Annotated in this window: 47 protein-coding genes and 1 pseudogene; 24 read left to right on the forward strand and 24 right to left on the reverse strand. The window is 59.5% G+C overall.

Annotated elements, in window-relative coordinates; genetic code table 11:
• Positions 1 to 114: 114 nt before the first annotated feature.
• From KBY08_RS24745 to KBY08_RS24795, 11 genes are all read right to left on the reverse strand, one after another.
• Positions 115 to 1,572: an NAD-dependent succinate-semialdehyde dehydrogenase gene (locus KBY08_RS24745; RefSeq protein WP_111522348.1), complete on the reverse strand. Its 1,458-nt coding sequence runs from the start codon at positions 1,570 to 1,572 to the stop codon at positions 115 to 117.
• A gap of 114 nt (positions 1,573 to 1,686) precedes the next feature.
• On the reverse strand, positions 1,687 to 2,844 hold the full coding sequence (argE, locus tag KBY08_RS24750) for an acetylornithine deacetylase (protein WP_111522347.1): 1,158 nt from the start codon (positions 2,842 to 2,844) through the stop codon (positions 1,687 to 1,689).
• Positions 2,841 to 4,010, reverse strand: coding sequence for an NAD(P)/FAD-dependent oxidoreductase (locus KBY08_RS24755; protein ID WP_011266227.1), 1,170 nt, complete (start codon positions 4,008 to 4,010; stop codon positions 2,841 to 2,843). The genes argE and KBY08_RS24755 overlap by 4 nt, the downstream gene beginning before the upstream one ends.
• Entirely contained in the window at positions 4,007 to 5,416 is a 1,410-nt protein-coding gene (locus KBY08_RS24760; protein ID WP_054092872.1) for an NAD(P)/FAD-dependent oxidoreductase, read from the reverse strand. The genes KBY08_RS24755 and KBY08_RS24760 overlap by 4 nt, the downstream gene beginning before the upstream one ends.
• The gene (locus tag KBY08_RS24765; RefSeq protein ID WP_024640400.1) at positions 5,395 to 5,706 is read right to left on the reverse strand and encodes a (2Fe-2S)-binding protein; all 312 of its coding nucleotides are present in this window, start codon (positions 5,704 to 5,706) and stop codon (positions 5,395 to 5,397) included. Before KBY08_RS24765 ends, KBY08_RS24760 begins: the two co-directional genes overlap by 22 nt.
• Positions 5,703 to 7,544, reverse strand: a complete 1,842-nt coding sequence (locus tag KBY08_RS24770) for an ABC transporter ATP-binding protein (protein ID WP_111522346.1) — start codon at positions 7,542 to 7,544, stop codon at positions 5,703 to 5,705. The genes KBY08_RS24765 and KBY08_RS24770 overlap by 4 nt, the downstream gene beginning before the upstream one ends.
• A gap of 1 nt (position 7,545) precedes the next feature.
• Positions 7,546 to 8,424, reverse strand: a complete 879-nt coding sequence (locus KBY08_RS24775) for an ABC transporter permease (RefSeq protein WP_011266231.1) — start codon at positions 8,422 to 8,424, stop codon at positions 7,546 to 7,548.
• Positions 8,421 to 9,377 (reverse strand): ABC transporter permease, encoded by a 957-nt coding sequence (locus tag KBY08_RS24780; protein ID WP_003401718.1) that lies wholly within the window; start codon positions 9,375 to 9,377, stop codon positions 8,421 to 8,423. Before KBY08_RS24780 ends, KBY08_RS24775 begins: the two co-directional genes overlap by 4 nt.
• A 31-nt stretch (positions 9,378 to 9,408) precedes the next feature.
• Complete coding sequence (locus KBY08_RS24785) at positions 9,409 to 11,046, reverse strand: ABC transporter substrate-binding protein (RefSeq protein ID WP_024659645.1); 1,638 nt, start codon at positions 11,044 to 11,046, stop codon at positions 9,409 to 9,411.
• Positions 11,047 to 11,139: 93 nt separating this feature from the next.
• Positions 11,140 to 12,414 (reverse strand): NAD(P)/FAD-dependent oxidoreductase, encoded by a 1,275-nt coding sequence (locus KBY08_RS24790; RefSeq protein ID WP_024659646.1) that lies wholly within the window; start codon positions 12,412 to 12,414, stop codon positions 11,140 to 11,142.
• 66 nt (positions 12,415 to 12,480) lie between these two features.
• On the reverse strand, positions 12,481 to 13,149 hold the full coding sequence (locus KBY08_RS24795; RefSeq protein WP_003401723.1) for a haloacid dehalogenase type II: 669 nt from the start codon (positions 13,147 to 13,149) through the stop codon (positions 12,481 to 12,483).
• A 534-nt stretch (positions 13,150 to 13,683) separates the two neighbouring features.
• Between KBY08_RS24795 and KBY08_RS24800 the strand changes: the two genes are divergently transcribed.
• The 5 genes from KBY08_RS24800 (at position 13,684) to KBY08_RS24820 (ending at position 17,999) form a co-directional block, all read left to right on the forward strand.
• Positions 13,684 to 14,541: a GNAT family N-acetyltransferase gene (locus KBY08_RS24800; protein WP_111522345.1), complete on the forward strand. Its 858-nt coding sequence runs from the start codon at positions 13,684 to 13,686 to the stop codon at positions 14,539 to 14,541.
• A 298-nt stretch (positions 14,542 to 14,839) separates the two neighbouring features.
• Positions 14,840 to 15,553, forward strand: coding sequence for a cupin domain-containing protein (locus KBY08_RS24805; protein WP_096135757.1), 714 nt, complete (start codon positions 14,840 to 14,842; stop codon positions 15,551 to 15,553).
• A gap of 441 nt (positions 15,554 to 15,994) precedes the next feature.
• Positions 15,995 to 16,444: a hypothetical protein gene (locus KBY08_RS24810; protein WP_011266235.1), complete on the forward strand. Its 450-nt coding sequence runs from the start codon at positions 15,995 to 15,997 to the stop codon at positions 16,442 to 16,444.
• 130 nt (positions 16,445 to 16,574) lie between these two features.
• Complete coding sequence (locus KBY08_RS24815; protein ID WP_003401730.1) at positions 16,575 to 17,282, forward strand: hypothetical protein; 708 nt, start codon at positions 16,575 to 16,577, stop codon at positions 17,280 to 17,282.
• A 9-nt stretch (positions 17,283 to 17,291) separates the two neighbouring features.
• Complete coding sequence (locus KBY08_RS24820) at positions 17,292 to 17,999, forward strand: hypothetical protein (protein ID WP_024660791.1); 708 nt, start codon at positions 17,292 to 17,294, stop codon at positions 17,997 to 17,999.
• Positions 18,000 to 18,016: 17 nt separating this feature from the next.
• On the opposite strand, the gene KBY08_RS24825 is transcribed toward KBY08_RS24820, so the two are convergent.
• On the reverse strand, positions 18,017 to 18,523 hold the full coding sequence (locus KBY08_RS24825) for a GNAT family N-acetyltransferase (RefSeq protein ID WP_024640782.1): 507 nt from the start codon (positions 18,521 to 18,523) through the stop codon (positions 18,017 to 18,019).
• A gap of 506 nt (positions 18,524 to 19,029) precedes the next feature.
• Here KBY08_RS24825 and KBY08_RS24830 point away from each other — a divergent pair.
• The 3 genes and pseudogenes from KBY08_RS24830 to KBY08_RS24840 all read left to right on the forward strand — a co-directional run.
• Positions 19,030 to 20,334: a DUF6402 family protein gene (locus tag KBY08_RS24830; protein WP_024660790.1), complete on the forward strand. Its 1,305-nt coding sequence runs from the start codon at positions 19,030 to 19,032 to the stop codon at positions 20,332 to 20,334.
• Positions 20,310 to 20,762 carry a hypothetical protein gene (locus KBY08_RS24835; RefSeq protein WP_024660789.1) on the forward strand — a complete coding sequence of 151 codons (453 nt, stop codon included), beginning with the start codon at positions 20,310 to 20,312 and terminating at the stop codon, positions 20,760 to 20,762. Before KBY08_RS24830 ends, KBY08_RS24835 begins: the two co-directional genes overlap by 25 nt.
• A 62-nt stretch (positions 20,763 to 20,824) precedes the next feature.
• Positions 20,825 to 20,977: pseudogene (locus KBY08_RS24840) on the forward strand (T6SS amidase immunity protein Tai4 family protein); the annotation flags it as partial.
• Between the two features lie 155 nt (positions 20,978 to 21,132).
• On the opposite strand, the gene KBY08_RS24845 reads toward KBY08_RS24840, so the two are convergent.
• The 3 genes from KBY08_RS24845 to KBY08_RS24855 form a co-directional block, all read right to left on the reverse strand.
• Complete coding sequence (locus KBY08_RS24845; RefSeq protein ID WP_003367573.1) at positions 21,133 to 22,677, reverse strand: phosphoenolpyruvate carboxykinase; 1,545 nt, start codon at positions 22,675 to 22,677, stop codon at positions 21,133 to 21,135.
• A 179-nt stretch (positions 22,678 to 22,856) separates the two neighbouring features.
• On the reverse strand, positions 22,857 to 23,759 hold the full coding sequence (gene hslO / locus KBY08_RS24850; RefSeq protein WP_104683566.1) for an Hsp33 family molecular chaperone HslO: 903 nt from the start codon (positions 23,757 to 23,759) through the stop codon (positions 22,857 to 22,859).
• 177 nt (positions 23,760 to 23,936) lie between these two features.
• The gene (locus KBY08_RS24855; protein WP_057458419.1) at positions 23,937 to 24,344 is read right to left on the reverse strand and encodes an RNA-binding S4 domain-containing protein; all 408 of its coding nucleotides are present in this window, start codon (positions 24,342 to 24,344) and stop codon (positions 23,937 to 23,939) included.
• 167 nt (positions 24,345 to 24,511) lie between these two features.
• On the opposite strand from KBY08_RS24855, the gene KBY08_RS24860 reads away from it, so the two are divergent.
• The 7 genes from KBY08_RS24860 (at position 24,512) to KBY08_RS24890 (ending at position 32,337) form a co-directional block, all read left to right on the forward strand.
• Positions 24,512 to 25,294, forward strand: coding sequence for an EAL domain-containing protein (locus KBY08_RS24860; protein ID WP_003401743.1), 783 nt, complete (start codon positions 24,512 to 24,514; stop codon positions 25,292 to 25,294).
• 49 nt (positions 25,295 to 25,343) lie between these two features.
• Positions 25,344 to 25,787 (forward strand): ATP-dependent zinc protease, encoded by a 444-nt coding sequence (locus tag KBY08_RS24865; RefSeq protein ID WP_172452248.1) that lies wholly within the window; start codon positions 25,344 to 25,346, stop codon positions 25,785 to 25,787.
• Positions 25,784 to 26,689, forward strand: coding sequence for a 30S ribosomal protein S6--L-glutamate ligase (rimK, locus tag KBY08_RS24870; RefSeq protein WP_003401760.1), 906 nt, complete (start codon positions 25,784 to 25,786; stop codon positions 26,687 to 26,689). The genes KBY08_RS24865 and rimK overlap by 4 nt, the downstream gene beginning before the upstream one ends.
• Positions 26,690 to 27,145: 456 nt before the next feature.
• Positions 27,146 to 28,477, forward strand: coding sequence for a glutamate/aspartate:proton symporter GltP (gltP, locus tag KBY08_RS24875; protein WP_003401762.1), 1,332 nt, complete (start codon positions 27,146 to 27,148; stop codon positions 28,475 to 28,477).
• Between the two features lie 90 nt (positions 28,478 to 28,567).
• Entirely contained in the window at positions 28,568 to 28,843 is a 276-nt protein-coding gene (locus KBY08_RS24880; protein WP_003344493.1) for a hypothetical protein, read from the forward strand.
• A 216-nt stretch (positions 28,844 to 29,059) separates the two neighbouring features.
• On the forward strand, positions 29,060 to 29,308 hold the full coding sequence (locus KBY08_RS24885; RefSeq protein ID WP_003344490.1) for a TIGR02647 family protein: 249 nt from the start codon (positions 29,060 to 29,062) through the stop codon (positions 29,306 to 29,308).
• A 182-nt stretch (positions 29,309 to 29,490) separates the two neighbouring features.
• Entirely contained in the window at positions 29,491 to 32,337 is a 2,847-nt protein-coding gene (locus tag KBY08_RS24890) for a class I adenylate cyclase (RefSeq protein WP_111522343.1), read from the forward strand.
• 131 nt (positions 32,338 to 32,468) lie between these two features.
• Here the strand turns inward: KBY08_RS24890 and rnk are convergent, their stop codons facing one another.
• From rnk to cyaY, 3 genes are all read right to left on the reverse strand, one after another.
• The gene (rnk, locus tag KBY08_RS24895; RefSeq protein WP_003384923.1) at positions 32,469 to 32,876 is read right to left on the reverse strand and encodes a nucleoside diphosphate kinase regulator; all 408 of its coding nucleotides are present in this window, start codon (positions 32,874 to 32,876) and stop codon (positions 32,469 to 32,471) included.
• 134 nt (positions 32,877 to 33,010) lie between these two features.
• Positions 33,011 to 33,247 (reverse strand): DUF1289 domain-containing protein, encoded by a 237-nt coding sequence (locus KBY08_RS24900; RefSeq protein ID WP_003318094.1) that lies wholly within the window; start codon positions 33,245 to 33,247, stop codon positions 33,011 to 33,013.
• Between the two features lie 2 nt (positions 33,248 to 33,249).
• Positions 33,250 to 33,582, reverse strand: a complete 333-nt coding sequence (gene cyaY / locus KBY08_RS24905) for an iron donor protein CyaY (protein WP_003318093.1) — start codon at positions 33,580 to 33,582, stop codon at positions 33,250 to 33,252.
• Positions 33,583 to 33,820: 238 nt separating this feature from the next.
• On the opposite strand from cyaY, the gene lptM reads away from it, so the two are divergent.
• From lptM to KBY08_RS24935, 6 genes are read left to right on the forward strand one after another with little or no spacing between them, the layout of a single operon-like run.
• A complete protein-coding gene (lptM, locus tag KBY08_RS24910) occupies positions 33,821 to 33,967 on the forward strand; it encodes an LPS translocon maturation chaperone LptM (RefSeq protein ID WP_002555817.1) in 147 nt (48 codons plus the stop codon).
• 9 nt (positions 33,968 to 33,976) lie between these two features.
• Positions 33,977 to 35,224, forward strand: coding sequence for a diaminopimelate decarboxylase (gene lysA / locus KBY08_RS24915; RefSeq protein WP_003401767.1), 1,248 nt, complete (start codon positions 33,977 to 33,979; stop codon positions 35,222 to 35,224).
• A 5-nt stretch (positions 35,225 to 35,229) separates the two neighbouring features.
• Positions 35,230 to 36,060 carry a diaminopimelate epimerase gene (dapF, locus tag KBY08_RS24920; RefSeq protein WP_003401768.1) on the forward strand — a complete coding sequence of 277 codons (831 nt, stop codon included), beginning with the start codon at positions 35,230 to 35,232 and terminating at the stop codon, positions 36,058 to 36,060.
• A 13-nt stretch (positions 36,061 to 36,073) separates the two neighbouring features.
• Entirely contained in the window at positions 36,074 to 36,808 is a 735-nt protein-coding gene (locus KBY08_RS24925) for a DUF484 family protein (RefSeq protein ID WP_011266243.1), read from the forward strand.
• Positions 36,809 to 36,810: 2 nt separating this feature from the next.
• Positions 36,811 to 37,710 carry a tyrosine recombinase XerC gene (gene xerC / locus KBY08_RS24930; RefSeq protein ID WP_003401781.1) on the forward strand — a complete coding sequence of 300 codons (900 nt, stop codon included), beginning with the start codon at positions 36,811 to 36,813 and terminating at the stop codon, positions 37,708 to 37,710.
• Positions 37,703 to 38,395: an HAD family hydrolase gene (locus KBY08_RS24935; RefSeq protein ID WP_104683567.1), complete on the forward strand. Its 693-nt coding sequence runs from the start codon at positions 37,703 to 37,705 to the stop codon at positions 38,393 to 38,395. The genes xerC and KBY08_RS24935 overlap by 8 nt, the downstream gene beginning before the upstream one ends.
• Positions 38,396 to 38,465: 70 nt before the next feature.
• On the opposite strand, the gene sutA is transcribed toward KBY08_RS24935, so the two are convergent.
• From sutA to glnK, 4 genes are all read right to left on the reverse strand, one after another.
• Positions 38,466 to 38,792 carry a transcriptional regulator SutA gene (gene sutA, locus KBY08_RS24940; protein WP_003401790.1) on the reverse strand — a complete coding sequence of 109 codons (327 nt, stop codon included), beginning with the start codon at positions 38,790 to 38,792 and terminating at the stop codon, positions 38,466 to 38,468.
• Between the two features lie 98 nt (positions 38,793 to 38,890).
• Positions 38,891 to 39,316: a secondary thiamine-phosphate synthase enzyme YjbQ gene (locus KBY08_RS24945; protein ID WP_003318084.1), complete on the reverse strand. Its 426-nt coding sequence runs from the start codon at positions 39,314 to 39,316 to the stop codon at positions 38,891 to 38,893.
• 242 nt (positions 39,317 to 39,558) lie between these two features.
• Positions 39,559 to 40,896 (reverse strand): ammonium transporter, encoded by a 1,338-nt coding sequence (locus tag KBY08_RS24950; RefSeq protein WP_003344468.1) that lies wholly within the window; start codon positions 40,894 to 40,896, stop codon positions 39,559 to 39,561.
• 33 nt (positions 40,897 to 40,929) lie between these two features.
• Complete coding sequence (gene glnK / locus KBY08_RS24955; protein ID WP_002555808.1) at positions 40,930 to 41,268, reverse strand: P-II family nitrogen regulator; 339 nt, start codon at positions 41,266 to 41,268, stop codon at positions 40,930 to 40,932.
• A gap of 417 nt (positions 41,269 to 41,685) precedes the next feature.
• On the opposite strand from glnK, the gene KBY08_RS24960 reads away from it, so the two are divergent.
• Together KBY08_RS24960 and KBY08_RS24965 are read left to right on the forward strand one after the other, a co-directional pair.
• Positions 41,686 to 41,961 (forward strand): accessory factor UbiK family protein, encoded by a 276-nt coding sequence (locus KBY08_RS24960; protein ID WP_003437363.1) that lies wholly within the window; start codon positions 41,686 to 41,688, stop codon positions 41,959 to 41,961.
• A 238-nt stretch (positions 41,962 to 42,199) separates the two neighbouring features.
• On the forward strand, positions 42,200 to 42,817 hold the full coding sequence (locus KBY08_RS24965; protein ID WP_177410941.1) for a hypothetical protein: 618 nt from the start codon (positions 42,200 to 42,202) through the stop codon (positions 42,815 to 42,817).
• A 15-nt stretch (positions 42,818 to 42,832) separates the two neighbouring features.
• Here the strand turns inward: KBY08_RS24965 and KBY08_RS24970 are convergent, their stop codons facing one another.
• On the reverse strand, positions 42,833 to 43,750 hold the full coding sequence (locus tag KBY08_RS24970) for an AraC family transcriptional regulator (RefSeq protein ID WP_111522340.1): 918 nt from the start codon (positions 43,748 to 43,750) through the stop codon (positions 42,833 to 42,835).
• A gap of 235 nt (positions 43,751 to 43,985) precedes the next feature.
• Here KBY08_RS24970 and KBY08_RS24975 point away from each other — a divergent pair, with 235 nt between their 5' ends.
• On the forward strand, positions 43,986 to 44,720 hold the full coding sequence (locus KBY08_RS24975) for an SDR family oxidoreductase (RefSeq protein WP_060406331.1): 735 nt from the start codon (positions 43,986 to 43,988) through the stop codon (positions 44,718 to 44,720).
• A 15-nt stretch (positions 44,721 to 44,735) separates the two neighbouring features.
• On the opposite strand, the gene KBY08_RS24980 is transcribed toward KBY08_RS24975, so the two are convergent.
• Positions 44,736 to 45,431 carry a hypothetical protein gene (locus KBY08_RS24980; RefSeq protein ID WP_046722321.1) on the reverse strand — a complete coding sequence of 232 codons (696 nt, stop codon included), beginning with the start codon at positions 45,429 to 45,431 and terminating at the stop codon, positions 44,736 to 44,738.
• Between the last annotated feature and the right edge of the window lie 134 nt (positions 45,432 to 45,565).

A 45,565-nucleotide genomic window follows, 5' to 3' on the forward strand; every position in this document is an offset into this window, starting at 1 on the left:
TCGGGCAGAAGCCAAGGCGAATACGGTCTGCTTTTGATTCTGGCCGGAGGCCGTAGGAGCGAACCGGGCGACGCTTCGCTTGTTCGCGAAGGGGACTCGCTGTTTTCTCCGCCTCTACAACCCACCCACATGAAACGCCTTCACTTCCAGGTATTCATCCAGTCCGTAGCTGGAGCCTTCGCGGCCCAGGCCGGACTGCTTGACGCCGCCGAAGGGGGCGACTTCCATGGAGATGATGCCGGTGTTGAGGCCGACCATGCCGAACTCCAGCGCTTCGCCGAAACGCCATGAGCGGCGCAGGTCTTGGGTGAAGTAATACGCGCCAAGGCCATAGGGCGTGGCGTTGGCCAGTGCCAGCGCTTCGGCTTCATCTGTGAAGCGCATCAGTGGCGCGACCGGGCCGAAGGTTTCTTCGTTGGCCAGCAGCATGCCTGCGTGGGTATCGCCCAATACCGTGGGCTGGACGAACTGGCTGGTGCCGTCAGGAGAACCGCCGTGCAGCAGTTTCGCTCCCTGGCTCAGCGCATCGTCGATATGCCGGGCGACTTTGCTGACCGCCGCCGGGTTGATCAGCGGGCCGATGGTCACGCCCTCTTCCAGTCCGTTGCCGACCTTGAGCTTGCTCACTTCTTCCACCAGCCGTGCAGCGAAACGGTCGTAAATGCCGTTTTGCACCAGAATCCGGTTGGCGCACACGCAAGTCTGCCCGGCGTTGCGGAATTTGCTGAGCATGATGCCCGTCACCGCCTGTTCCAGGTCCGCGTCGTCAAACACGATGAAGGGCGCGTTGCCACCCAGTTCCAGGCTCAGACGCTTGATGTGTTCGGCGCTTTGGCGCATCAGCAGACGGCCGACCGGCGTCGAACCGGTGAAGGAAATCTTGCGCACTACCGGGTTGCTGGTCAGCTCTTCGCCAATCCCGGTGGGCATGCCAGTGATGACGTTGAACACCCCGGCAGGAATGCCCACGCGTTCGGCCAGCACCGCCAGCGCCAGGGCTGACAAGGGCGTGAGGTCCGATGGCTTGACGATGATCGGGCACCCGGCAGCCAGGGCCGGCGCGCACTTGCGGGTGATCATGGCGTTGGGGAAATTCCACGGTGTGATCGCTGCGCAGACGCCCACTGGTTGCTTGAGGGTCATCAAACGACGGTCTGCACTGGGCGCGGGAATGGTTTCACCGTATGAGCGGCGTGCCTCCTCGGCGAACCATTTGACGAAGCTGGCACCGTAGCGGATCTCGCCGCGCGACTCATTCAGCGGCTTGCCCTGCTCAAAGGTCATGATCAGCGCCAGGTCTTCGACGTTGTCGAGCATCGCCTGATGCCAGCGCTCCAGCAGCGCCGCGCGTTCGGCCGCGGGACGTGCACGCCACGCGGGCCAGGCGCGATCAGCCGCCTCGATGGCACGCCGGGTTTCGACGCCCTGCAGGGCCGGCACCTGCGCCAGCGCCTCGCCGGTGGCCGGGTTGCTGATGGTCAGGGTGGCACCATCGTCAGCGCTGATCCATTGCCCGTCGACGTAGGCGCGGTCTACCAGCAGGCTGGGGTCTTTCAACTGATTCTTGAGCATGATCGAGTCCTGTTCCGGGATGATTGCCAGTCTAGGCAGGCGCCACAGTCCAGGATGCTGAAAGCGCGATAACGGCAGCGTCCGATGCTGAAATTTGCCTGCGGACGGCAGCCTCTACTGCTTCAGCGAGCCCAGCAGGCTCTGCAAAAAGCGCTCGCCTGCGTTCATCTGGCTCTCGTCGATAAACTCGTCCGGCTTGTGTGCCTGCTCGATGGAACCCGGACCGCAAACCACGACCGGCACGTTGAGGCGCCCGGCGAACAGGCCGCCCTCGGTGCCATACGAGACCTTGATGTGCTGTGTGCCCGGCTCGGCAAACGCGTGCAGCAGGCGCACCGCCTCAACGCTTGGATGGGTCTCCAGCGCCGGGTATTCGTTCATGACCTCGATCTCGATGTCTGCCACACCCGACAGCTGTCGCGCTTCACGTACCAGCACCTCGGCACGCTCGCGCAACTGCTCCAGCAACGCATCGGGATTGTCGCCCGGCAGGTTGCGGTATTCGAATTCCAGGGTGCACAGGTTGGGCACGATGTTCAGCGCCTTGCCGCCATCGATACGGCCGATGTGTACGGTGCTGTAAGGGATGTCGTAACCCTCGTCACGCGCGCCTTGCTGTTCGATCTGCTTCTGGCTCTTGCGCAGTTCGGCGATGAAGTCGCTGGCCAGGTGAATCGCGTTGACCGCTCTTGGGGCCAGCGAGGAATGCGCCTCCTGACCTCGACAGAAGGTGCGATAGGACGCCTTGCCCTTGTGACCGACGGCGAACTGCATCAGGGTCGGCTCGCCAACCACGCACAGGAACGGACGTACCGGTGCCAGATGCAGGACGTCGAGCAGCCGCCGCACGCCGACGCAGCCGATCTCTTCGTCATGGGACAGCGCCAGTTGCAGCGGGCGCGTCAGGGGCATGTCCGCAGCATCGAGCATCGCGTCGATAGCCAGGGCGATAAAGCCCTTCATGTCGCAGGTGCCACGGCCGTAGATGCGCCCGTCACGCAGGGTCGCCTGAAACGGTGGCATCGTCCACGCCTGACCGGCCGCAGGAACCACGTCGGTGTGGCCGGACAGCAGCACGCCCGGCACTTCCCGCGGGCCGGTACTGGCGAACAGGTTGGCCTTCTTGCCGGTCTCGTCCTTGACGATCAGCGACTCGATGCCTTTGCTGGCCAGCAGTTCGCGGACGTATTCGATCAGCGCCATGTTCGGCTCCGACGACACGGTGTCGAAAGCGATCAGACGCTTGAGGATTTCCAGTGCGCGGGGGCTCATGAGGCTTTACTCGTCTGTTCAGTGAGGTTGTCCACAAGGCTGACATCAAACCGGCGAATGTCGAACGGGCTGATCGAGGTGCTGGTCGTGCCGGTGCTGATCAGTTCGGCCATCACGTCGCCCACGCCCGGACCGAGCTGGAAGCCATGGCCGCAGAAGCCGAACGCATAGAACAGGCCGTCGACCTTGCCGCTGCGGCCCATCACTGGCAGCGAGTCCGGCGTGTAGCCTTCGATGCCGCTCCATACGCGGATGATGTTCAGGTTGCCGACGCCGGGCAACAGGCGACGCATCTGCTGCACCTGATTGATGATGCTACGCGGTTCGACGTAGGCGCGGCGGTTGATCATGTCCGGCTTGCTGCGAAAACCACCGCCGATGACGATGTTGCCGCGGGCGATCTGCCGGAAGTAGATCACTTCGTGAGGGATTTTGGTGAACACGCCGATGACTGTCGGCAGTGCATACGGCACCGGCTCGGTGACGGCCATCTGCGGACCATGGGTGTCCAGCGGCACGGATTCACCGAACTGCGTGGAGAGTTTCTGTCCCCAGGCGCCAGCGGTGATCAGCAATTGATCAGCGCTGAAAATGCGCCCGTCAGTGGTGGTGACTTCGAATTCGTTACCGACCTTTTCCACATGAGCCACTTCGGTACGCTCTTCGATCCGCGCCCCGGCCCGAATCGCTGCGCGGGCGAAAGCCGGTGCTGCCAGGCGCGGGTTGGCGTGGCCATCGTGTGGCGCGTAAGAGCCGCCCTTCACGTCCGGCCCGAGAAACGGAAAGCGCTCGTGCAGCGCTTTCCCGCTATAGATTTTCAGGTCCAGCTCACGGGCTTCCGGGGCCGCTGCATAGGCTTCCAGTTCGGCGATTTCGTCCTCGCGATAGCAGACGCGCATGTGGCCGCTGGGCAGGAATTCCAGGTCTTCACCGATCAGCTCCGGCAGCCTCTGCCAAAGGGCTCTGGAGCGGTTGGCGAGTTCCAGCTGACCGAGATGCCGACCCTGCCGGCGTACGTTGCCGAAGTTCACGCCGCTGGCGTACTGGCCGATCACGTCGCGCTCCAGCAGCGTCACTGACTTGCCGCGCTGGCGCAGAAAGAACGCTGATGCCGAGCCCATGAAGCCGCCGCCGACAATCAGTACGTCTACCTTTGGCTGCTTCATGATGTCACCTCGTCGATCAGCATCGACAACGGTTTGACCGGTGCCTGACCGCGCTGACGACCGACCTGTTCGACCGGCACACCGGCTTCGGCAGCGATCACCTCGGCCCCGGCCTGCGAGCAGTAACGGCCCTGGCAGCGGCCCATGCCGACGCGACTGAAAGCCTTGGCGCGGTTGACTTCGCAGGCGCCCTTTTCACGCACGACGCCGCGCAGTTCACCGGCGCTGATCATCTCGCAGCGGCAGACAATGGCCTCATCCGGCAAGGCGGCCGCCTGGGCTGCAGGCCACGGAAACGCCTCGGCCAGCCCGACCCGAAAGCGGTCCATCGCCACCAGGCTCTTGCGCACTTCTGCCTGGCGCGAGTTATCCACAGGTCGGCCGAGGTCTTCCAGCAGCGCCATTGCCACCAGTCGACCGGCCTGTTCAGCGGCATCGGCGCCACGAATCTTCGCGCCGTCGCCCGCCGCGTAAAACCCTTTGACCGAGGTACGGCCCTCCTCATCGACTGCCAGCACCCATTGTCCGGACGCGTCGTCGAAACGTAACTGGCAGCCGGCCAGATCAGCCAGCTGGGTTTCCGGACGCAGGTGATAACCCAGCGCCAGGGCATCGCAATCGACGTCCAGCGAGGTGCCATTGGCCAGCTTCACACGCACGCCGGTGACGCCGTCCTGTTCGCTGCCGATGATTTCCTCGGGCTGCACGCCCAGGTGCACCGGCACCCCGGCGCTGTACAGTTGGCCCAGCAGTTTCATGCCGTTGAGCAGCAGACCGGGGCGCGCCAGCAATTTGGGCATCGCGCTGACGCGTTTGCCGAACGGTGACGTGTCGAGCACTGCAGCGACATCGGCGCCGGCTTTGACGTACTGGCTGGCGACCAGGTACAGCAGCGGACCGCTGCCCATGAACACCACGCGACTGCCAATCGAGACCGATTGCGACTTGAGCGCAATCTGCGAGCCGCCCAGGCTGTAGGTGCCTGCCAGTTGCCAGCCCTTGATCGGCATCAGACGGTCGGTGGCCCCGGCACACAGGATCAGCGCGTCGTATTCGACCACGGTGTGCACGCCTTGGCTGGCACAGCACAGCTCGCCGTGGGTCAGGTTCCAGGCCAGGGTGTCGGGGCGGTAGTCGATCTGCGTGCGCAGGCGATCGAAGCTTTCATGCAGGTCACGCGCCTTGGCCGCTTCGGTGCCATACAGCGCTGAATAATCGCGCTTGAAGCCCTCTGGCTGACGGCGATAGATCTGCCCGCCGTCACGCCGGTTTTCGTCGATCAGGATCGGTTTGATGCCCGCGGCCAGCAAGGTTTCGGCGCAGCGGGTGCCTGCTGGGCCGGCGCCGATGATGACCACTCTGGGGCTGCCAGGGTTGCGAACGTCTAACCGTGAAGAAGTGGCCATTTCGCCTCCGGTTGGGTGGTGACGATGTCGAGTCCGTCGCGGACTTCGTTGGAGCAGGCGCGCAGGCGCTCGCCACTGCGGGTCCAGACCCAGCAATCCTGACAGGCGCCCATCAGGCAGAAACCTGCACGGCGTCCCGGGTCGAACTCGGACTGGCGTAATGTCGCCTTGCGGGTCAGCAACGCCACCATCAGGGTATCGCCCTGCAATGCCTCGATGGGCGCGCCATCGACCATCAGGCTTACGACCGAGCGATCGCGCTCGCCCAGCCTCACAAAGCGGCCATTCATGCGTAAGCTCCCACGGTTTCAGGATTCAGGTTTTCTTGCACGGCCTGCAGCTCGTCGCTGTCGCGGTGGCAAAGGATCTCGCTGCCACCTGCGATCAGGCGACGGCCCGGCGCGGTCTTGTTGCACAGGCCTTCGATTCGGGCCGGGCAGCGATTGAGGAAGGTGCACAGCTCCGGATTGTTGGCCGGTGCGCTGATGGGCGGCAGGTTGCCGCTGGTCACACCGCAGGTTTCCAGCCAGCCCTGACGCAGTTCCGGCACCGAATGCACCAGCAGATCGGTGTAAGGGTGGAACGGCACACGGCTGAAGGCTTCGCGGCTGCCCTCTTCGACCTTGTGACCGCTGTACATCACCACGATGTCGTCGCACAGCGCGCGCACGGTGGAGATGTCGTGGCTGATGAACAGGTATGAAACCCCGAGCTTGCGGCGCAGTTCGCCGAGCAGTTCAAGGATGCACGCACCCACCACGGTATCCAGCGCCGAGGTCACTTCATCACAGAGGATCAGGTCGGGCTTGGCCGCCAGCGCACGGGCCAGGTTGACGCGCTGTTTCTGCCCGCCCGACAGTTCGTTGGGGCGCCGCTCGGCCAGCTCGCGGGGCAGGCGCACCAGGTCCATCAGTTCGTCGATGCGCTCGCGCAGAGCCTTGCCCTTCAGACCGAAATACATCTTCAGCGGGCGCGCCAGAATCGCGCTGATGCTGTGCATCGGATTGAGCGCGGTGTCGGCGTTCTGAAACACCATCTGGATGCGCCGGAATTGCTCTTCGGTACGTCCCGCCAGGGTGCCGGACAAGTCGGCTCCGTCGAAGGTCAGGCTGCCATGCGCCGGGTCCAGAAGACCGGCGACCACACGGGCCAGCGTCGATTTGCCCGACCCCGACTCGCCGATCACGCCGATGGCCTGACCACGGCGGATGGTCAGGTCGATGTCTTCCAGCACGCGAATCATCGGCATGCCCTGCAGGTTCTTTTTGCCGTAACCCGCTGTCAGGCCCTTGATGGTCAGCAGCGTGCTGTCCTTGACCACCTCGCTGGCCGGGCTCAGCACTTTATCCGGACGCGCCGCCGCCAGCAGGCTGCGGCTGTAGGCGTCCACTGGCCCCTTGAGCAGCGCGGCGGTGCTGCTTTGTTCGATGATCCGCCCGCCGTTGAGCACCACGATCTGATCGGCCATCTGCGCCACCACCGCAAGGTCGTGGGAGACATAGACCGCGGTGGCACCCCGGTCGCGCACCACCCGCTTGAACGCGCGCAGCACGTCGATCTGCGTGGTGACGTCCAGTGCGGTGGTCGGCTCATCGAGGATCACCAGCAAAGGATCACTGATCAGCGCCATGGCCGCCATGACACGCTGCAACTGGCCGCCCGAGACCTGATGCGGGTAACGCCGGCCGATGCTTTCCGGATTGGGCAGCGCCAGGTCGCGGAACAGCTCGACGGCCTTGGCTTCCAGTTCCGCACGGCTGCCGAGACCATGAATCAGCGCGCCCTCGATCACCTGATCGATCAGCTTTTTCGCCGGGTTGAAGGCGGCTGCGGCGCTTTGCGCAATGTAGGACACGCGGTTGCCACGCAGGCCCTGCAATTGGCTTTCGGGCAGGCTGAGCATGTCGTGCGCGCCCACTTGAACCACCCCGCCGGCCAGCTTGCAACCGCGTCGGGCGTAACCGAGCAGGGCCAGCGCGATGGTGGTCTTGCCGGAGCCCGACTCGCCGATCAGTGCCAGCACTTCACCTTTTTCCAGCGCAAAGCTGACGCCTTTGACGATCTCCAGCTCGCCGTGGTCGCCATCGGCAACCACGCGCAGGTCTTGCACACGAATCAACTGGCTCATCTCAATGCCCTCCCGAACGACGACCGCGCCGCGAGGCCAGCCGGTCGATGAGCAGGTTCACGCCGATGGTCAGGGTGCCGATGGCCAGGGCCGGGATCACGATGGCCGGCGCGCCCTGGCTGAGCCCGCCGATGTTCTCGCGGACCAGCGAGCCAAGGTCGGCGTCAGGCGGTTGTACACCGAGCCCCAGAAAGCTCATGCCGCTGAGCAGCAGGACGATGAAGCCGAAACGCAGGCCCAGGTCGGTCATGACCGGGTTGAGCATGTTCGGCAGGATTTCCCGGCAGGCAATGTAGATACGACCCTCGCCGCGTGTGCGCGCTACCTGCACGTACTCCAGCGCCTCGATGTTCACCGCCAGACTGCGCGCGATGCGAAACGCGCCTGGGGTGTAGCTGAGCACCGCCGTGCAGATCAGCAGCACCTCGGACGAGCCGAACGCCGAGACCATGATCAGCGCCAGCATTTTGCTGGGGATCGAGATGAACGCGTCCATCAGGCGGCTGATGATTTCGTCCAGCCATTTTGGCGCGACCACCGACAGCAGCGCACACAGGGTGCCGATGCCGCTGGCCAGCACGGCAGAAATCAATGCCAGGCCGACGGTGAAGCGCGCGCCGACCAGCACGCGGCTGAGCATGTCGCGGCCCAGGTAGTCCGTACCGAACGGATAGGCTGCGCTCATGTTTTCGAACATGTTGTCGGAGACCACTTCGCCCACCGGATGCGGTGCCAGCCAGGGGCCGAACAGGGCGACCATCAGCCAGATGAAGCACACCGTAGCGCCCAGCAGGCCAAGCCATGAGGTCGGAAGGGACGCTTTTTTGCGAAGCACCGGTTGCGGCGCTGCGGGCGTCGATTTCGCAATGAATTGAGTCATTGGGTTCTCAGCCTCGGATTGGAAAGAATTGCACACAGGTCGGCCATCAGCACCAACCCAAGGTAAGCGGAGCAGAACAGCATCGTGCAGCCCTGCACCAGGGCCATGTCACGGTTGGTCACGGCATCGACCATCAGGCTGGCGATGCCGGGATAGTTGAAGATGGTCTCGACGATGACGACGCCGCCGAGCAGGTACGACAGGCTCAGTGCCACGGCGTTGACGATCGGCCCGATGGCGTTCGGCAAGGCATGGCGCAATACGATACGCACCGGGCTGACGCCCTTGAGGCGCGCCATTTCCACATACGGGCTGTCCAGCTGGTCGATGACCGCAGCGCGGGTCATGCGCGCCATCTGCGCCACGATCACGCAGCACAGGGTCATCACCGGCAACGCGTAGGTGCGCATGAACTGCCATGGCGAGCTGACATCGGCGCCATAGGACAGCGCCGACAACCAACCCAGATTGACGGCGAAAATCAGCACCGCCAGCGTCGCCACCAGAAACTCGGGCACGGCGACCAGTGACAGGGTGATGAAATTCAGCGCGCTATCCAGGCGACTGCCGCGGTACATCGCTGCGCCAATCCCCAGTGCCAGCGCTACCGGCACCGATACCAGCGCGGTGGTGGCCGACAGCATCAGGGTTTTCGGGAAACGTCCGGCAATCAGCTCCGAGACCGGCATCGCGTTGGAGACCGATTCGCCGAGGTTGCCGCCGAGCAGGTTGGTCAACCAATGCAGATAACGCACCACACCTGGCTGATCGAGGCCCAGTTGGGTACGCAGTGCCGCGACCTGTTCAGGCGTCGCGAATTGCCCAAGGGCCTGTTGTGCGGCGTCTCCAGGCAACACCGCGGTTATGGCGAAGACCACGATGGAAACGATCAACAACGTCACGATCGCTGCGCCGAAGCGCTGCACGATCAACCAGAGTGTGTTGCTATTCATCTGCGTCCTCCTGCTCGGTTCAGGGTTTCATTTACGCGTCCAGCCACACCTGCTCGCTGAACATGTAACCCATGAAGCCGCCCAGCGGGTTGCTGGAATAGCCCTGGATACGCTTGTCCACACCGTCGATGTTGCTGATGAACACAGGGATGCCGATGCCGCAGTTCTGGCTGACCAGAGCCTGCATGTCGCCATACATTTTGCCGCGCTTGGCGTCGTCGGTTTCGCCACGGGCCAGCAACAGCAACTGGTCGAACTGGTCGTTTTTCCAGCCGGATTCATTCCACGGCGCTGTGGACTGGAAGAACTGCGAGAAGATCACGTCGGCGTTCGGGCGCGGGTTGATGTTGCCGAAGCTCAGCGGGTGCTTCATCCAGTGGTTGGACCAGTAGCCGTCGCTTGGCAGACGGTTGACGTTGAGGGTCAGACCGGCCTGTTTGGCGGACTGTTGCAGCAGCACGGCGATGTCCACCGAGCCGGTGGCAGCAGGCGATGCCGCCACGGCCATGGTGATCTTTTCCATGCCGGCTTTCTTGAGCAGGAATTTGGCTTTTTCCGGGTCGTAGGCACGCTGTGGCAAGTCAGCGTTGAAGTAGCGCGAGCCTGGCGAGATCGGATGGTCGTTACCGACGCGGGCGTAGCCACGGAACACCGCCGATTTGACCTGTTCACGGTCCAGCAGGTACTTCATGGCCTCGGTGAATTCCGGGCTCTTGCCGGGCATCTGGTCCTGACGAATGATCAGGTCGGTGTAGTTGCCGGACGGTGCATCGACCACGCGGTGTTTGGCGCTGGCGGCAATACGCGTGGTGGAGCGCGGGTTGACCTCGTTGATCATGTGTACGTCGCCGGAGAGCAGCGCGTTGACCCGCGAGGGTTCGTCGGCGATGGCGATGAATTCGATTTCGTCCAGGTACGGCAGGCCCGGTTTCCAGTAGTTGGGGTTGCGCGCACTGACCGAGCGCACGCCAGGGTTGAATTCCTTGACGGTGAACGGCCCGGTACCGATGCCTTTGCTGAAATCGGTGGTGCCTTCGGGCACGATCAGCAGGTGCGAAACCGCGAGGATCGACGGCAGCTCGGCGTTGGGCGAGCTGAGGGTGATCTGCACTTCCAGCGGGCCGGTGGCTTTGATCTCGGAAAACTGCGCCATCAATGGCAGGACTTTCGAGCCGGTGGCCGGGTCCTTGTGGCGCGACAGGGAGAACACCACGTCGCCAGCGGTCAGCGCCTTGCCATTGTGGAAGGTCACGCCCTGGCGCAGGGTCACGGTCCAGACCGTGGCGTTGTCGCTTTCGATCTTCTCGGCCAGCTCCATGTGCGGGACCAGATGGCTGTCGAAACGGGTCAGGCCGTTGTAGAACATGAAGTGACGCACGTAATCGGTAGACAGCGCGCCCTTGGCCGGATCCAGCGTATCGGCGGTAGAACTGGACATGCCAGCGACCCGGATACGGCCGCCCGGCTTGCCTTTGACAGGGGCATCCGCGTCATCGGCAAACACCTTGCCGGCCGCGCCGAACAGGCGGGTGGAGCCGGCCGCGACCACACCTGCAACGCCCAGCATGCGTAGCGCATCGCGACGTGACAGACCGCGATTGAGTCCTTCGAAAACCCGCAGGCTGTCTTCACCTGTGATCAACGTGGAGTCGTTTTTTTTGTCAGTCATATCAGTTCTACCTGTCGAAAAGGGGAAATTCCGAATTGCTCACGGTTGGCCGGAGCGTCCTTCAAGCACACACGACGACGGTCAGACAAACACTCAGTGGCGGCTGTCCTGATAGCGGTAATACGCGCCTACCAGCGGCAGAAACCATGGCTTGCCGAAATGGCCGGGAATGGCTGGCCAGCTCAGGTCCTTCCAGGGATTGGCCTGTGCCTTGCCTTCCATGACTTCGGCCATCATCCGCCCCATGTGCACCGACATCTGTACACCGTGGCCGCTGTAACCCATTGAGTAGAAGACCCCGTTGTGTTCGCCTGCACGCGGCAGACGGTCGGAGGTCATGTCCACCAGCCCGCCCCAGCAGTAGTCGACCTTGACGTGTGCCAGTTGCGGAAACATCTGCACCATGGCCGCCTGCAACACCTTGCCGCTCTTGGCGTCGGAGCTGCTGTTGGACATGGCGAAGCGCGCGCGCCCGCCGAACAGCAGGCGGTTGTCCGGGGTGAGGCGGAAATAGTTGCCGATCAAACGGCTGGTCACGTAAGCGCGCTGGTGGGGGAACAGTTGATCGATCAGCGCTTGCGGCAACACTTCAGTGACGATGACGAAGCTGCCGACCGGCACGATGCGCCGGCGATACCAGCCCAGCCCGCCATGCTGGCAGGCACCGGTCGCCAACAGCAGCTGTCCGGCCTGGATCGAGCCTTTCGAGGTGTTGACCACAAAGCCGCCACGGTTGGCTTTCCAGTCCTTTACCGTCGCGTTCTGATACACCCTTGCGCCATGACGCACTGCTGCGTCGGCGAGACCCACACCGAAACGTCCGACATGGATCTGTACGCCGTTGCGCTGCAGCAGGCCACCGTGAAACTCGTTCGAATCGATTTCAGCGCGCAGGTCCTGAGCGGACAGCAGCTCGACGTCAGCATCGACTTCACGGCGAATCAGCTCGCAAGTGCGTGCCAGTCCTTCGTAATGCCCTGGCTTGGCCGCCAGCTTGAGCTTGCCGTTACGCTTGATGTCGCAGGCGATGTGTTCCTCGTCGATCACGCTCACGACGCTCTGCACCGCACTTTCGTAAGCCTTGTAATACTCGCGTGCCTGATCGGCACCCAGGGTTGCGCTCAACGACGCATAGTCCTGGGCCACGCCGGTATTGCACTGTCCGCCATTGCGGCCCGACGCTTCGCCGATCACCCGGCCCGCTTCCAGAACCACCACGCTGGCACCTTTCAAGGCCAATGCACGCGCCGCCGCAAGGCCGGTGAAACCGCCACCGACCACTACCACGTCAGCCTGCCCCTCCACTGCGCCGTCCTGTGCGCCGGTAAAGCCTGGAGCCGTATCGAGCCAGTAAGACTCACTGCGCATCTCGTTCCCCTTGTCACTCATCGAAGAGCACCTTGAAAAATGCCGGTGTCAGGCGCCGGGCCTGGTTTACAGGCCGACCAGCCCGGCCAGTCCGCCGATATCGGGAATCTGGTGGTATTCGAAGCTGCTGTTGGCCGGCTGCTCATGACCACGCGCCACGAATGCCTTGTTCCTGATCTTCATGTCATGCGCCGAGAACAGGTCGTAACGGAAGCTTGAAGACACATGCAAGATGTCTTCCGGGCCGCAACCCAGGTTGTCGAGCATGAATTCGAAAGCAGCCAGACGCGGTTTGTAGGCTTGGGCCTGTTCAGCGGTGAACACCTTGTGGAATGGCGCGCCGAGCTTTTCGACGTTGGACATGATCTGACTGTCGCTGGCGTTGGAGAAAATCACCAGCGGGATCTTGTCGGCGATTTTCGACAGGCCGGCGGGCACATCGGCGTGTGGGCCCCAGGTCGGCACGGCGTCGTAATACAGTTGGCCTTCTTCGCGGTATTCAACGTTCCAGCGCTTGCAGGTGCGCGCCAGTGCAACCTTGAGGATTTCGTCGTATGGCATCCAGTCACCCATGACCTGATCCAGACGATACGCCGAAAAATCCTTGACGAACTGATCCATCTGTTCAGCCGCAACGCGGTCGGCAAACAGCTCGCGCGTCATGGTGCCCATGTGGAAATTGGTCAACGTGCCGTAGCAGTCGAACGTAATGAATTTTGGTCGAAGAAAGCTCATTGTGTGCGGTCCTGAAAGTTCGTTGAGGTCATGGCATGACGAGCAGTCCGGCCTGATGTTCAGGGGCGGTGATGCACGCTGCAGCACAACCTCATTACAACACCGTGAAATCAGCAGATGGCGTTAAAAGTGATGGCTGCTTGATAGAAACCACCGTTTTGAGGTGCGCGCTCAGCAGACTTTGCGGGGCGCTCCAGCCTTGGGCAGAGCCCGGTTTTCGGCGCTTTTATGACCCTTTTCAGGGCGCTCGGGCTCAAACACGCGGGTTTGCGCCGCAGAAACTGCGCCGCGCCAGTGCTTGGCTGGCGACAAATGCCGGCAGCTATATAAAGAGCTTGAACACGGGGTAAAAACCCTAAGCATTTGCTGCCGGAGGCCCGGCCGATTTAAGCAGTAACTGTGGTCTGGCGAGCGGCGCTTTGTGGAATCTGCCGAATGCGCGCAGCCCTCTTGTCACCGCCCGCAGCAGGTGGGATACAACACGCCTGACGCATCCTTTTATTGCCTGTGCATCCTTCTGGACGGAGACACGTCATGCTCGCTCAGCAACGCCCCGACTTTGAATTTCGCCCCATGACCGCCGCCGACGTCGGCAACGCTCATGAGTTATCCATCGCCTTGAAGTGGCCGCATCGACTTGAAGACTGGGCCATGCTGCAACGTGTCGCCCAAGGCTTCGTCGCGGTACACAACGGGCGGTTGATCGGTAGTGCTTTCGCCTGTCATCAGGGCGAGTTTTCCACCATCGGTCTGGTGATCGTCAGTGACGATTACCAGGGCAAGGGCATTGGTCGCAAGCTGATGGAACTGGCGGTCGGCTGCGTCGCGCCCCGCACGGCGGTCCTCAACGCCACGCTGGCGGGTGCGCCGCTTTACGCGAAGATGGGGTTTGTCAGTTTTGGCGAGATCCAGCAGCGTCAGGGGCAGGCGCAACCGACCGGCACGACCGAATTGAAGTTACAGGAACGTTGCCGCGGGCTGAGCGAGGCTGACCACCCTCGCGTGCTGGAACTGGCCAACGCCGGTTCGGGCATGGACCGCTCGGTGACGCTCGGCGATGTGCTGAACAACCTTGAGCACGCCGTCGGCATCGAGCGCGACGGCCAGTTGCAGGCCTTTGCCCTGCTGCGTCCGTTCGGCCGCGGCCTGTGCATCGGCCCTGTGGTCGCCCAGAGCGTTGACCAGGCCAGGCACATGATCGAGCAACTGCTGGCCCGCGTGCCTTATGCCTTCGTACGTATCGACATCCCGACCGACAGCGGCCTGGCCGACTGGCTGGAGGAAGCCGGCCTCAAGCGCGTCGACAGCGTGACCTGCATGAGCATGGGTGCAGTCCCGCAAGCCAGCCAGGGCGTGCGCCAGTTTGCGCTGATTACCCAGGCGATCGGCTGATCGCCCGTAAGCACCTCATCGTGCCAATGCTCTCGCAGAGCGTCACGAAATGCATTACCACGCAGAGCGCTCATCGTTATACATAAGTCCTGGAGAGCCCCGAATACGTGCTTTTCAGGCTACTGCCCGCAGGGCGTAGGAGCGAACTTGTTCGCGAAGACAGGCGATCATACCGGCCCTTTCGCGAACAAGTTCGCTCCTACGGCCTCCGGCCAGAAGCAAAAGCGGATTTGTGTATAACGCCGAGTCCGGCGCGTGGCAACGATCATCAACGCTTCAACTTCAGGAGCCCGACCCGATGCCCCAACCCACTGTTTTGCTATTGGCCCGCGCTGACCTCAGCCCGGTAGACACCGAATTCACCACTGGCCCCATCGATGCGCATGACTCGCTCGATAATGAGCGTCGCACAGCGTTCATCGATGATCAGGGCATTGCGGCCGGCCTCGTGCATTTCGGCACGTCGCTGTCAGTGGCAGCCTACCCCTACACCGAAATGCTGGTGATGCATCGCGGGTCCGTCACCCTGACCTCCGGTACCGAGAGCCTCACGATCAAGACCGGTGAAAGTGCAGTGATCGGTCGCGGCACTCAAGTACGTATCGACGCGCAACCGGACAGCCTCTGGGCTTTCTGCGCGTCCACCCAGGCCAGCGGGCCAGACAAACCCGGCATCACCGCGCTCGACCGCCTGGCCATGCTCACGCCATCTTCACCACCAGACCCGGCGATCATGATCAGCGCGTTGCCGCAATGCCGCAGCAACAACCTCTTCGAAGACAGCGCCAGCACCCTGCGCATCGGCGTGTGGGACTCCACCCCCTACGAACGCATCTCGCGGCCGCACAAGATCCATGAACTGATGAACCTGATCGAAGGCAGCGTCGAGCTGAGCCTGGAAAACGGCCCGCGCCTGACCGTGAATACCGGCGATACCGTATTCGTCGCACAGGGCGCGCCCTGCAAGTGGACCAGCACGGCGTATGTGCGCAAGTTTTATGCGGTGACGTGAACGTGAAGTAGGGGATGCGCCCTTCAGCTCTGTGGGGCGCTTTAATCTGCACACTTACAACTTCTGCCAGCGCAGTTAATCCAACTCGATACTAAAAGACAAGAACAATCATCGTCATTAACTGATTTGCAAAGAATCAGAAGTTTCCTACTTTTCTTTCCCCTCTCACGTGCTAAAACATCTCAACGGATTGCAGGAAACTAATCTTTTCTTCTAACCCGTTCAGTGGAGTCACCCCTGCTTTTTAGTATAGGGCCATCCTCCGACTGTCATCGACATAAACACCTTCAGGTGGACGGCGCACTTTCTGTGCGCTGATACATGGCGGATCTTAATCGGGCGATAGCGCGTGCACGTCAATACAGGCGGCTCACTGCTGTCCTGCGTTCGCCTTGCTTAATGTAATACGAATTTAATTAATTAACTCAGGAACTACCGATCATGAAAACAAAAAGCGTCTTGCTGACTTCTCTTGCTCTCGCCACGCTGTGCGCCACTGTTGTTGCGCACGCGGGACCACCGGTTACGGTGACGTTCAAAAATCTGGGAACAGAGGTCGCGAAGCATAAGCCTGTTACGCGTAACGAGTTATCGACGCTACGCAACGCCAGAACAGCCATTGGCTCTACCGTTCAACCCGGCGATTCAAACTTTTATACGGTGCAAAGCACGCTCTCACCTGATGCCAGCTACGCCAGTGTTCGCTATGTGATGGGTTCCAAGGTATGTGCATTCTCGACCACTTTTGTAAGGCTGGCAGGTGCGGGTGGAGTCAAGGTTCCAAAGTGGAACCGTACTGCAACGCCTGAAGGTGGTGCGATTTGCACAGCTACCTCCAGGGTCACCAACCTCTCTACCCATGCATGGACTGCTGAATTCACCATGAAATAATCTCAAGGCGTGCGCGTTACAAAATTACGCGCGCGCCTGCCTCCGGAGGAAAACTAAAGCTGAATCTGATCGTGCCGATATAGATAGCGAATATAACGCCATGGATTGGCAACTGACGCGAGGACGCAGCATGTTCGACATTTCTCACATCACGGCTCTTACCAGCAGCCCTACCCTAACGACTGTTGCGAAAGAGGTTTCCCCAACCAGTAGCACGTCGGCAATAAGTAAGCTGTTTTCTGAGCGCGCCGCTGATAGTGCAACTCTCTCCACGTTGTCCAGTCAATTGAACAGCAGCGCGATGCGCGCTCAGATCCGCGATAGTCGTCTAGGCTTCAAAGAACTCGGTGCGGTGGCAACATCCATTAACGACAAGATCGCGGGTACACACTATTACGCCAACAGAGCACTGCACGATGCGGAGGTCCCCGATACCGACGATCCAGCGCTGCTCGAGAGAGCCAGGCAGGCTACGCTGTTCAAGAATGGCGGGGGAGCAAACCCGTTCTCAGGATTATCGCAGGATCAACTCAAATTGATCATGTATGACGAAGGTGGCGAATTCACCATTAATGAGCGTAGTGCTGCTTCGTCCGAAAACCATCTTCAACAGGAAGCCTGGAATAGAGCGATGGGCAAACGCTATGTCGACGAATACAACGAAACCGGCAAAAGCACGCAAACACTGGTGATGCTTCTCGCCCATTACGACCAGCTGCCACCCATAGAAAAAGCCCAATACCCCGCCCATTACGCCGCCAACATTACATCGGGGGACAGCTCAGCCATGGACATTTTCGCCGCACTGAAAAGCCCGCCCATTACCTTGGAGGCTTGAGTGACAGATATGAGGGGTGGTCATAAGGTGAGGGATCACTTGAGTGTCGACGAAGAGGACGCGCTTGCACGTGCCCCTCTGCGCACGTCAAGGAGCGCTTCGACATTCCACCGCAATGTACTGGTGGCGCTGATAGTCGTGGTGTTGTGTGGCTATGGCCTGTTTCATTACATCCATCAGTCAAAAACAGCCGATGCCACGCCTGCCACGCCTGCCATGCCTCCTGCCGCTGTTGCCGAGGCTCCTGTCCTTGCGCCGCCACCGCTACCCCAGGTCTCGACCCCCCCTCAATCGCTGGCTGAATGCATGGGGCCGGACAATCTCATCGACGAAGCTGTCGCTGACTGTCGATTTGGAAAAAGCCACAAGACGGTTCCTCGATCGACCGCCCAAGGCATGGTGTCTGCTCAGTACATGAGCCAGTACAAGGCGCGACAGCCTATACGGCACCGCAACTACGCAATGGCGCAATTTGTTGATTCTGCTGTTGTGTGGCAGTGGGACCGGAAGCGTACCTATCGTGCTGAATGGGTCGTTGACGACGACCAGATTGATGGCACCAGCGTATGCCGTAACTGGCGCAGAGGGTCGATCGAATATCGGGAATGCCGCAAGGGCGCCAAGGTGTACTTCAAGGAGCAATGCAAGCGTTCTGCCGAGTCCGCGACTCGCCAACGCTACTGCAGCGCGGCGAGTGGCTTCAATCCATTGGGTTGAGCATCGCGGCGATCACGCTATTGCTCACTGCCGAGGCCCAGCACATAGAACTTGCTGTCCACCGCGATCAACGGAAAGCTCGCAGGCAGGTCCTCCTTCGTGATCTCCCGAAAGCCGTGCTTTTCATAGAAACGATGCGCAGCGTGAAACTTGTCGGTCGTGCCCAGGAATACTTCGCTGACGCCCTTGCGAGTTGATTCCTCGATCAGGCGCTCAAGCAGTCTGGCTGCAACGGAAAATTCCCGGCCGCGAAACGGGGCGGCGACAAACATCTTGCGCAGTGCTGCCTGCCCTGCGCCGATGTCTCTGAGACCGATACTGCCGATGACCTGATCGTCTTGTACCGCGACCCAGAAGTCCCCTGTGCCGGTCTGGTAAAAGTCCGGAATCGCCTTCAGGTCAGGCTGGTCTTCGGCGGTGATGGGAATACCGAACTCTTCACGCTGGATCGGCAGGATCATCGCCGATACACCTGACTCGTCGCTCGGCACGAAACGCCGTATCTGAATCCCGTTTACGCCCACAACACACCTCCTGGCCATCGTCCTCAGTGGAAATCAGTATTCCAGACAAGCAAACGCCACGACAAGTCGAGGCGTTTGCTTGAGCATTTTCGAGGGTCGCGTGCAGGTGCGGATGCGAAGATGTTTAATTACGACATCGCTCCGACGACCTGACGGTTACGGTATTTGTCTGTGAGCTTGCCCTTCAAACCCAGGCAGTGAGCAGCTTCCGATACCCGCGATCGATGGCTCGAGCAATGTCTGCGCCATATCAAGTAAATAGACGACAGTTAGCGTGAGGTCTCGGCCCTGCCCATTGAGTGGGCAAACGTCTTGGAGGTACGGCTCACAACGTTAATCGAGTCACATTGGGGGAGGAAATCGATGCTTGGGCGCGCAACGAAATTGACGGCCGGGGTCCTCAAGCTAAACAATGCAAACCTCCGTTGCTTCGCCCCAGCGTTCCTACCGCTGCGTGATAGGTGCTGAGTAGATTTAGGATTTGGTTGTTTTCCAAGGAAATGGTTATGGCAAAAGTTAGAAAAATACCTTACTACACTATGGAGCGATCAATATTTCGAGAGAAGGTATGGAAAGAGAATGATGGTTTAGATGGAGCAGTACCCATCAATACTCCACAAAAAATCTCTTACAATCGTTGTGCGCCTGGTCAAGTGTTCTTAAAGTCTGCTGAGCCTGGTGAAGAGCAGTTCATGGTGCCGCAAACAGAAGCGGGAGGTCAGAAATCAACTGCTGAGGTTAGAAAAAATAAGCCATTCTCCGTGGAATCTAAAACTTCAGTGTCTGATGCTCTAGAGGCTGATGCAGAAGATAAAGAAAAGCTTCCAGAGTTTGATCTTCAGGATATTCCTTTGGCCATGGACAATATTGGTTGGCCGATAGCTGCCAAGATTGCCAGACAGTGGTTCGCCAGCCCTAAGCATATCTATAATGATCGACCCAATTCAATTCAGCCCATTGATGACGCAACCGTGACGTTAAAGTGGGCGTTGAAGTATGGGAGCGTCGCAGAGAAATTCAACGAGTTGATTGAGGAAAAGATTTACTCTGAAAAAGCAATTGCAGGCGCTAGACATAAAATTCTCAAGCGAGTAAAAAATAAATTTGATGAATCTAGGTCGGCAGCAAATCTTTCCTTTGATACAGCTCCTTGGATAGGTGATATCAGGCAGTTTCATATTGATTGGCAAATTCAGTTTCAGGCAATATCAACAAGCAACACGCTTGACGGCCTGAGTTTAACTGATCTCACCGCGACGCTAGGGAGTTTTAATATTTATGCGGCTATTGGCGTGGTTGAAGTTGCTGTGGAAAAGTTTTACAAATATGACGATCAAGCCAGAACCAAAACATTTTGCGTCGACGCAACGGCGGCTATTACCTGTGTGTATACCTACCTGAAAGATAACTATTCTTTTAATGACAAAAATGATGGTAGCAGCCAATATCTGGGCCACTGGAACAAAAATGATATGATTCTTTCTTACTCTGCCGTTGTCAGTGATCTGGTTGACGGTAAGAAAATTCATACCCGTATGGGAAGTACCCCGATAACTGAAACTAAAATCAATTGGGACTATTTGCCTGGAGGCCAGATTGACAAGCCAGTGGATAAAAGAACAGGTTTGGTAAGAAAATTTATGGAGAAAGATGTTTACTGGCCTGTTTACAACAGCTCTTATAGTGAGTGGAGAGAAAAGCATGGCCGGGGTGGCGATTTTATGATCTACAGCAGACCGAAAATCCACAAACTGAAAAAGCCCATCATTATAAAGCTGGATACATTATGCAAACCTTCAGAGCCCATGTAAGAAAAATGTATTTCCGCTCTTTTTTCTTCTTTATTTTTATGTTGATTGCTTTGGTTGTTTATTCCATTGCTTTCAACCTGTTCGACAACACTGATTGTGAACGCTATAACCACACTGAGGCATTAGATGGAGGTGCAAAGAGTTTTGGCAGTAAAGGTTTTATAATAACTGTTTGCGGAGCCGGGGTGAACAATAGTCTTTTTAATGGAGATGGTATGGAGAGGGTCCGGCTGACTATCTTCGACAATCAAGGCGAGCTGTTAGCCAGGAGATACTATAAAGTTTTTTGGGACGGCCAGCCAGGGCATGAGCCGCTTAAGGTGTCCGAAAACGGTATTATCTATCAAGATGATAAAGAGCAGAAAGATCACGCAATCACTATGCCTCCCACACGCTTGGAATGGATTAGGGCAAGGCTTCCCCTGTAACTATGGTGGTCGTCAAAGGAATGTGTCTCGAGCAAGACTGGTTCAGTGGAGCGGTATCTATAGACTATAAAACCCCCTTGGTTGAATCTGAAATAAAGGGTGTAAAGTTTGATTTGTTGAAATGCTTGGATCTCTATTACAGTAAAGCGCTCAGCGCGTGGCTAAAAGAAATTCTGATAAAGCCGGATTATACCTATATCCAAGACAATAAATGACAGATGCCAAAGTCGATATCTCCATGTAGGTGTGCCGCCGATATAGTCGATTTGTCATCTGGCAAGATAGGCAACAGGCTTTCAGATTCGTAAAACGAGTACAAAAAAACCGCCTGATGAAGGCGGTTTTTTTAGTGGAGGCTAATTACAACGTCTTACAACTTCGGACCCGCAGCCTTGATGGCGTCGCTCACGTCGAACTTCTTGAAGTTCTCCACGAACAGGCCAGCCAGTGCTTTTGCGGCTTCGTCGTAGGCAGCCTTGTCAGCCCAGGTGTTGCGTGGGTTGAGCAGGCCGGTATCGACGCCGGGTACCGACTTCGGTACGTCGAGGTTGATGGTGTCGAGGTGTTCGGTTTCGGCACCGATCAGTGCGCCGCTCTGGATCGCTGCGATCACGCCACGGGTGGTCGGGATGTTGAAGCGCTTGCCGACGCCGTAGCCACCGCCGGTCCAGCCGGTGTTGACCAGGTAGACCTTGGATTTGAAGCCGCGGATGCGCTTGATCAGCAGTTCTGCGTATTCGCCCGCCGGACGCGGGAAGAACGGTGCGCCGAAGCAGGTGGAGAAGGTGGACTTGATGCCCGAACCCGAACCCATTTCAGTCGAGCCGACCAGTGCGGTGTAACCCGACAGGAAGTGGTAGGCGGCCTGTTCTTCGCTGAGGATCGACACAGGCGGCAGTACGCCGGTCAGGTCGCAGGTCAGGAAGATAACGGCGTTCGGCTCGCCACCGAGGTTTTTCGGTGCGCGTTTTTCGATCAGTTCGCGCGGGTAGGCCGCACGGCTGTTCTGGGTCAGGCTGCTGTCGGCGTAGTCGGCTTTTTTGGTGACCGGGTCGAGTACGACGTTTTCCAGTACGGCGCCGTGCTGGATGGCTTTCCAGATGACCGGCTCGTTCTTCTCGGACAGGTCGATGCACTTGGCATAGCAACCGCCTTCGATGTTGAACACCACGCCTTCGCCCCAGCCGTGTTCGTCGTCACCGATCAGGTAACGGCTTTCGTCGGCGGACAGGGTGGTCTTGCCGGTGCCGGACAGGCCGAAGAACAGGGTTACATCGCCCTCTTCGCCCATGTTGGCCGCGCAGTGCATCGGCAGAACGTCGGACGCCGGGAGCAGGAAGTTCTGCACCGAGAACATGGCTTTCTTCATTTCGCCGGCATAACGCATGCCGGCGATCAGCACCTTGCGGGCTGCAAAGTTGATGATCACGGTGCCGTCGGAGTTGGTGCCGTCACGCTCAGGGTCGCAGACGAACCATGGCGCGTTCTGGATTTCCCACTCGTCCTTGCCAGCCGGGTTGTACTGTTCAGGGTTGATGAACAGGCAACGGCCGAACAGATTGTGCCACGCAGTCTCGGTGGTCATCTTGACTGGCAGGTAGTGCGCAGGATCGGAGCCTACATGAACGTGGGAAACGAAGCGCTCGCGCTCGGCGAGGTACGCGCCGACACGGTTCCACAGGGCGTCGAATTTCTCGGCCGGGAACTTGCGGTTGATCGGGCCCCAGGCGATGGCGTCCTGAGTGCTCGGCTCTTCAACGATGAAACGATCGACCGGCGAACGGCCAGTACGATGGCCTGTCTCCACAACCAGTGCGCCAGTATCGGAAAGTACGCCTTCTTTGCGGGCAAGGGCTTCCTTGACCAGTTCGTCGGTGCTCAGATCGGTGTACACAGCGTTGTTGGTTTGCGTCATGAGGTTCCCCGTCGGCCTGTGGCCGAGTGCTCCAAACGGTTTTGTAGTAAAAAAACAACCACTACTACAGCGTAAAAGTGGGCCGGATTATGCCAGAAATGCCCGGAAATGGTAGGACCCTCCTGTCAGAACAGCATTACAGGGGCCCACACCGTTTTCTGAGGCCCTTTACGCGATCATTAATGGCGCGTGTCAGATGGCGAATCGACACCGCCGCCAGCAAACAGCTGCGCGACGTCAGTGGCATCGAACAGATAGCGTTGGTTGCAGAACTGGCAGTCGATCTCGATCGTGCCGTTGTGCTCGATAACCAGTTGCTGCGCGTCCTCCAGCCCAAGGCTGGCCAGCGCATTGGCAGAGCGCTCACGCGAGCAACTGCAGCGAAAGCAGATGGGCTGCTCGTCGAACAGGCGAACCGGGTCTTGGTGATACAGGCGATGCAGGATGGTCTGGTTGTCCAGCCCGAGCATTTCCTCGGCCGTGAGGGTGTTGGCCAGGGTGATGACGTGCTCCCAGCTGGCGTCACGCTCTTCCGGATCGGTGATCTGCGCGATGGGCAGCTGTTGCAGCAACAGACCGCGGGCGCGATGGCCGTCGGCCTTGAGCCAGAAACGCGTGCCCAGCTGTTCGGACATCACGAAGTAGTTGGAGAGGCTTTCCGACAGGTCGACGCCGTCGAGGGCAACGATGCCCTGATAGCGCTTGCCCTTGTTCGGGTCGATGGTCAATGCCAGCGAGCCATCGGGCATCAGGTCCTGCAGACCTGCGCCTGCTGTGACCAGTGCCTCGTCATAACGGGCGATGCCACGCAGCTCGCGTTCGCTGGAGCACTCGACCATCAGCAACGGCACTGCGCCACTGGAGCGTGCCTGCAGGATCAGCAGGCCGTCGAATTTGAGGGTGCCGACGAGCAGCGCGGCAGCCGCCATCATTTCGCCAAGCAACTGCGCGACCGGCTCCGGATAGGGGTGCTTGGCGAGCACTTCGGCGTAGCTGCGCTCCAGGGCGACCAGTTCTCCGCGAACGTCGCTTTCGTCGAAGATGAAGCGTTGGGTGAAATCGATGTCCGGGAAATCATGCATAGGTAGGCAAGGTATCTGAAGTAATGACAATGGATGGCACGCGGCTGAAAAAGCGCCGTCCGGCACTCGAAAGCGCCGTGGGCCATGCGGATTGACCGGCATTTTAGGAGCTATGCGGTGCGCTTCCAAGCTGGATGGCACGTCGGACTGATAGCCGGAGCTGCCCGGTGCTGTGTTTCAGTCGTTGTTGTGGCTGGCGCGGAAGCCGAAAAGCTCCCGGCGTTGCTTCTTGGTCGGCTTTCCGTCAGTGGTCACACCCAGGTTGCCGGCCTTGCGCTGAGCCGCGGCATTCTCGCGCCTGGCGATGCTCTCGGGTGTCTCGTGATACAGCGTCTGTGCCTCCGGCGCTCCACGCCGAACGATGGACAGCGCCTCGACCACTACGGTGCGGTCGTCGAAACCCATGCGAATCTGGAACTCGTCACCGATACGCGGCTCCTTGCCGGGCTTGCAACGCTCGCCGCGACAGTGCACCTTGCCGCTTTCGATAGCCGCTTTGGCCAGCGCACGTGTTTTGAAAAAGCGCGCAGCCCACAGCCACTTATCCAGGCGGACCTTATCGTCTTCTTCCATCTTTTGTGCCATTTGAATTCCTCATCCGTATGGCAGTCTGAACGTTATCCGGCTAATGAGGAAACGTGACGGCCTGCCGTTGCTGATCTGTCGCTATCAAGAACATGAAGTAACCGATCCTTGCTTGTCAAAATCCGCTATTCGTCATTTTATGGCCCTGACCTCACATGGAGTGCGATGTGACAGACTTTCCAACTTCGTTGACCGCCCCCAAAAAGGGGTGTGAGGGCTGCACCGGCAGTCCGGAACTGGGCTTTTCGTTTGATTATGCCTATCAACCCATCGTCAACCTGCACGACCAGTCGATCTTTGCTCATGAAGCGCTGGTCCGAGGCCCGAATGGCGAGGGCGCAATGTCAGTCCTGAGTCAGGTCACCGACCAGAACCGCTATCGCTTCGATCAGACCTGCCGGACCACGGCCATCGCCGGCGCTGCGAAACTGGGCATGACCGAGCGTTTATCGATCAACTTTCTGCCAAATGCCGTGTATCGTCCCGAGCTGTGTATCCGCAGCACGCTGGAAGCGGCCAAGCGGCATGACTTTCCCATCGAGCGGTTGATTTTCGAGACCATCGAAAGCGAACATGTGTGCAGCAAAGGCCATTTGAGCAATATCCTGCGCGAGTACCGGGAGTTCGGCTTCATGACCGCCATCGATGACTTCGGCGCCGGGTATTCAGGCCTGACGCTGCTGGCCGATTTTCAACCCGACCTGATCAAACTCGACATGAACCTGGTACGCGATGTTCATCGCAATCGCGCGCGTCAGGCGATTGTTCGCGCGGTTGTCACAATGTGTTCGGACTTGGGGATTAAAGTCATCGCAGAAGGTATCGAACATATTGAAGAGCGGGATTTTCTGGCAGATTGCGGCATATCCCTGATGCAAGGCTATCTGTTCGCCAAACCCGCATTCAAAGCCCTGGCTCAGGTAGCCCCCGAGGCCTGGCAGAAGTCTTGAGAAGTACGGAATCGCATTGAAGACATTCGATCATCTGACAGTCATCGGCCTGCGCGAGTGGGTGGCGCTCCCCGACCTGGGGGTGGCAGGCCTGCGGGCAAAAATTGATACCGGTGCGAGCACGTCAAGCCTGCACGCCACGGAAATCGAGCCTTTTGAACGCAATGGACAGAAATGGGTGCGCTTCAACGCGCATCTGGGCACGGTGGTTCAGTTGCGGCATCGTCGCTGCGAAGCGCAACTGGTTGCCATGAAAACCATTAAAAGCTCCAACGGTCAGGCGCAGGTGCGCTATGTCATTCGCACCACGCTGGCCCTGGGTGATCGTATCTGGCCGGTGGAATTCACACTGGCCTGCCGCAAGTCGATGCGTTATCGACTGCTGCTGGGTTCCAAGGCTCTGATCGACGGCCAGCTGGTGGTCAATCCGGGCATAACTTACGTACAAGACAAGCCGGTGTTCCCGGCCTCTACTTCCTCAGGTGTTGCATGAAGATCGCTGTGCTTTCGCGTAATCCGCGTCTGTATTCCACCCGTCGTCTGGTCGAAGCTGGCATCGAGCGTGGCCATGAGATGGTGGTGATCGACACCCTGCGCGCCTATATGAACATCGCCAGCCACAAGCCGCAGATCCACTACCGCGGCAAACCTCTGGAGGGCTTCGATGCGGTGATCCCGCGCATCGGTGCTTCGGTGACTTTCTATGGCTGTGCGGTGTTGCGTCAGTTTGAAATGATGGGCGTGTTTCCGCTCAATGAATCGGTCGCCATTGCCCGTTCGCGGGACAAGCTGCGCTCGTTGCAACTTCTGTCACGCCGGGGGATCGGCTTGCCGGTCACCGGTTTCGCTCACTCGCCCGACGACATTCCCGACCTGATCCAGATGGTCAATGGCGCGCCGCTGGTCATCAAGGTGCTCGAAGGCACTCAGGGGATCGGCGTGGTGTTGTGCGAAACGGCCACGGCGGCCGAATCGGTGATCGAAGCCTTCATGGGCCTCAAGCAGGACATCATGGTTCAGGAATACATCAAGGAAGCAGGCGGTGCCGACATTCGCTGCTTTGTGGTCGGTGACAAGGTTATCGCCTCGATGAAGCGTCAGGCCAAACCGGGCGAGTTCCGCTCCAACCTGCACCGCGGTGGCAGCGCCAGCCTGATCAAGATCACGCCTGAAGAACGCATGACTGCATTGCGGGCAGCCAAGGTCATGGGACTGAGCGTGGCGGGTGTGGATATCCTGCGTTCCAATCACGGTCCTTTGGTGATGGAGGTCAACTCTTCGCCTGGCCTGGAAGGCATTGAAGTGACCACCAGCAAGGACGTGGCCGGGATGATCATCGGGTACCTGGAGAAAAACAGCGGCCCGCACATGACCCGTACCAAAGGAAAAGGCTGACGGGACTCATACCCGTTTCAATGGCTCTGGCTGGCGTCGCGTCTGCGGACGCCGTCCAGGGCATTCAGCTACCGTACATCAGGTAAACAGGCCTGCCAGTCGAGTCCTCGTTGCAGTATCCCGGCATTAGTCCCGCATCCCTCCGTTCAGCTTAAGGCGACGTAATAGCCAGCTTCGCGCCGAATAGCCATCCTCCCGCGCGACATAAATCAACACATTTCTCCCGTATTTGTATGCCGATCATGCATGAGGTAGTCGTTTACGGCATTAGACGTATACGCGCGCCATGGGAATAGTTGCGACTTTTTTCGCCTGCTACAGAGCTGGGATGCTCGTCTGCGGTGACCTTCTCGGGACATTTCCAAAGGGAGCTCCTGCCTCGAAACTGCTGTGAAAAAGCATGCTCGGTGCACGGGTTTTGGACTTGCCCAAGCCACTTTGAACAAGGGTAATAATATGAAGAAGGCAAAGCTGAGTCTGGCCTGGCAGATTCTGATCGGACTGGTACTGGGTATCGCTGTGGGGGCGCTACTCAATCATTTCAGCGCAGAAAAGGCCTGGTGGATCACCAACATCCTGCAGCCCGCAGGCGATATCTTCATTCGTCTGATCAAGATGATCGTTATTCCCATCGTTGTCGCCTCGCTGATCGTCGGCATCGCGGGCGTGGGCGATGCCAAGAAGCTGGGACGTATCGGTCTCAAGACCATTCTCTATTTTGAAGTCGTGACCACTATCGCGATTCTGGTGGGGCTGGTGCTGGCCAACGTGTTCCATCCGGGCACCGGCATCGACATGAGCACACTGGGCACCGTCGATATTTCCAAGTATCAGCAGACTACGGCTGAAGTTCAGCACGATCATGCGTTTATCGCGACCATTCTCAACCTGATCCCGTCCAACATCTTCGCCGCCATGGCGCGTGGCGAGATGTTGCCGATCATCTTCTTTTCGGTGTTGTTCGGCTTGGGGCTTTCCAGCCTGCAAGCCGAGGTCCGTGAACCGCTGGTGAAGCTGTTTCAGGGCGTCTCGGAGACCATGTTCAAGGTCACTCACATGATCATGAACTACGCGCCGATTGGTGTGTTTGCCCTGATTGCCGTGACTGTCGCCAACTTCGGCTTCGCCTCTCTGTTGCCGCTCGCCAAGCTGGTGATTCTGGTTTACGTGGCCATCGCCTTCTTCGCCTTCGTGGTGCTGGGGCTGATCGCTCGTGCATTCGGCTTTTCGGTCATCAGGCTGATGCGTATCTTCAAGGACGAGCTGATTCTGTCCTACTCCACGGCCAGCTCTGAAACCGTGCTGCCACGGGTGATCCAGAAGATGGAAGCCTATGGCGCACCGAAGGCGATTTGCAGTTTCGTGGTGCCCACGGGCTACTCGTTCAACCTTGACGGTTCGACGCTCTATCAGAGCATCGCAGCCATCTTCATCGCTCAGTTGTACGGCATCGACCTGTCGATTGGCGCGCAATTGATGCTGGTGCTGACCCTGATGGTCACCTCCAAAGGCATCGCGGGCGTACCGGGCGTTTCCTTCGTTGTGCTGCTGGCGACCCTGGGCAGCGCCGGTATTCCACTGGAAGGCCTGGCGTTCATCGCCGGTGTCGACCGCATCATGGACATGGCGCGCACCGCTTTGAACGTGATCGGCAATGCGCTGGCAGTGCTGGTCATCTCGCGCTGGGAAGGCATGTACGACGATGCCAAGGGCGAGCGCTACTGGAACTCCCTGCCGCACTGGCGCAGCAAAGAGCCCGTGCCGATGGGGCAACCGACGGCGGACTGATCTTCGCTATGTGCTGACAAGCCCCGGACCTCCGGGGTTTGTTGTTTTCAGGTCGCCGGTTAGACTGCCTGCCTTACCTGAGGAGTGACCATGACCGACGACATCGATAATGACGAAGAAGACTTTGCTGCCTCGACGCTGATCGAAGCCATCGAAAACCAGATCGAAGCCGGTAACCCGCCCGCAGCCAGAGCGGTGTTCAACATGCTGACCCTGGTGAACTATGAGCGTGAAGATATTCTTGAAATGATGGCCCATGTGTTGGCCATCGAGATCGATGCCTTGCTGGAGCAGGACCGTCCGTTCGACACGCAATGGTATGAAGCAGCGCTGCGCGCCCTGCCCGACCTGCCGCCGGAAAAGTGATCCTGCGGTCAGAGCAGGCCAGCAAGATATATGCTGCAAACACTTCAGACGCTGACTACACTGCAAATGCCCCGCTGCCGCTTGATCCTCCGGGGCCACACGCCAAACCGGCTTTAACGGTCATCCAGAACCGACGAGCGCAGATCGGACACGTCGATTCCAGAGCACACCCGCCAGCCGGCGAGGTCGTATTACTACAAAAAGTCTGGAGTACCTATGTCGTATACCCCTGAGTTGGTTGCCGAACTGGAAATCCTTGCACTGTTCAATCTGGGAAACACCCAGGAAGGCCTCAAAGTCCACCATGTAGCGGCGCCCACGGCCGTTGCAGCCGCACAAAGACTCTTCGATAAAGGACTGACGACCCAGGTCGATGGCGGTTACCTGACCAGCCTCGGGCTCGAGGCCGCCCAGCATGCCCAATCCTTGCTGACCATCCTCAACGTCTCCAGGCAAGCCGCCTGAATGTCGCAGGGCCTGCGCACAAAAAAGCGTGGCAGGCCCTTCACTTATCCGAGCGCCAGTCGATACAGGACGTTGGCGCCAGAATAACCATCCGACCGAATCCGCTTCTCTCGGCTGCAAACCTTCTCCGCCATCTTTCTCGGTAATTCCACGCCTGCACAGGCCAGATGCCTTGAGTTGCGATGACGCGTAATCCTGAAATTCGCCCCGACCTGGATGAGGGCATCGACCGCAAGGTTCTCAGCCAGTTGCGTAACCGTTTCCTGTCGCTCAATGACGGGCGGTACGCGCGTGCGCTGGAAGGTATGTCGACCCGCCAGCAGAGCGTGTTGGCCCTGCTGCCGCTGTTCTTTCACGTCAACCATCCGCTGTTGCCCGGTTATGTTTCCGGCAGCACGCCTGCCGGTGTCTCGCATTACGAACCGGACACACTGGCCCTGGTCGAGGCGCAGCGGCTGACGCGCTCCTTTTCCTACAAGGCCCGGCACGGCAACCCGCCCCAGCCGATTCATGGCCTGTTTCTGATGGGCAGCCTCGGCACGCTGGCCCAGGCTGAACAAAGCGATATGGATGTCTGGGTCTGCCACGACAGCGAGCTGGAGCCGGAGGCCATCGCCGAACTGCGCAAGAAATGCCAGGCACTTGAAGCCTGGGCGGCGACGATGGGCGCAGAGGCACATTTTTTTCTGATCGACCCGCAGCGTTTCAAGAGCGGTGAGCGCGATTCGCAGCTCAGCTCGGACGATTGCGGGACTACCCAGCATTACCTGTTGCTCGACGAGTTCTATCGGACCGCTATCTGGCTCGCCGGGCGCACCCCGATGTGGTGGCTGGTGCCGGTCTATGAAGAGCAGAACTATGAGGATTACACCCACACCCTGCTGAGCAAGCGCTTCATTCGCGCCAGTGAGGTGCTCGACCTCGGCCCGATGTCGCACATTCCCCCTGCCGAGTTTATCGGTGCCGGATTATGGCAGTTGTTCAAAGGCATCGAGTCGCCCTACAAGTCTGTGCTCAAGCTGCTGTTGATCGAGGTCTATTCCAGCGAGCATCCCCGCGTGCAGTGCCTGAGCCTGCGTTTCAAGCAAGCGGTGTTCGCCAATCAGCTGGACCCGGATGAACTGGACCCTTATGTGGTCGTGTACCGGCGCATCGAGGAGCATCTGCAGGCACGCAACGAGCCGGAGCGCCTGGAGCTGGTGCGCCGCAGCCTGTACCTGAAGGTCAACAAGAAGCTCACCGGTTCGACCCGCCTGCGCAACGTCGGTTGGCAGCGCCAACTGCTGGAACGCCTGACAACGGAGTGGGGTTGGGATGAGCGACAACTGGCGCTGCTCGACAGCCGCAGCCAGTGGAAAGTCCGCCAAGTGGCGGGCGAGCGCCGCGCGCTGGTCAACGAGCTGAATTACAGCTATCGCTTTCAGAGCCGCTTCGCCAAAACGCAAAGCACTGCCGACGCCCTCAACACTCGCGACCTGACCATTCTGGGTCGGCGTCTGTATGCGGCTTTTGAACGCAAGGCGGGCAAGGTCGAGTTCATCAACCCGGGCATCGCCCCTGACCTTGCCGAAGATACGCTGACGCTGGTGCATTCCCCCGACAAGCGCGAGCCCGGCAAGCACCAGTGGGCCTTGTACAACGGCAATCTGGGCATTCACGAGTGGCCGAATTTCTCACCGCTCAAACGCAGCCGTGAATTGCTTGAGTTGCTGACCTGGTGCCACCGCAATACCGTGATCGACAGCACTACCCGCGTGGCATTGCACCCGGGCGCCAGTGACCTGAGCGAGTTCGAGCTGTTCAACCTGATGGGCGCCTTGCAGCAGAGCATTCAGCTGCCACTGCCCGAGGTCAGCGATGAGGCGTTGCTGATGCCCAGCACGCCCAGTGAGATACTGTTGTTGATCAATGTCGGCGTCGATCCGCTCAGCCATCATCGCGACCTGAATATTCTGATGACCACCGAGCGCACCGACTCGCTCAGTTACGCGGGTGTCCGGGAAAATCTGGTGCTGACGCTGGACCAGATCACCCTCAATACCTGGAACGAAACACTGGTCAGCCGCTACGACGGCCCGCACGCCCTGCTCGACTGCATGAGCGAACTGCTCGGCAGCCTGCCGCAGCGCGGTAAACAGCCGCAGATTCACGTGCGCTGCTTCTGCCATAACCGCGCGCCCGCCATTGCCCAGCGTGTTGAAGAGCTGATCGGCACGGCGCGGTTGTTGCTGGAGAGGCGGCTCAATCACCGTTATCTGATTCAGGTGCAGCAGCAGTATCACGTGCTGGAGATGAAGCCGGGTCAGATCGGTCATGTGGTGGTCAACAGTCTGCCGGGGTTGTTCAAGTACCTGGGTGAAGAGCTGTCGTCGTACAGCCCCTTGCACCTGGACCCGCAGGCACTCGATGACCACGATCTGGCCCTGATCCTGCCGCTTGGTCAGCCGGAATGCATTCAGGTGTTCTACCGGGTCAACGAGCCGGACGCTGACCTGTACGTGCTCGATGAACACAATTCGCTCTGGCATCAGCGTCTGCCGTATCACGATGAACAAAGCCTGCTGGTGCCGCTGCAGCGCTTTCTTCACGCGCTGGTTTATCGCCGGGGCGCCTCATTACCGCTGGATGATCCGTCCGCGCCGGTTACGCTGGAAACCCTTTACTATCAGATGCTGCCCTCCGGCGCAGGGCCTGCCCGACGTGTTGAGCATCGACCGGCGCCGACTGCAGCGGACAAGGCGTTTTACGACGTACAGGCAATCATCGAGGAAACCTCGCCAGGGCAACTGAACGCCACCCTGTACTGCGACAACAGCGAGTTTTCCGAACTGGAATACGGTGATCGACTCTACGCCGCCGTCGCGCAGCAAATCCTCGGCAAACGCCTGGAGCTTCAGCGCTACCGCTGTTACATCACCGACCTGGACCTGTCCGGGCTGCTGGACGGCAAGCACGGGCAAAGCATCCTCTTCCTGCGCCACAAGGCCGAACTGGAAAAGCTGCTGAACGAGGCGATGGATCAGGCCTGACCTGCTGCATTGGCACGATAGGCGTTCTCTGGTGCGCCTATCGTTCCTCACGCTCCGCGTGGGAATGCAGTTCCGGACGCTCTGCGTCCGCTCTTGAATGCGGAAGCGCTCTGCGGATGCGGCGTCTTCGATTACTCGTATTCGCCCGCCGCTTCCGGCTGATACTCCACCGCCAGCAAGGTCAGTTTCAGGGTCTTGCCGCCCGGTGCAGGCCAGTCGATGTGTTGGCCGATTTGCAGGCCCAGCAGCGCCGAGCCCATTGGTGCCAGGACCGAGACGGTGCCGTCTGCGCCCGCATCCTGTGGATAAACCAGCTTGAGGTGATAGTCCTTGCCGCTGACTTCTTCGCGGCAATGCACGCGCGAATTCATGGTCACAACGCCCGCAGGCACTTCATCGTGGCCAACCACCTGGTCGGCGCGGTCCAGTTCGGCCTGCAGTGCCTGGATGCCAGGTGTGTCTTCATTCTGGTCGGCGATAAACTTTTCAAGACGCTGTACGTCGAGCCGAGTGAGGATGATCGAAGGTGCTGTGGTCATGGTCTGGGCAGACTCCTTTATTCTCCATGAATAAAACAAAACCCCACCAATTGGCGGGGTTTGACGAGCCTCTTGTCTGCAGAGGCAAGGCCTGACACTAACACAGCGCAGTAAATACACAACCCGACGCGGTTTCAGCCTGCCGCCTGGTCAACCTCGGCGCGGGCTCGACGCTGATCGGCCTCGTGGCGAATCTGGCGGCGCCGGTCGTCATCGGCCGAGCGCCATTCGCGGATGTCTTCGACATGACGGAAGCACCCCAGGCAAACCTTCTGCTCATCGAGCCGACACAGGCTGATACACGGCGAGGCTACTGCCGGGCTGACATTGCTGAAAAGCGGCTTGGGCGGTCGAACGGGGGACTGGCTCACGATCAGATCTCGGAGAAGTCCAGTTCGACACCGGCCTGCTCGACGGTAAAGCGCTCCAGCATCTCGCTCAGCAGTTCATCACTGGAATCGCAGGCCCAGCACTGATTCTCTTCGTCGTAGTCGAAGTGAAAACCACCCGATCTGGCCGCCAGCCAGAGCTGACGCAGGGGCTCCTGACGGCTGAAGATAAGCTGCGTGCCGCCTTCAAACTTGACCGTCAGTACACCGGCCGAGTTTTCCAGGTCCACATCCAGACCACTGTCATCGAATACGTCTTCGATATTCTGCTGCGTCGCATCGACGAGGTCGTGAAAACGGGCTTCGGTCAAACTCATTGCGGGAACCTCGATAAGTGTCTGCAAATAGCGCAGAGGGGCAAGATACGGACGCTGCCAGGCAAATGCAAAGCTTACTCATCATTGACGATGCACGAGCACTTTAATCCCGATCAACCATAGCTCTGCTGCGGCTTTCGCGCCAAAGGCCCGCCAGACGGGACGCTGCTCGCATAGGCAAGGTGCCGGGTGGTCGGTATACTCGGGCGCAATTAATGCTTTTACAAAGGATTTCGCCATGAAGCGCCTGATCTCTTCGCTTGCTGCGCTTGTCGCGGTCGCTTGTCTTGTTACAGCTTGTGGCCAGAAAGGCCCGCTGTATCTGCCGGATGACACCAAAACCCCGGACGAACAAGCCAAATCGCAATCGCACAAGCACCTTTAAGGGACTCCAATGGACGCCTTCAACTACCGCGACGGTGAGCTGTTCGCGGAAGGGGTAGCATTGTCTGCCATTGCCGAGCGCTTCGGCACGCCGACCTATGTCTACTCGCGCGCTCACATCGAAGCGCAATACCGTGCCTACGCCGACGCGCTGAGCGGCATGCCGCATATGGTCTGCTTCGCCGTAAAAGCCAACTCCAACCTGGGCGTGCTCAATGTCCTGGCGCGCCTTGGCGCCGGTTTCGACATCGTCTCGCGTGGCGAGCTGGAGCGTGTGCTGGCGGCGGGTGGCAAAGCCGAAAAGATCGTGTTTTCCGGTGTCGGCAAGACCCGCGAAGACATGCGGCGCGCCCTTGAAGTCGGCGTGCACTGCTTTAACGTCGAATCCACCGACGAGCTGGAGCGCCTGCAGGAAGTGGCTGCCGAACTCAACGTTCGGGCGCCGATATCGCTGCGGGTCAATCCGGATGTGGATGCAGGCACTCACCCCTACATCTCCACCGGCCTCAAGGAAAACAAGTTCGGTATCGCCATTGCAGCAGCGGAAGACGTTTACATTCGCGCCTCGCAACTGCCGAACCTGGAAGTGATCGGGGTCGACTGCCATATCGGCTCGCAACTGACCACGCTCGAACCGTTCATCGATGCGCTGGATCGCCTGCTGGCCCTGGTCGATCGTCTGGGCGATTGCGGCATTCATCTGCATCACATCGATCTGGGTGGCGGTCTTGGCGTGCGTTATCGCGACGAAGAGCCTCCGCTGGCGGCCGACTACATCAAGGCCGTGCGCGAGCGTCTGGCCGGTCGCGACCTGGGGCTGCTGTTCGAGCCGGGACGCTTCATCGTCGCCAACGCAGGCGCGCTGCTGACCCGTGTCGAATACCTCAAGCATACCGAGCACAAGGATTTTGCCATCGTCGATGCGGCGATGAACGATCTGATCCGGCCGGCGCTGTATCAGGCCTGGATGGATGTCACAGCGGTGCGTCCGCGTGACAGCGAACCTCGTGCGTACGATATCGTCGGGCCGATCTGCGAGACCGGCGATTTCCTCGCCAAGGGGCGCGAGCTGGCCCTGGCCGAGGGCGATCTGCTGGCCGTTCATTCAGCCGGTGCCTATGGCTTCGTCATGAGCTCGAACTACAACACCCGTGGCCGTGCCGCCGAGGTACTGGTCGACGGTTCCCAGGCTTTTGAAGTGCGTCGTCGCGAAACCGTGGCCGAGCTGTTCGCTGGCGAAAGCCTGCTGCCGGAGTAATCCCCATGCTGCTGCGTTTTACCAAGATGCACGGGCTGGGTAACGACTTCATGGTCCTGGACCTTGTGAGTCAGCACGCGCATATCTTGCCCAAGCACGCCAAACAATGGGGCGACCGCCACACCGGTATCGGTTTCGATCAGCTTTTGCTGGTCGAGGCGCCGAACAACCCGGATGTGGACTTTCGCTATCGAATCTTCAATTCCGACGGCTCCGAAGTCGAACAGTGCGGCAACGGCGCGCGCTGCTTTGCCCGCTTTGTGCTCGACAAGCGTCTGACGGCCAAGAAGCAGATACGCGTCGAGACCAAGAGCGGCATCATCGAACTGGATATCCGCAGCGACGGGCAGATCAGCGTCGATATGGGGCCGCCCAGGTTTGTCCCTGAAGAGATTCCCTTCGAAGCAGCGGAGCAGGCTACCTGTTACACCGTTGACGTCGACGGTCAGCATGTCGACATGGCGGCTGTGTCCATGGGCAATCCGCACGCTGTGCTGCGGGTCGATGACATCAATAACGCACCGGTGCATGAACTGGGGCCGAAGATCGAGCATCACCCGCGCTTTCCGGCCCGGGTCAACGTCGGCTTTCTCCACGTCGTGGACCGTCAGCGGGCACAGCTGCGTGTCTGGGAACGCGGTGCCGGGGAAACCCAGGCGTGCGGTACCGGTGCCTGCGCGGCGGCTGTCGCGGCCATCAGCCAGGGCTGGATGGATTCGCCGTTGCTGATCGACCTGCCCGGAGGGCGCCTGTCCATCGAATGGGCTGGGCCGGGACATTCTGTCATGATGACCGGCCCCGCAGTCAGGGTTTATGAAGGCCAAGTTCGTCTTTGAGTGAGTAAGTACCATGACAGATCAACCTCCCGCTTCAACAGGCACACCCTGCGAATCGCCTGTCGATAGCGCAGCGCCAGACCTTGAAGCAGAGGCGGTCATCGCCTTCCTGCTCGAGCACCCGGACTTCTTCGCCGAGCACGACGAGCTGCTGGTGTCGATGCGCATCCCGCACCAGCGTGGCGACACCGTTTCGCTGGTCGAGCGTCAGCTCAAGCTGCTGCGCGAGCGCAATATCGAAATGCGCCATCGCCTGTCGCAATTGATGGACGTCGCACGGGACAACGACCGCCTGTTCGAAAAGACCCGCCGCCTGAACCTCGCGCTGATGGATGCGACCAGCCTGGAAGAGCTGGTCATCGCCGTCGAAGACAGCCTGCGTCAGGACTTCCAGGTGCCCTTTGTCAGCCTGATCCTGTTCAGCGACAGCCCGATGCCCGTGGGGCGCTGGGTCAGCGGTGCCGACGCACAGAAAGCCATCGGCGGCCTGATTGGCGAGAAGATCATCTGCGGCGCGCTGCGTGAGCATGAACTGGCGTTTCTGTTCGGTGCAGAGCAGGGCAAGGAGGTCGGTTCGACTGCCATCGCCAGCCTCAATCATCTGGGCCTGCATGGCGTGCTGGCCATCGGCAGCCGTGATCCGCAGCATTACAAAAGCTCGGTCGGCACCCTGTTCCTCAGTTATATCGCCGATGTGCTGAGCCGCCTGCTGCCGCGCTTCGCCCACTCATTACGCTCGGTTCGCTAGCCATGGATCAGCATCTGGACGCCTACTGCATGCACCTGCGCAGTGAGCGCCAGGTGTCGCCTCACACGCTGGAAGCCTACCGACGCGACCTGGGTAAGGTCCTGGCGTATTGCCAGAAGGCACAGGTGTCGAGCTGGAGTGACCTGGATATCCAGCACCTGCGCAGCTTCACTGCCCGCCAGCACCAGCAGGGCCAGTCTTCACGCAGCCTGGCGCGGATGCTGTCGGCGGTGCGCGGCTTCTACAAGTACCTCAATCGCGAAGGCATCTGCCAGCACGACCCGGCAAACGGCCTGTCACCGCCCAAGGGCGAGCGGCGTCTGCCCAAGACCCTGGACACCGACCGTGCCGCGCAATTGCTGGATGGCGGCGTTGAAGATGATTTCCTGGCGCACCGCGACCAAGCCATCCTGGAGCTGCTGTACTCGTCAGGGTTGCGCCTCTCCGAACTGACCGGTCTGAATCTGGACCAGCTGGACCTGCGTGACGGACTGGTGCAGGTGCTGGGTAAGGGCAGCAAGACCCGCGTATTGCCTGTGGGCAGCAAGGCGCGCCAGGCACTGGAAGTCTGGCTGCCGCTGCGCGCCCTCACCAATCCGCAGGACGACGCGGTATTTGTCAGCCAGCAAGGCAAGCGCCTCGGCCCGCGCGCCATTCAGGTGCGACTCAAGGCAGCTGGTGAGCGAGAGCTGGGGCAGAATCTGCACCCGCACATGTTGCGGCACTCCTTTGCCAGCCATCTGCTCGAATCGTCACAGGACCTGCGCGCCGTGCAGGAGCTGCTCGGTCATGCGGATATCAAGACCACGCAGATATATACACACCTGGACTTCCAGCATTTGGCTACTGTTTATGACAGCGCCCATCCCCGAGCCAAACGTAAAGGAGCTGCAGATGATTAAGCTGGTGACGTTTGATCTTGACGACACGCTCTGGGACACCGCCCCTGCCATTGCCGGTGCCGAAGTCACGCTGCGTGACTGGCTGGGCGAACACGCGCCCAGGCTGGGAGCGGTTCCTGTCGAGCACCTGTGGGAAATCCGCTCGCGTCTGGTAGCCGAAGACCCGTCCTTCAAGCACCGCATCAGCGCCTTGCGCCGCCGCGTGCTGTTCCATGCGCTCGAAGATGCCGGCTACGACCCGGACGAGGCGCAGGACCTGGCGGACCGCGGCTTTGAAGTGTTCCTGCAGGGCCGTCATCAGGTGCAGATTTTCCCTGAGGTGCAACCGATGCTGGAAATTCTCGCCAAGACCTTCACGCTCGGCGTGATTACCAATGGCAATGCCGATGTGCGCCGTCTGGGGCTGGCGGACTACTTTGCCTTCGCGCTGTGCGCCGAAGACCTGGGCATCGGCAAGCCTGATCCGGCACCGTTCGTGGAGGCGCTACGCCGCGCAAGGGTCGATGCCGGCGCGGCGGTGCATGTCGGTGACCATCCCAAGGACGATATCGCAGGTGCCCAGCAGGCCGGCATGCGCGCCATCTGGTACAACCCGCAAGGCAAGGTCTGGGATGCGGATCGACTGCCGGATGCCGAGATCCACAACCTGTCGCAACTGCCCGAGGTGCTGGCGCGCTGGGCCTGAAAGCACACTGACAGGCGCGCATAGAAAAGCCCGCAGCGACGGCGGGCTTTTCTCATACAGTCATGCAGCCTCAGATAGGGCGGCTACCGTATTTGTTGTCAGGCTTCTTGGGCGGATCGGCGACCACGTTGGCCTCCACTTCCTGCACCTTGCCGCCACGCGCCAGGAATTCTTCCATGGCACGTGCCAGAGCATCACGCTCCTTGTTCTTGGCTTCCACGCTGGGCAGTTCATCGACCGAGACTGCAGCCTTGGCCTTGCCTTTTGCGGCAGGTGCCGGAACGTCATCGTCTACTTCGACCGGGTCGTCGCCGGGAGCAGCTGCAAGCTCCTCACCGTCCTCTTCGTTTTCCAGGTCGTCTTCCAGATCGTCCTTAATATCGTCGTCGTCGCTCATGTTGTACCTCATGACTTGCGAAAGCTGATTAGTTATAGCCCAACCGCCCAGAATTGCTAAGGCAACCGGAAAAATTCAACAACCGCTGACCTCAGCGGTTATGTCCACTCACCCTGAAGGGTGGCCAGGACGTTACGAGACCCACCAGCGTCTCGATGTTCGCCCAGGTAAATACCTTGCCAGGTGCCCAGCGCCAGCCGCCCTGCCGTAACCGGCAACAGCAACTGGCAGCCCAGCAGACTGGCCTTGAAATGCGCTGGCAAGTCATCAGGGCCTTCGTCGTCATGTTCGTAGCCGTCCACGCCCTGGGGCACCAGACGGTTGAAAAAACGCTCAAAGTCGCGACGTACCGCCGGATCGGCATTTTCGTTGACGGTCAACGAAGCCGAGGTATGTTGCAGCCATACATGCAGTAGCCCGACACGACAACCGCGCAACGGGGGCAACCCCGCGACTATCTCGTCAGTCACCAGATGGAACCCACGGGGCCTGGCCCGCAAGGCAATCCTGGATTGATGCCACATACCGTTATCCGCACCTTCGGCGCGCATTCTAACTCGACTGAGAAAAAAGCAAAGCGCGCAATAAACCGGCTTCCCTGCAAGTTGACGAAGACGGTGGCAACCTCGTTACCTGCGCTGTGTCACGGTGCCGAGATCATTGACACGGGCAAGATCAATGACAGCAAAAAGCGGCGGTATATCCACAAACGTCAGACAAAAAAAATGCCCGGAGACCGGGCATTCTTTTTTGCGCAGGCCAAAGCTTACAAGTTGTAGCCACGCTCGTTGTGTTGCGCAAGGTCCAGACCGACAGACTCTTCCTCGTCGGTGACGCGCAGACCCATCACCGCATCCAGCACCTTGAGGATGATGAAGGTCACGATTGCGGTGTAGACAACGGTGAACGCGACGCCCTTGAACTGAATCCAGACCTGAGCACCGATGTCGGTCACGGTGCCGAAGCCGCCCAGTGCAGGTGCTGCGAAAACACCGGTCAGGATGGCGCCGACGATACCGCCGATGCCGTGAACGCCGAACGCATCCAGGGAGTCGTCGTAGCCCAGCTTGCGCTTGAGGCTGGTCGCGCAGAAGAAGCAGATCACGCCTGCTGCCAGACCGATGATCAGCGCGCCCATCGGGCCGACGGTACCGGCCGCAGGGGTAACGGCAACCAGGCCGGCAACCACACCAGAGGCAATACCCAGAGCACTTGGCTTACCGTGAGTCAGCCACTCGGCAAACATCCAGCCCAATGCGGCGGCCGCGGTAGCGATTTGAGTGACCAGCATGGCCATACCGGCAGTACCGTTGGCTGCAGCGGCGGAACCGGCGTTGAAGCCGAACCAGCCGACCCAGAGCATCGCTGCGCCGATCAGGGTGTAACCCAGGTTGTGCGGCGCCATCGGCGTGGTCGGGAAGCCTTTGCGCTTGCCCAGTACCAGGCACGCTACCAGACCGGCTACACCGGCGTTGATATGTACGACGGTACCGCCAGCGAAGTCCAGAACGCCCCAGTCCCACAACAGGCCACCGACGCCGCCCCAGACCATGTGGGCGATTGGCGCGTAGACCAGAGTGAACCAGATACCCATGAACACCAGCATCGCGGAGAACTTCATGCGTTCTGCGAAGGCGCCGACAATCAGGGCAGGGGTGATGATCGCGAAGGTCATCTGGAAGGTGACGAACACCGCCTCAGGGAACAACGCAGCAGGACCGGTAATGCTTGCCGGCGTGATGCCTGCCAGGAACGCTTTACCCATACCGCCAAAGAAGGAATTGAAGTTGACGACGCCCGCTTCCATACCGGTTGTGTCAAACGCGATGCTGTAGCCGTAGACGACCCACAGGATGCTGATCAGACCGGTGATGGCGAAGCACTGCATCATCACCGACAGAATGTTCTTGGAACGAACCATGCCGCCGTAGAACAGCGCGAGACCGGGGATGGTCATGAACAGGACCAGAGCGGTCGAGGTCAGCATCCATGCAGTGTCGCCAGAGTTCAGCACCGGCTCGGCCACTGGATCAGCCGCCAGGGCAAGACCAGGTAATGCGAGGGACAACAGGGCACCGAGCCCTGCGAATTGACGCAGAGTCATATTGTTTTCTCCTGGGGCGTTGGGTTTGGCGGCTTAAATAGCGTCTGTATCGGTCTCGCCGGTACGGATGCGGATGGCCTGTTCCAGATTGACCACGAAAATCTTGCCGTCACCGATCTTGCCAGTGTTGGCGGCCTTGGTTATGGCTTCGATGACACGATCCAGATCCTTGTCATCGATGGCGACATCGATCTTCACTTTGGGAAGGAAGTCGACGACGTATTCAGCACCGCGATAAAGCTCAGTGTGACCCTTCTGACGCCCGAAGCCTTTGACTTCAGTGACGGTGATGCCCTGCACGCCGATTTCAGACAACGACTCGCGAACGTCATCCAGTTTGAACGGCTTGATGATGGCAGTGACTAGCTTCATGAAAACTTTCTCCCGAATTTGGTGGACTTGCCCCAGGAAAACAAACCCGACTCAAGTCTAAGCGCAGTGTCTGGCTTTGTAACGTGTCGGCCGCCTGATCAGGCCAGACCCACTCCAGAAAACCGCTTCTGACGAAACACTTCCCCGCTCCGCCTGCCGCACTGCATTCGTCACAGCGACTGCATCAGTGCATGGGTCATAAGCCACTAAGCAGAAAGCTTGCCATCTCGCGAATATTCATTGAATACAGGCTCTTGGGCTGGTTTTGCACAACCTTGCAGGGTCTATCATGGAGCTAATGCACAGCAATGGTGCTCATGTGCCCGTCACTGCGCTCCATAAGCGTGCATTGCGCCCTCGGGATTGACTATAGACACTGCGTGTTACACTGCCGCCCTCTGATTCAGGAAAATAACCATGCTCGCGCCCAAAGCCTTTCTCGACGCTCTCAGCGGCCACGCCTCTCGCCTGTTCAATGGCGAAACGCCTGTACCGCGCAGCGAATTCGAAACCCAGTTCAAGGCCCTGCTGCAAAGCGGCTTCAGCAAACTGGATCTGGTCAGCCGTGAAGAGTTCGACAGCCAGATGGCCGTCCTCGCCCGCACCCGCGCCCGCCTGGAAGCGCTGGAGGCCAAGATGGCCGAGCTGGAAGAGAAGGCTGGCGGGGCCGCAGGGACTGAAAAAGCCGAATAAGGGTTTCCTTGTTTTACTCAGTGCGCTGCAGCGCTGAACGTTGTCATGCACAACGGGGCAGGCACCTGACCTGCTCGCGAAGCGAGATGCTCAAACGTGTACTGGCGTTCGCGTCGCAGCCATGAATCGCTCCGGATTTCAGTGATACAGTTGCGCGCCGAAATACGCTAACGTCTCGGCGCGCCAGTCATGGGCTGGCCACTCCTCCCGGCTATTCGAACGTTCTATGGATGGAAGCATGACTGACAAACGTCCCCTTATTCACTGCTCCCTGGCCGCAACCCTGTGGTTGTGTGTCGGCACGTCGGTTTTCGCTCAGGACACGGCACTGCATTCCGGCAAGTACGAGCAGTTGATGCTGGCCGTGACGCCCGAGCATCAGGTCGAGGGTTATTACTCGGAGACGCGCGGCGCGGCATTCAGCTGTGCGTTCTATCTGCAAGGCAAGGTCGAGGCCGTGAAGGGCGCAGCGGTGTCGTCCTGGCTTGATGACGTCTACCCAGGAACACTAAAGGACTCGGCTGATGGCGTGGTGCTGACGATCGAGCAAGGCCGGCAGCACCCCGGCTGCATGAACGTGATGGCGCCGGACATCGCCACCGGCCTGGACCTGACCCGGACCGCCAGCAAGCAGTGGGTCGGTCTGCTGACTGTCACCGCGGACAAGGCCTGGCTGCAAAAAACACCGAATGCCAAAGCCACCCGAGGCGCCTATATCGTCAAGGATAATGTTGTCGGGGTTCTGGCATTCAAGGATGGCGCGGCTCAGGTCGAGTTCATCAATGCCGATGATCGCTCGTTTACCGGGTGGATCAGTCAGGACCAATATGCGCGGTTGGCTGCGCCCGGCCGCTGATGTCGGACGGGGAGGTCAGCCGATCTGCCGCACTCGGCTGAGATCTGTCGAGGGCGGGCAGCCAAACTGGCGGCTGTACTCCCTGCTGAACTGCGAAGGGCTTTCATAGCCGACGCGATAGCAGGCGCTGGAGGCATCCAGGCCTTCATTGATGATCAGCCGTCGAGCCTCTTGCAGGCGCAGCTTTTTCTGATACTGCAACGGACTCATGGCGGTCAGCGCCTTGAATCGGTGGTGCAGCGTCGAATTGCCGAGGTTGGCCAGACGCGCCAGTTCATCAATGCGCAGCGGCTCGGTGTAGTGATTGTTCAGCCAATCGACCGCCCGCGTGACGCGATGCGTCTGCGAATCCCCGACCGCGATTTCGTAGAGTCGCCGCCCATTTTTGCCGCGCAGCAGGCGGTAGTAGAGCTCCCGAAGTGCAAGGGGCGCGAGCATAGCGATATCGCGAGGCGTGTCGAGCAGACGCACCAGCCTCAACACCGTCTCAAGCAATGGCTGATCCATCTGCTCAAGAAACAGGCCCCGCTGCGGCTCGTCCGGAACGCCGTTCAGTGGCGCTTCCGCAATGAGCTGGGCGATGTGCGCAGGCTCGAAGTCCAGACGAATACACAGATAGGGCGCCTCGCTACTCGCTTCCAGCACACGCCCGGCGACCGGCACAGTCACCGCGACGACCAGGTAGCTGAGCGGGTCGTACACATACTGCTCATCGCCCAGCACAACCTCCTTGCGACCTTGAACGATCACGCAAAGGGCTGGCCGATGCAGCGCATGAATCAGCTCTGACGGGGCGTCGCAGCGGATAACGTGCAGCGGCGCAACAGCGGTTTCATAAACACCGGGTGCCGCAAAGCGCTGCGTCAGCAACTGGGTGATTTCAGCCCGGCAAACATCGGTGCCCGGAGCACTCGCAGCATTCTGTGTACCCATGAAGAACCCCGTCCCAAGTCAGTGTTGCTGCACGCCCATCCTTTGCATCGAACGCCATCATAGCGGCCATTGTGCAGTGATTCCGCATGCGGCAGACCCACAGACAGGAATAGGCAAGTGTCGCGCAGGTATCGGCATGCGCGCAGTGATGAGTGACTCGTAGCATGGTCATCGCAATCAGTTTGAGCCGCGCGCTGAAACTGAGCCAACGATGACTTCACGAGGAAAGCCAGTCATGTCGAACATTCAAGGCAAGGTTGTACTGATCACCGGCGCCAGCAGCGGCATTGGCGAAGCTGCCGCCCGACTCATCGCCGCCAAGGGCGCACACGTGGTACTGGGCGCTCGGCGCATCGAGCGTCTGCAGACGCTGGCGGCAGACATCGAAGCGCAGGGCGGCTCGGCACGCTTCCGCGCGCTGGACGTGACCGATGCGCTCGACATGCAAGCCTTTGCCGACTTCGCCAAACACGCGTTCGGCAAGATCGACGTGATCATCAACAACGCCGGCATCATGCCCCTGTCGCCGCTCGCCGTGCTGAAAATCGCAGAGTGGAACCAGATGCTCGACGTCAACGTGCGCGGCGTACTGCACGGCATCGCCGCCGTGCTGCCGAGCATGCAAGCGCAAGGGCATGGCCAGATCATCAACATCTCGTCCATCGGCGGCCTCGCCGTTTCCCCGACCGCCGCAGTGTACTGCGCCACCAAATTCGCTGTTCGCGCCATCTCCGATGGCCTTCGGCAGGAAACCGACAAAATCCGCGTCACCGTCGTCTGCCCCGGCGTGGTCGAATCAGAACTGGCCGACTCGATTTCCGACGAGACCGCGCGCGAGGCGATGAAAGCGTTTCGAAAGGTTGCCCTGGAGCCGGATGCGATCGCACGTGCGCTTGTTTACGCGATCGAGCAGCCGGACGGGGTGGATGTGAGCGAGATTGTGGTGCGGCCTACGGGGAGTGCTTATTGAGACCGGTAATGAGGACTACCACTTCCAGGCCCTTTCGGTGAACTCGGCCGTTGGAGGGAGCGCGGCTCGGAGAAACGCGAGGTATTTGTTGAACAGGACCTCGTGCTGGAAGCGGGCCTCGAAGCCAAGTGTGACGTCGGTGCGGTGGGTGATGATCATGAGGCGCTTTCGGTCGACCGTGACGAAGTTGTACTCGGCCCATGGCAGGCTTTGTTCGTGGTGGATGGGGTTTTCCCAGTTCAGCAGCTTGATCGCTGCGATAAAGGCCATGGCCACGGGGCCGATCAGGAACAGCAGCGAGCCGGTGAAGAGTGCTACAAAAACGAATATCAGGATGACGGCTATGGCGATGCCCTTGAAAAGGGATGAGGCGAAGTCGGGGTAGTGGAGGTGGTACTCAACGAGGGCGTGGTTGGTTTTGATGGTGTAGTTGTAGATGGTTTTTTGGCGGACACCCAAGACAATAAAATAAATGGCTCCGCCACTTGCACTCGCTAAAATATAAATCGCTTGCACCGGATTTTTTGAATAAAAGCTCCATCCTGCCCACAGGCCAAAGCTCAGCATCGCCGCATAGATTGAAATAATTGCCATTTCAGCAAAAAATATTTCTTTTGACGGTCTTGCAATGGTTTTTATTGACCAGCTCAGGATCTCCTTACCGTTTGGATATTGTTTGGTTATTCCAAAAGCTTCTGATTCCGAGGTGATGCCTTTGAGTTTTTTTGTAGCGATCGGGTGTGTTGGGGAGGTTGTCTGACCTTGCCCCCGAGAAACGTATCCCTTAACCCGGCGTCGGGGTTGAGTATCTAAGGTTGTTGCCTTTGCCAGTTCTGCTCGTATTG

Origin of the sequence: Pseudomonas sp. P135 (assembly GCF_020312125.1) — a bacterium.
GTDB lineage: Bacteria > Pseudomonadota > Gammaproteobacteria > Pseudomonadales > Pseudomonadaceae > Aquipseudomonas > Aquipseudomonas fragariae.

What these genes read in the sequence shown, in the direction of transcription:
- KBY08_RS24745 (WP_111522348.1), bottom strand. Translation starts at nt 1,572, where the DNA reads ATGCTCAAGAATCAGTTGAAAGACCCCAGCCTGCTGGTAGACCGCGCC.
- argE (WP_111522347.1), bottom strand. Translation starts at nt 2,844, where the DNA reads ATGAGCCCCCGCGCACTGGAAATCCTCAAGCGTCTGATCGCTTTCGAC.
- KBY08_RS24755 (WP_011266227.1), bottom strand. Translation starts at nt 4,010, where the DNA reads ATGAAGCAGCCAAAGGTAGACGTACTGATTGTCGGCGGCGGCTTCATG.
- KBY08_RS24760 (WP_054092872.1), bottom strand. Translation starts at nt 5,416, where the DNA reads ATGGCCACTTCTTCACGGTTAGACGTTCGCAACCCTGGCAGCCCCAGA.
- KBY08_RS24765 (WP_024640400.1), bottom strand. Translation starts at nt 5,706, where the DNA reads ATGAATGGCCGCTTTGTGAGGCTGGGCGAGCGCGATCGCTCGGTCGTA.
- KBY08_RS24770 (WP_111522346.1), bottom strand. Translation starts at nt 7,544, where the DNA reads ATGAGCCAGTTGATTCGTGTGCAAGACCTGCGCGTGGTTGCCGATGGC.
- KBY08_RS24775 (WP_011266231.1), bottom strand. Translation starts at nt 8,424, where the DNA reads ATGACTCAATTCATTGCGAAATCGACGCCCGCAGCGCCGCAACCGGTG.
- KBY08_RS24780 (WP_003401718.1), bottom strand. Translation starts at nt 9,377, where the DNA reads ATGAATAGCAACACACTCTGGTTGATCGTGCAGCGCTTCGGCGCAGCG.
- KBY08_RS24785 (WP_024659645.1), bottom strand. Translation starts at nt 11,046, where the DNA reads ATGACTGACAAAAAAAACGACTCCACGTTGATCACAGGTGAAGACAGC.
- KBY08_RS24790 (WP_024659646.1), bottom strand. Translation starts at nt 12,414, where the DNA reads ATGCGCAGTGAGTCTTACTGGCTCGATACGGCTCCAGGCTTTACCGGC.
- KBY08_RS24795 (WP_003401723.1), bottom strand. Translation starts at nt 13,149, where the DNA reads ATGAGCTTTCTTCGACCAAAATTCATTACGTTCGACTGCTACGGCACG.
- KBY08_RS24800 (WP_111522345.1), top strand. Translation starts at nt 13,684, where the DNA reads ATGCTCGCTCAGCAACGCCCCGACTTTGAATTTCGCCCCATGACCGCC.
- KBY08_RS24805 (WP_096135757.1), top strand. Translation starts at nt 14,840, where the DNA reads ATGCCCCAACCCACTGTTTTGCTATTGGCCCGCGCTGACCTCAGCCCG.
- KBY08_RS24810 (WP_011266235.1), top strand. Translation starts at nt 15,995, where the DNA reads ATGAAAACAAAAAGCGTCTTGCTGACTTCTCTTGCTCTCGCCACGCTG.
- KBY08_RS24815 (WP_003401730.1), top strand. Translation starts at nt 16,575, where the DNA reads ATGTTCGACATTTCTCACATCACGGCTCTTACCAGCAGCCCTACCCTA.
- KBY08_RS24820 (WP_024660791.1), top strand. Translation starts at nt 17,292, where the DNA reads ATGAGGGGTGGTCATAAGGTGAGGGATCACTTGAGTGTCGACGAAGAG.
- KBY08_RS24830 (WP_024660790.1), top strand. Translation starts at nt 19,030, where the DNA reads ATGGCAAAAGTTAGAAAAATACCTTACTACACTATGGAGCGATCAATA.
- KBY08_RS24835 (WP_024660789.1), top strand. Translation starts at nt 20,310, where the DNA reads ATGCAAACCTTCAGAGCCCATGTAAGAAAAATGTATTTCCGCTCTTTT.
- KBY08_RS24845 (WP_003367573.1), bottom strand. Translation starts at nt 22,677, where the DNA reads ATGACGCAAACCAACAACGCTGTGTACACCGATCTGAGCACCGACGAA.
- hslO (WP_104683566.1), bottom strand. Translation starts at nt 23,759, where the DNA reads ATGCATGATTTCCCGGACATCGATTTCACCCAACGCTTCATCTTCGAC.
- KBY08_RS24855 (WP_057458419.1), bottom strand. Translation starts at nt 24,344, where the DNA reads ATGGCACAAAAGATGGAAGAAGACGATAAGGTCCGCCTGGATAAGTGG.
- rimK (WP_003401760.1), top strand. Translation starts at nt 25,784, where the DNA reads ATGAAGATCGCTGTGCTTTCGCGTAATCCGCGTCTGTATTCCACCCGT.
- gltP (WP_003401762.1), top strand. Translation starts at nt 27,146, where the DNA reads ATGAAGAAGGCAAAGCTGAGTCTGGCCTGGCAGATTCTGATCGGACTG.
- KBY08_RS24880 (WP_003344493.1), top strand. Translation starts at nt 28,568, where the DNA reads ATGACCGACGACATCGATAATGACGAAGAAGACTTTGCTGCCTCGACG.
- KBY08_RS24885 (WP_003344490.1), top strand. Translation starts at nt 29,060, where the DNA reads ATGTCGTATACCCCTGAGTTGGTTGCCGAACTGGAAATCCTTGCACTG.
- KBY08_RS24890 (WP_111522343.1), top strand. Translation starts at nt 29,491, where the DNA reads ATGACGCGTAATCCTGAAATTCGCCCCGACCTGGATGAGGGCATCGAC.
- rnk (WP_003384923.1), bottom strand. Translation starts at nt 32,876, where the DNA reads ATGACCACAGCACCTTCGATCATCCTCACTCGGCTCGACGTACAGCGT.
- cyaY (WP_003318093.1), bottom strand. Translation starts at nt 33,582, where the DNA reads ATGAGTTTGACCGAAGCCCGTTTTCACGACCTCGTCGATGCGACGCAG.
- lptM (WP_002555817.1), top strand. Translation starts at nt 33,821, where the DNA reads ATGAAGCGCCTGATCTCTTCGCTTGCTGCGCTTGTCGCGGTCGCTTGT.
- lysA (WP_003401767.1), top strand. Translation starts at nt 33,977, where the DNA reads ATGGACGCCTTCAACTACCGCGACGGTGAGCTGTTCGCGGAAGGGGTA.
- dapF (WP_003401768.1), top strand. Translation starts at nt 35,230, where the DNA reads ATGCTGCTGCGTTTTACCAAGATGCACGGGCTGGGTAACGACTTCATG.
- KBY08_RS24925 (WP_011266243.1), top strand. Translation starts at nt 36,074, where the DNA reads ATGACAGATCAACCTCCCGCTTCAACAGGCACACCCTGCGAATCGCCT.
- xerC (WP_003401781.1), top strand. Translation starts at nt 36,811, where the DNA reads ATGGATCAGCATCTGGACGCCTACTGCATGCACCTGCGCAGTGAGCGC.
- KBY08_RS24935 (WP_104683567.1), top strand. Translation starts at nt 37,703, where the DNA reads ATGATTAAGCTGGTGACGTTTGATCTTGACGACACGCTCTGGGACACC.
- sutA (WP_003401790.1), bottom strand. Translation starts at nt 38,792, where the DNA reads ATGAGCGACGACGACGATATTAAGGACGATCTGGAAGACGACCTGGAA.
- KBY08_RS24945 (WP_003318084.1), bottom strand. Translation starts at nt 39,316, where the DNA reads ATGTGGCATCAATCCAGGATTGCCTTGCGGGCCAGGCCCCGTGGGTTC.
- KBY08_RS24950 (WP_003344468.1), bottom strand. Translation starts at nt 40,896, where the DNA reads ATGACTCTGCGTCAATTCGCAGGGCTCGGTGCCCTGTTGTCCCTCGCA.
- glnK (WP_002555808.1), bottom strand. Translation starts at nt 41,268, where the DNA reads ATGAAGCTAGTCACTGCCATCATCAAGCCGTTCAAACTGGATGACGTT.
- KBY08_RS24960 (WP_003437363.1), top strand. Translation starts at nt 41,686, where the DNA reads ATGCTCGCGCCCAAAGCCTTTCTCGACGCTCTCAGCGGCCACGCCTCT.
- KBY08_RS24965 (WP_177410941.1), top strand. Translation starts at nt 42,200, where the DNA reads ATGACTGACAAACGTCCCCTTATTCACTGCTCCCTGGCCGCAACCCTG.
- KBY08_RS24970 (WP_111522340.1), bottom strand. Translation starts at nt 43,750, where the DNA reads ATGGGTACACAGAATGCTGCGAGTGCTCCGGGCACCGATGTTTGCCGG.
- KBY08_RS24975 (WP_060406331.1), top strand. Translation starts at nt 43,986, where the DNA reads ATGTCGAACATTCAAGGCAAGGTTGTACTGATCACCGGCGCCAGCAGC.